Genomic DNA, 57,671 nt, shown 5'->3' with positions numbered 1-57,671 from the left:
AATTCTTCCTCCTGAAACGGTAGGAATGATGCTCAATACCTTAGTCCATACGTATGTTTTCAACCGTGAAGAGAGACAGGAAAAAGCAATTTGTTTGTTATTGGCAGGCGCTATTCGCTCTTGGCGAAAGTTTGTTGAAGTGTTAGCCCACATGAATGAAAAGGGAGAAAAACAAACTACAGATGATGCGCTTGTGAAAAACCTACAGCGTATAAATTACATCTTAGATGGCGATCAACAAAAAGAATTTAATCAATGGATTGCTCAGTTAGCAAGTGTGAATTATTTAGAAAATATAGGGATGGTTCAAAAAATATTCCCATACACACCTACCAGTCCACACCTAAAAATCAAGCGTAATAATTTAAAACCGTAATGCAACGTTACCGGCAATAATAGCCATAGGTTATTATTGCCGATACTAAATGCATACTACTTTACTGGTGTCGTTTGTTGAACCGCGCAACGAAAGCCGTATGTTGGGTAATATCTTTTTTGAACTATATCTTCACCTGTTCTGTAAGTAGTTAGGTCCCACCCTCTTAAGACCTTTTTAGCTCCTGTTGATGGGCCTTGAGGATCGAGTTCTGAGGATTGTTGATAATAATCTTTGCTATACCAATCATTGACCCATTCTTGTGTATTTCCAGACATGTCATACAAACCAAGTGGGTTGGGTGGATACAATTTAACCTCATACATATCGTTATCGTTACCAATATTCCATTCATCTTTTGTGTAATCGACATACCTACCATCAACTAGATGCCTACCATTTTTGGGTTGGAGATAACCGTTGTTGGTAGCATAGTATAGATGCTTTCCACGATTTCTTGCTGCATATTCCCATTGTGCTTCTGTCGGTAAGTCAATCGGAGAACTCGTTAATTCACCCAGCCATAAACAGTAATCTTTTGCCTCTTGCCAGGTTTTAGTTGGTACTGCTGTGTTTTTAAACTCATCATCAGAAAAGTCATATTTTTCTCTCATATCAGCATCAACGACAGGTCGATGATGTGCCTTTTTAAAAGCATCAAAACCGTGATAAGTCGTTTCATGATTAGCTAATGAGTAGTTACTTAAGGTCACTTTATGTATAAAATTAGAGCCCGTTTTAAAGTTGGAAATCGTTGTATTACATTTAGCATCTGGCGACCAATCCATTCTATCCGTAGAAATGGGACTACAAGGTGCTTTAAATGCACCCATCATGAAGGTTCCACCTTTGATAAATACCATGCTTTCAAGTGATTCAACAGCAACTTCGACGATTTGATGTTGAAGTTTGGTATCTGCATCAGGGTAGAGCTTTTTTACTTTCGCTTCTATTTGAGTGATTTTTTCAGCTGGTACCGTTTTACTGGTTACTGAAGCGGTTGTCTCTCCAGTGCATGCTGTTAATACACATGCGCTTATTAATAGGCTCAGGTATTTTCTATACATTGCGCAATCAAATCCTTTCTGTACTCATTCTGTAAGGTAATGAATGTAACTTCGTTAAAATTCTTCTATTTTGATTTGCTACATTAAAACAACACTAAACTCATTATTCATTTAACTTAATGAATTAAAGTCAAATCTGTAATGATACATCACTACACGAGCAGGCAATAATTTGCGCGAAAAACAGTATATAAATATGTCTTTTAGAATTATGTTGAGCCAATTATTGCCCAGCAGTAATTAGGAGTACCCTTACCTATCTTAACTTATCAGTAGCCCCCCATAACAGCTTTATAGGCAGTAATAAGGATTAATAAATAATGCAAAAAGTAAAAATAGGTTACCGGTGGCTGTTATGTTTATGCCTGTTGTGCGCCTCACAAACACAGGCACAAACAACATACCCTGCGCCAAGCTCCATGTCTGTTGAAGATGCCTATCAATTAGGCGATTTACTCGTCGACCAATATAAAATAAAACAAGGGCAACCTTATTTGAAATACGCGGCAGATAAGGGGAATGCAAAAGCTGCTTTAGCTTATTCATGGACCTTTAGAACGAATATTATGGCCCAAACCCCTCAAGAACATGAATATGCTGTTAAAGCCGCGAAACTAGGAAGCGAAAAAGCTAAATTTGTTCTGTCGACAGATACAAATATTTATGGTGATAGAGAGGAATATCGTACGCCTTTAGTTAAAGAATTAAAAGTTAGAGCAGAACAAGGAGATGGTAACGCAATGAATATGTTATCCTTCTTATACCCTGATGAGTCTAATGACTGGTTGAAGAAAGCTGCTGACCATGAAAACTCAAAGGCACAGGCAAGCCTAGCAAGTATGTATGCTGGCGGAGATGGCTGGTTTTTCATACCTGGCAATCGAGAAAAAGAAGTAAAACGACTATACAATGCCTCTGCTGAACAGGGAAACTTTAGGGGAATGGAAGGTTATGCTTCTATAATTTATGATGAAGGCAATAAAAAAGAAGCGTTAGATATTTGGATAAAGATGGCAAATACTGGAGATGCTGGTTCTATAATATTTCTTGCTGCACGGTACCTACATTCATTACCACAAATCACTTACCCTGAAAAAGACGAAGTGCTTGGAGCTGCTTACTCAAAAATATATCTTGATTCAATGGGTACAGACAAAGAGCATGACCTTTATGATATTTATAAAGAACAATACCTTGAAACAATGAGTCATTTATCTGATGCCCAGAAAAAACAAGTCAACGACTTTGCTAAAGAGTTCTTAAGTAAACATACGGTGAGAGTACTTCGCTAATCTTGTATAGCCCTTATATTCATTGCCTTAAACGCTCCCTCTAATGGGAGCGTTTTTTATCGGTGAAAACAAAATACGTAAACTGTAACTTGAATATGTATCTACGATTTATCCAGAAAATTTAAGCCTTCAGGCCAATTATTGCCCAGCTGGTTATAGGTGTATTCTCAGCGAGGTGAAAAACCTCAAACTCGCGTTTTTTATGGAAGAGAGTAATAAAACATCCAGAATTTAAACTAAATATTTTTAGTTAACTTTGATTAGAATATCTCATCCAAAATTCTGTTAACACGATATGAATGAGTAAAAGTCTAACAAACTTTGGGGCATTTACGAGTTAGCAGAAAAGTTAACTCATTTGTGATTAGCCAACAGCCTATAGATTTTCTGATATCCAGACATGGTATATTCAACCTTCCTCACACCAAGGCTAAAGATTATTTCTAGTATTTTTTACTCTTTCCTCACCCTATCTGATATTGCTGACGTTTGTTGTTGTCCTTACTTACTCAAGTAGGCATGGATATAAAGAATGATTCCAATCCTCTTTATCATTTAAGAGTGATCTACTGCCAACTATGATAGAATTTCTATCAATAACTTAATAATGCAAGATAGAACCACTATTTTTCTTGCAACAGATTTTAGTCCCTCTGGTAGTACCCCAAGGGACACCTAGAAAAATAAAGAGTACATAAATAATGAGTAATAGCATTCAGTGGTTTCCAGGGCACATGCACAAAGCCCGCAAAGAAATTGAAGAAGCGATGCCGAAAGTTGATGTGATCATCGAAGTTTTAGATGCTCGTATCCCATTTAGTAGTGAAAACCCACTGATCAAATCGTTCCGCAATACCAATGACGGTAAGCCTGTTGTTAAAGTTTTGAACAAGCGTGATTTGGCCGATCCTGAGATGACTCAACTTTGGATTGATCACCTTGAAAAAGAGCAAGGCGTTAAAGCCATTGCTGTCACCACTGAAAACTTAAACGAAGTTAATCAGATCATGGATTTATGCCGCAAGCTTGCACCTCACCGTGAAGAAGCAGGTAAAAAAATTCGCACCATGATTATGGGGATTCCTAACGTTGGGAAATCAACCATTATAAATACACTTGCAGGCAGAACTGTCGCAATCACAGGAAACCAACCTGCTGTAACACGCCAACAGCAACGTATTAACCTCGATAACGGTGTACTGCTTTCTGATACGCCGGGAATTCTTTGGCCTAAAGTTGAAAACCCACATAGTGGTTTCCGCCTTGCTGCAACGGGTGCAATTAAAGATACCGCGATGGATTATATCGACGTGGCTTTCTTTACCATTGAATATCTGATCAAAGCATACCCAGATATGATCAAGGCACGTTATAACCTTGATGATGACCTACCTGAATCTGAAATTGAGCTAATGGAAGAGATCGGGCGCAAACGAGGTTGTTTAAAAGGTGGTGGTCGTGTTGATCTGCACAAAGCTTCTGTCATTCTTATCAATGAATTGCGTAACGGTACACTGGGGAATATTACTCTAGAGCATCCAGATATGATCACTGAAGAGCTGATCAATGTGGCGGTAGAAGCTGAACGTAAAGCTGAACAAAAGATCAAAAAGAAAGAAGAACGACGTAAACGCTATCTAAAAAATAAACGTTAATCGACTTCAAAATATAACTAGCCATCTTACTCTTAGTCCATATCGCTATATTAAGGTGGCTTTTTAGTATATGTAATCCAAACTCTTCATTAGAAACCAATTTTTTTATATTATTTTGATAAAAATGCGCTTTTGTTTGTTCTTTTTTTGCATAGAACAACAATTACAACACTAATCATTATTTAAACTCCCCCCTGTTCCGCAACAGTAAAACCAGTTCTAATTCTTTAAAAATAAATATATTAATCAGATAAAGTGCGATTTTGAGTTCAGTTTAATAATCACTACTCTAACGATTATTTTTTGGCATTAATCAATGTAATGAAATGCCCTGTTTCGCATTAGTTTTTCTCATTTTACTAATGTTAGGTTAGGGTCAATAATCGCCGCGTTTTCTAATAAAACACTTTTTTAAACAGCTCTGTCTTGTTATCTCCAGTGATCATTCCTTGATTTCTGGTTTTTCGTTTTCTAAACGTATTTACCTTAAATAAAGACAGATTATTTCAAACATTTCACTTGGAGACCAAGGTAGTGCAAGACATCACTACTTGTCGCAAAAGCGGCGGCATTTTTGTGCCTGTTGCTGGACTAACTGTATTCGCAATCGCATCAGGCTACCTAATGAGCTTGGTTCCGTTATCATTAGCAAATTTTAAAATTGATAGCAGTTATGCAAGTTGGTTAGCAAGCATCTATTACATTGGTCTTCTTATTGGCTCAATGATGATCGAGCCAATTATTGCGAAGATTGGTCACCGTGTGGCTTTTATTACTTTTTTAGCTTTGCTAGCAGCAACTGTTGCGGTTTTGCCAATTTTTCCAAATAAAGAAGTATGGCTATTTGCACGCCTCGTTGCTGGTATGGCTGTTGCAGGTATTTTCGTTGTTGTTGAATCATGGCTACTTATTGGTGATAACGCGAAAGAGCGAGCAAAACGTCTTGGTTTTTACATGACCTCACTCTATGGTGGCACCACTGTTGGTCAATTAGCAGTAGGCATGTTTGGTGTTAAAGGGTTTATTCCTTTTATCGTTATTCTAGTGCTATTGCTAATCGCAATTTTACCGCCTCTGTTTGTAAAACAAGGTCAACCTAGCAGTGATTCACACCAAGTGTTATCAATAAAGCAAATTGCACGTTTGAGTAAACCTGCAATTATTGGTTGTATAACTTCAGGTGTTGTAATGGGCAGTATCTACGGTTTAATGCCTTTAGCATTAAAGCAAAATGCTCTAACAACAGATCAAGTAGGCGTGTTGATGGCTGCAATCATTCTTGGTGGTATGGTTATTCAACCTGTCGTTAGCAAACTTTCAATTAAAATGAGCAAAACGCTATTGCTTGCTTTAATGTCTTTGCTTGGTGTTTTTGCTATGGGTATTACTTACCTATCATCAGACTATGTCGTTCTGATCACGGCATTGGCGTTGTTAGGCATGTCTGCTTTTGCGCTTTACCCAATTGCAATTACATTGGCGTGTGACAACTTGGATTCTTCATATATTGTTGCTGCAACACAAGTTATGCTGTTTAGTTACAGCATTGGTTCAGCACTGGGTCCAATTGGTGCTAACAGCTTTATGGCAGAGCAAAATGGAATAATGGATTTCTTCTTCATTGTTCTACTTGCAACGGCAATTTACATGCTAGTAGCAAGTTTACAACGTAAGCCTCAAGTTCTGGCAAGTTAAAACAAAAGCGCGATACTATTAATATGTATCGCGCTTTTAACTTTTGGCTGACTCTTGTTTAACTGATGTTCTTTACTAAAGCTGCAGCGCCATACACACCAGCACTATCCCCTAGCTCTGGTTTTACAATCAAGGTATTAAGCTCTGTATTAAACAAGTGCGGTAAAATTTGTGTTTCTATATCTTGGTATAACGCGTCAATATTACCGACACCACCACCAATCACGATGATCTCAGGATCAAGTACGTTAATAATTCGTGCGACCGCTAAACCAAAATACTCACGTAAACGTGTTATTGTTTTCACTGCTTCATGATTATTCTGTTTGGCTTGCTCGACGATCTCAGGCAAAGATAACGCTTGCGATGAAAGCTCGTAATAATAACGCTCTAATCCTTTCCCAGAAATAACCGTTTCCACACAACCTTGCTTACCGCAATAACAATCCGCGCCATTATGCTCAAGAACATTATGCCCCCACTCACCAGCAATACCATGGCAGCCGTATAAACATTTACCGTCTACCACTATGCCAGACCCTACGCCCGTTCCCATAATGATGCCAAATACAATTTGAGCATCAGGTTTGATACGTTTGACGACCCCAAAATGTGTTTCTGCTAAAGCAAAACAATTGGCATCGTTAGCAATAATTGCATGGATTCCAAGCATTTCATTAAGATCTTTATCAAGAGGCTGACCATTTAATGCCGTTGTATTGCAGTTTTTCATAACGCCATGAATCGGATCAAGCGTACCTGGTGTTCCAAAACCAACCGCGTAAGGGTAATGTCCAACTATTTTTGCGCACCGCTCAATCAGTACCTTTATTTGACCAAGTATATGTTGATAACCTTTAATACTTTCTGTCTCAATGCGCTCACGAATAATGGGTTGATCTGAGTTACGATCTATCACAATACATTCGATTTTTGTACCACCTAAATCAACACCCCAGTAATAACGATCCATCTGATTCTCCGACTAAATTTACAGAGAAAGTATAACGGTATTTATCTTTACTTCTCTGTACTTGGTCACTATTTAAGAAATATTATTGTTATACATTGTGCGCTACTAAAATTAGCATTTTATGCGATGATCATTAGAAAAACAGTCATAATATTTTATTTTAAGCCCAAGCCACATTTTGTTTCACTTTTTATCTTGCGGCAAATAATAACTCACCTAAAGTGACAAGCATTACTAACGTCTACGCAAATTTGCGTGAATCAGTGAAGTACACGATGAGTAAATTCCGTCCTTATATCGATATACCACTATTAATATCGATTTTAATTCTTATCACATTCAGTTCTTTGAGTGTATGGAGTGCAAGTAGCTTTAGTGAGCCAATTATAGAGCGTCATCTTATTCGTGCAGGAATTGCGATTATCGCATTATTGTTTATGTCATCTATTTCACCTGCCGCTTATGAGCGAAGTGCTCCATATTTGTTTTTTATTACTGTACTTTTACTTGTTGGTGTCTTTGTTCTTGGTGATAGCACCAATGGCTCGCAACGCTGGTTAGCATTAGGACCAATACGTTTTCAACCGTCAGAACTTGTAAAAATAGCGGTCCCAATCATGATGGCTTGGATCCTTGTCAGTGATGCGGGTCGACCTAGTATTAAAAAGATCATGATTTGTTTGATAGTAACTGCGATTCCAGCGGGATTGATTTTTATTCAGCCAGATCTAGATGGTGCTATCTTCACGGTAATGTACGCTCTATTTGTTCTATATTTTGCGGGGATGTCATGGAAGTTAATTTCATCTGTGATAGCCATTATTGGTGTCAGTCTTCCATTGGCGTGGTATTTCGTAATGGAGACCTACCAGAAAAAACGTATTCTTCAATTTTTAAATCCTGAATCAGATCCATTAGGCTCTGGCTATCAGATCATTCAATCCAAAATTGCGATTGGATCTGGTGGGATTTCTGGCAAAGGTTGGATGGATGCAACACAAGGTCATCTTGGTTTCATTCCAGAGAGTCATACCGATTTTATCTTCTCAACATTTGCAGAAGAATGGGGATACATTGGTAGTTTCACTATTTTAGCTATCTATACGTTTATGACTTTTAGAGTGTTATGGCTGGCGAATCAGTCAGAATCAACGTTTGCACGATTAGTCAGTGGCTCATTTGCTTTAAGTTTCTTTCTTTATAGTTTTATTAATATTGGTATGGTGAGCGGTGTATTACCTGTTATGGGAAGTCCATTACCTTTCTTTAGCTATGGTGGTTCAGCGATTATTACTCAAGGTGCTATTTTCGGTATTATTATGGCGCTTTGTTTAAGAAAGAAATCTATTTGCGCACCTAACATCTAATACCTAATAGATTGAGTCAAAAAAAGCGCCTTTCGGCGCTTTTTTATTTATAGGTTATTTTCCATTGCGCAGCAGTCTGGACGCTCAGCAGCATCTTCTGTGGCAATCTTTAATGCTGGTGAGTAAATCTCTACACGGCGATTTTCTGCTCGACCTTTCGCGGTATCATTAGTCGCAATAGGGTTTGCTTCACCCATCCCTTTCGCTGTAATTTGGCTAGCGTCAGCAACATACTGAGAAAGCAAATCAGCTACATTTTTCGCACGCTTTTCAGATAATTTCTGGTTATAAGCTGCACTACCTGTATTTGATGTATAGCCCGTCACTTCAGCTGTTGCACTCGGGTAACGTGTTAAACGTTGAATCATTGGTTGAAGGCGTTGCTTATCTTTTTCAGTTAAATGCTTACCATCAACACCATAAGCAATCGTAACCGTTGAAGGCTCTACTGTTACTGTTGCAGCTTGAACTGGCGGTGCAGTATCAACAACTGGTGCAACAACGGCAGGCGCTGCTCCCCAGCTATATACAAGGCTCAAACCATAAAACTGTGTATCAAAGTTATAAGCTAGATTCGTGTTACGAGGCTTAGACTGAATATCGTGGTAAAGCTGGTACTCTAAACGGGTAGATAGATGGTTAGTCAATTTATACTCAACACCGACACCAGCCGTACCAAGTAAATGATCATCAAGGTCTTTAACGCCATAGCCATGGAAGTCAGCGAGCATGTAACTGCCACCTAACTTACCAAACACGCCCCATTGATCATTGAGGTTCCATGTCATTTTAGCTGTAAGATCAATAGCATGTTGCTTAATCTTATTATTTTCAAACTTAGCTTCACCTAACCATGTATAACCCGTTTCAACCGCAAACCAAGGTGTAAAGTTGTAACCTGCAAATACACCAGCCGCGACATCATCTTTATTAAGATTTATGCCAGTTATATCTTGATAGTTCTGTTGAAAATTTGAATAGTGAGCACCACCGAGTCGTGTGCCAACATAAAAAGGATTAACAGTAGCAGCAGATACAGCGGTTGATACAACTAATGCAAGCGGTAGTAATGCAATATATTTTTTAGACATGTGAAATTCTTATTATTGTTCAATTATTACTCTAACATACCCGATGAGAGGTAAATGTTTCCTGTAAGGAATAATATTCCATATTTATAATTTCAACTAGGTTATTCAGAAATAAATTAGTTCATAAAGATAATTTTAATATTCTTTATTCAATATAAAGCAAAAAAGGTTAATAAATAGTAATCGCAATACCTATTTCATTAGCAAGTTGTTGCAATTGCTCATTCGAATCTAACTTTATAGACCAATTAATCCCGCTACCAACAGCACTAACAACATTAGCGCCAGAAATAAGTGTTAGCTCATCAACTTGTGCTTGAAGGTTAATCCTGCAATTTCCATCAATTCTCACAACGACTTCTCGTTGAGTCGCGATAATTCGACCTTGTTCAAAATGTATTATCATCGGTTATTTTATTTCTTCTTCTTATTAATAATGACGGCCATTGTTAATCGGCTAGTACAAATTAATCGCTGTCTTTCATCTCTTATTTCGATTTGCCAAACTTGTGTGGTTGCGCCTAAATGAAGAGCACTAGCACGGCCAGTTACAACCCCCTCTCTTATTGCACGAATATGATTTGCGTTAATATCTAAGCCAACGCAGTACTTATCATGATCTACACACAAATTTGCGGCTACTGACCCTAATGTTTCAGCTAAAACGACTGAGGCTCCACCATGTAACATACCCAGTGGCTGGTGTGTTCTGTGATCAACTGGCATTGTTGCCGAGAGTGATTCTTCGTCAAAAGCTGAGTAGGTAATACCTAAATGTTTAATTAATGTATTTTCTGAGGTTTTATTAAGGCTTGCTAAACTAAACTCTCTTTTCCAAATAGTCATTCGACTCTCATACCATTAAACTACGATAAAGTAATAGTTTAACATTGATTTTAAATTTTATTACAAACATAAAAAAAGCGCCTTGCGGCGCTTTTTTATAACTCAAAAGAGTTAATTACTGAACTACAGCTTCTGCAACTTCAGCTTGGATTTCAAAACCAGGAGTAGTTACATCTACACGACGGTTCTGAGCACGACCTTCAGCAGTGTCGTTTGAAGCTACTGGATCTAGCTCACCACGGCCTTCGCCTTTAACACGGCTTGCATCGATGTTGAAGTGCTTCATTAGGTATACCGCTACAGTCTTAGCACGCTCTTCAGAAAGCTTCTGGTTGTAAGCTTCTGAGCCACGGCTATCAGTGTGACCGATAACAACTAGTTCTGCGTTAGGGAAGTTAACTAGACGCTGAGCGATAGGCTCAAGACGTGCTTGGTCTTCTGTAGTTAGTGTGTCGCTGTCGAATGCGAAAGGCATTGTTACAGAAATTGGCTCAACTTGAACAGTTGCAGCTTCAACAACTTCTTCAACTACTGGTACAACAACTGGTGCAGGAGCGCCCCAACCGTAAACTAGGCTCATACCGTAGTAGTGAGTATCCCAACTTACCTTCGTATCAGTACCAGTCGGCTTAGTTTCCATATCGTGGTAGTACTGGTATTCAGCACGTGCAGATAGGTTATCAGTGAAGTGGTATTCAGCACCTAGACCTGCAGTTGCAATTAGGCTGTCATCACGATCGGTTTCTGTTTGAGTTGGAAGGCCTTTAGCACGAGTGAACTGCCATGCACCACCAACTTTAGTGTATAGATCTACTTTATCAGTCGCTTGGTAAGTGAACTTACCTACAAGGTCGATAACTTGTTGTTCTACTTTACCTTTGTCATGATGCTTGTCACCTTTTAGAGTCACTTCACCTAACCAAGTGTAACCACCCTCAATTGCAAACCATGGTGTTACGTTGTAACCCATAAATAGACCTGCAGCGAAATCATCACGATCAATACGGAACTCAGAACTTGGATTACCGTAAGTAAAGCCACCATTAACTGCTGTCTTTGAATCGAAGTCAGCGTAATGAGTGCCGCCAGCACGAACGCCAGCGTAGAATGGGTTTTCAGTTGCTGCGTTCACAGCACCAGAAATTAAAAGTGCAAGAGGTAAAATCGCAAAACGTGCTTTAGACATGTTTTTTATCCTTTATTTTATGAATGTTGCCACTACAGGTGCTTTTTTAGATGCTTAAACTCACAAATACAAACATAGTTTTTATTTTTGCGTATCACCTCAAAAAAACAGGGGTTAATTTACCAAACATAAAAATAAAAAGCTATAATAAAAAAATTTCTTGTAACATTTAACTTTTTTAAATGGTTGTATTTAAAAGATTCATGAATATTACCCATCAAAATACTGCTTTTATAAAATAAAATAATTATCACATTTTAACAACAAACCCTATCGTACTTATGATTGTGTAATTTTATTTTCCAGCTATTGACTCGGTTTTTATATCCACTTTTCATTCATATTTCTGCTTAATTAAACAAAGCGGCTATTTTGTGAGCAAAAAAAATAAGTGCGATTGTTCTAACTTTTGATCTAACTTTATATTTCTCTCGTAACTGTATCCTTGTAAAATACAATTGGCTTAACATCCTTAATTAAAGCCATACAATTTTTAACCTTATAACCACTATTGAATTTCACATTTAAGCCTAATCATTATGAATATTTCAGAGCGCCACTCTTCAGAAGGCATTAGCCATTCAACTGTTGGTATTATTGGTGGAGGGGTCGCGGGTGCTACGATTGCACTTCGTCTTGCTGAACTGGGAATTTCAATAAACCTATTCGAAGAAGGGATAAGTCTCGTTAACGGCCCACCTATTTGCCATCTTCATGCGGGCGGCAATTTATATCGTGAGATTTCTAGTCAACAGTGTCTCAACCTATTAGAGCAATCGATTGATACACTCAGAGTGTTCAAACATACCGCGAACATTCGCCCAACTGTTATCGCTGTGCCCATTGACGATAAGGGCTCGGCATTAGATTTAATACCTCGCTTAGATTTACTAAAAACCACTTACGAACAATTGGTGAAACGAGATAGTAAGAATAAAGTGCTAGGTGAGCCTAGTGATTACTTCACTCTCTATTCGCAGCAAGATATAGAAAAGTTAAAGCTCTTAGATAATCCAACATACCCAGTCACACCTGATGATTGGATGATCCCTGTCGCCAAATCGCTTCAATTAGATCAATTCAAATACCCTATCGTAATGGTACAAGAGTATGGTTTAAGTGTATTTCGAATTGCAGCAACCGCATCCCTAGCACTGAAGCAGATGGAGAACTGTCATGTATTACTTTCAAGTAAAGTGTGTGGGGTTGAATTTGACCAAGTCACTCAGCGATGGTTAATCACTTATGAAACTCAGGATAATCATAAGCAACAATGTACTGTTGATTACTTGATCAATGCTTGTGGCTATCGTTCTGGCACAATCGATGATCTTGCTCATATTCCACGAGAGCGAATGGTAGAATTTAAAGCCGCTTATGTAACACGCTGGGAGAAATGTGAGGGGCATTGGCCAGAAGTGATTATTCATGGTGAGCGTGGTACGCCAAAAGGCATGGCTCAACTCACACCTTACCCTAATGGCTACTTCCAATTACATGGAATGACAAAAGACATTACTCTATTTGAAAATGGGTTAGTAACCTCTGATCATTCCTCTGCTCAACCAAAACTTAATGACGCTTTTAAAGAAAAATTAAACCGTCAATGGTCTGAAGAAGAAGTGATTGAGCGTACAGAAAAAGCGATAAAACATGTCGCACAATATGTTGATACATTTAAAAGTGCTGTTGTAGGCGGAAAACCATTATTTGGCGCTCAGCAAATCCCAGGGACTGATGCAACGCTTCGTGCTGCAGATATATCGTTCTCTGGTGACAACTATGCGCGTTCTGAAATTGTAAAAGCTTCATCAGCACTATCAGCAGCCGATGCTATTGTGAATGAACTCATCACAAAAGGAATCATCAATTCGTATCATGATGATGTAACTACAAGAGAGCAGCTTTTTTCAACAACCTTGCAGTTAGATAAACAAGAAATAGTTTCGAATGCGGAAAAAATTGCCATTCAGCGCGGTTTTCCTGCTTCACTTGCTCAACCTATAGGTTAGTAGCTAAATTATAAAAAGCCGCAATGCCTCATTTTATAGTGTCACTTCACTGTAAAAGATCAACATTGCGGCTTTTTTGAGGCTATTCCTAGCACTCAGAAAGAACCTTGATAAAGGTTAACTCATTACGCATTAATTTTCTTATTAAGCGTAGCTAACGACTGTTTTAACTTGCTTTCTTGTGCTTTTAACGTATTAAGCTTCTGTTGAAAAGCCGCGTAATTATCACAATCTTTTTGTGATACCCAGTTCCAGCTATTACCGGATTTAAACTCTGCACATGCTTTTTTTGCTTTTTTTATATCAGGGCTAAGAGCCACTATTTGCCTTTGAACTACAGCTAAATCATGCTGTGTCTTTGATTTTTGTTCAAACAACACATTTGAATTATCGATCACTTCTTTTTGTTGCTTGGTTTTAGTTTTTAGCGCTACCACTTCTTTATTAAGTTTCTTTTTGGTCACGACCAGTTTTTGGGTTGTCTCTTGCTGCTTTTGAATATTAGTTAATTGCTGTGTTAATTGCTCAAGCTGAACCTTTTGTTGATCTAACTGCAAATTTAGTGCATCTAACTTTTGATTAGAGCTTTCAACAAGTAACGCTTTCTCATCTGTTAACTGTTTAACTGATAACTTTTCTTTATTGAGTTCGTCAACTACTGACTGATAGTCACTTTTTAACGTACTATATGCCGTCGTCACAGGCACATTATTGTAATGCTGTATACCTGCGCCCAATGCCCCGCCAGCTAATAACCCAAGAAGTAACGACAATTTCCAGTTACGTTTTGTAGTTTTTCCTGTAGTACTACTCGACATATTTTTTTCTCCTAAACATACAGCAACAGCACATTTTTAATTTTTGTTATTATCTAAATGCGTAATTTAACATTTAATATGTAATCAATTGTCATATTTATAGCAAGGTTTCGAACAACCTCACTTCGTACAGTTTAATTTAAGACTTTATCTATAAATCTAGATTGCCGTCTCAGAAATAATAATGTGTATTACAAATAATAGTTTGTAATGTTAGCCACATTTTGATTGCCATAAGCACTAGTGTTTAAAGTAGGAACAAAATGTTGTCCTCGATTTACACTGATGTATGTCTATATGGTGCGCACTATGATTACACCACTACTTTTTCTCACTGTTTCTGCTTTTTCAACGCCTCTGCTTGAAAATTCAGTTTATATCCAAAACAATTCTGCTTGTACGTTACGTATAAAAGAAGAGCGACATCAAGATAAGATTATTTTGGCATTATCATCTAATTACCATAGTAAATTTGATATTAAAATATATCATTTCAATGACTTATCCGCACCATCTCGAGGTAAATTAACTCAAGAGCCGATCTTTAATAAAACTAAAGCAGATATAAAGTACTTAGTCGATCATAACCTTTTCAAACGTATTGATAGTAAAAATGTCATCTACAGCACGACTATCGCGAATGATAATGTCAGCCCAAAATTATTCATCGATACTTTTCGCTCTCACGGCAACCGCTCGCGGATTTATATAGAAGGACTAGAACAACCTCTCTCTTTTGTTGCTGATCATAAACAAGCACAAGCTTTCTATAATTGCGCTGATAGCTATACAACAAAGGCGGATGTTGTAGTTAAAAAAACGACATCATTATCGAGACTTAACAACAACTAAATATACTTAAAACACATTAAATTGTTAATACTTGTATCATCTCGAAGAAATTTTAGAGTGACAACACACTATTTCAATATGAAACCGTATTGATATTTTCCATTATTACAAGTGTCTAATACCTTAATTATTACTAATTATAATTTAGAGGTTAGGCGATGATAAACATATTAACTGCTGCTGAAGTTTCCTCAAGAAAACATCTTAATTATATAAATAAACCGCTCTCACCTATCGCAGCATTAGTCATGCTGACACTTTCATTTTCTGCACAATCAACCCCTGAATTAATGAAAGCTAAAGCCTTAGATTTACAGCACCTTAATGACAAGAACAGTGTTATTGATAATATAGAATTCCCTGTCAGAGAATACCTTGTTAGTGAGAAGCTTGATGGCATTAGAGCTTATTGGAATGGCACACAACTTACGACAAAATCAGGTAGACAAATCCATGCTCCTCATTGGTTTATAAAAAACTTACCCGCAATAGCGCTTGATGGTGAACTGTGGCTACAACGTGGTAAATTCCAAGCTCTGACTAAAATAGTCATGGATCACGTCCCTAATGACAAGGCATGGCGTAACGTCAAGTATATGGTGTTTGATTTACCTGCATCAGATTTACCTTTTGAACAACGCTACAACAGCTTAGTTAAACTTATCCAGACTCACAGTACAGTGCCAAACAACGTGCTTTATCTAGTTGAGCATAAACGTATTAACGAAATCAGTATTCTTACGCAATGGCTTGATATTATCGTTAATAACCATGGTGAAGGCTTAATGCTTCAGCATATCAATAACTACTATGTCGCAGGCAGAACAAATAAGTTACTAAAACTCAAACAACATCAAGATGCTGAAGCAATTGTTATTGGTTACGAAAAGGGAAATGGAAAATATCAGGGATTAATGGGATCTATTTGGGTAAAAACAATCAATAATAAAACCTTTAAGATAGGAACAGGCTTTACTGAACAACAACGCAAAAACCCTCCCCCCCTTGGCACTACCATTCAGTTTCGTTACAACGGGTATACCGAACGAGGTATTCCACGGTTTGCACGTTTTAGCCGGGTAAGATTATCGCCAGACACATAGCAACATAAAAGACCATAATTTACATCAATAATAAGCATAATTAACTACCATTTGTAAACAATAGGTCTTTTTTCCAATAAATTCGCTGTATTGTTTTGTTTACTGTTATATCAACGAGAAAGCTCAAGCAAGTTGCTGTCTATTCGTTACACTTAAATTATCCAGTTCAAGCCGTTATAACGATTCACTTCTTAGCAGAAAATAATAAAGAGGTGATAAAACACAAGGAGCTTGGGATGAATAGACAGACACAACCCATGCATCGTTATATAGATCACCGTGGTCATTTAGTCACCCCTCTTCCTGGGTGGGCTAATGATACATTGCTACAGCAATTTTACCGCGATATGGTTTTAGTTCGTCACTATGATAAAAAAGCAATTGCCTTACAAAGAACAGGAAAGTTAGGGACTTATCCTTCACACCTTGGCGCGGAAGCCATTGGTATCGCGATTGGTTCTGCTATGCAATCTACCGATGTGCTTGCGCCTTATTACCGTGATATGCCCGCACTATGGGCGCGGGGTATAAGTATGTTGCAGAACTTGCAATACTGGGGCGGCGATGAATTAGGTAGCAATTTCCCCTCAACATCCCCTGATATTTCACATAATGACGATATGCCATTTTGCGTGCCAATTTCAACACAATGCACTCATGCTGTCGGTATAGCAGCAGCAATGAAAATCAAAGGATTACATAGAGCAACCGTTGCCACTTGTGGTGATGGAGCAACCTCAAAAGGTGACTTCTTAGAATCTCTCAATTGCGCTGGTGTTTGGAATATCCCCTTAGTATTTGTAATCAACAATAATCAGTGGGCGATCTCTGTACCACTGCATTTGCAATGTCATGCCGAACACTTAGTCGATAAAGCCAAAGGCGCAGGAATCAAAGGTATCATGGTTGATGGCAATGATATTGTTGCCATGTACGATGCCCTTCTACAAAGTTTAGATCAGGCACGAAAAGGTAAAGGTGCGACATTAATAGAAGCGATAAGTTATCGCCTTTGTGATCATACAACTGCTGACGACGCCTCTCGTTATCGTGAAGATGAAGAAGTCAAACAAGCATGGCAATTCGATCCTATTGCTCGATTAAAGACCTATTTAATCAATCAAAATTTATGGTCAGAAACCGAAGAGTCACAATGGTTAGCCATTTGCCATCAGCGTATTAACCAAGCCGTTGAACAATACCTTGCTCTCACTGTACAAGCGCCAGAATCAGCATTCGATTATCTTTACGAGAAAGCCGATCCCGATCTGCACTATCAACGCGACGCACTTATCAGTAAAGCGATGCGAATGGAGAAGCAAAATTCAGGAGGGAATAATGGCTGACATTACATTAATAGAAGCAGTTAACCTCGCCCTTCACTATGAAATGCAACACGATCCTAATGTCGTTATTTTGGGTGAAGACATTGGTGAAAATGGTGGCGTTTTTCGTGCCACACTCGGTTTAAAACAAGCTTTTGGTTGTAAACGTGTGATTGATACACCACTGGCAGAATCGTTAATTGCTGGTGTCACTGTTGGTATGGCATCACAGGGTCTCCGACCTATTGCTGAATTTCAATTTCAAGGCTTTATTTTTCCAGCAATGGAGCACCTAGTATGCCATGCAGCAAGACTAAGAAATCGTACTCGCGGCCGCTTAACCTGCCCTGCTGTGTTTAGAGCCCCTTTCGGTGGAGGCATTCATGCACCAGAGCATCATTCTGAAAGTATCGAAGCAATGTTTGCCCACATTCCGGGCTTAAAAGTTGTGATCCCCTCTTCACCGCAACGTGCTTATGGATTACTGCTCGCCGCGATTCGCAGTAACGATCCGATCTTATTCTTTGAACCCAAACGGATTTACCGAACCGTTAAATCACATGTCGAAAATAACGGTCTCGCTTTACCGCTTGAGCAATGTTTTACGTTGAGAAAAGGAATAGATATTACCCTAGTGACTTGGGGCGCTTGTGTGGTCGAATCACTTCAAGCAGCAGAAACCTTATCTCATCATGGCATAGAACTTGAAGTGATTGACTTAGCCAGTATCAAACCTATCGATATGGCGACCATTACAGCATCACTCGAAAAAACAGGCCGCTTATTAGTGGTGCATGAGGCAGCAAAAACCTGCGGTGTTGGTGCAGAGATCATTACAAGAGTAGCTGAAAGCGCGATGTGCTTACTGAAAGCACCGCCTAAACGCCTAACAGGGTTTGATACCATCATGCCTTATTATCGTAATGAAGATTATTTTATGATCCAACACGATGACATTGTAAATGCCGCTCGTGAACTCATGGAGGGTTGGCAATGAAAGCATTCACATTACCCGATCTTGGTGAAGGTCTGGCTGAATCAGAAATTGTGCAATGGCATATTAATATTGGCGATACCGTGAAAACCGATCAAGTGGTCGTCACTGTAGAGACAGCAAAAGCAACGGTTGATGTTCCTGCACCTTATAGTGGAAAAATTGTCCATCGTTATGGTAACGAAGGCGATGTTATTAATATTGGTCAATGCTTGCTAGAAATCGATGAGTTACTCGCGAATACTGCGAGCGTAATGCCAGAAAAAATCAGTCCAAGCTCTGCAAATCACAGATCCTCTTCGGCTACGGTTGTAGGCAACATCTCCCAGCTTGATAAACATGTTGATGTTGATCCGATCTGTGATGATGCAAATCAAACCGTTAATTTACACTCGATTGCTAATCAACATCATCCATTAATTGCGACCCCTTCAGCACGGTTATTGGCACAGAAGTTAGGTGTCAATATTAAAGAAATTACCGGATCTGGGGCTAATCACTTAATTATTGATAATGATGTCTATCTTGCTTACCAACAACAAATACCAGGGACTGAAATATTAAGAGGATCGCGCCGTAATATGGCAAAGAATATGACGCGATCGCACCATGATGTCGCTTCAGTCACTCTGACTGAAGAAGCACATTTATATCACTGGCAAAAAGATGACGACATAACGGTCAATCTAGTTAAAGCTATTAATAACGCCTGTCATATAGAGCCTGCGCTTAATGCATGGTTTGATGCGGAAACAATGACAAGGTGTTTACATAAAACTGTTAATATTGGTATTGCTGTCGATAGCAGCCATGGCCTGTATGTGCCTGTATTACATCATGCAGAACAATATCATCAGGAAGGGATCAGACGCTGGATTGATCGTACCGCTGCCAGTATTCGCAGCCGAAAAATAGATCGTCATCAATTACAAAAAGCAACCATCACACTTTCTAACTACGGCGCTATTGCCGGTATTTTTGCCACTCCCGTTGTGACACCACCGCAAGTTGCCATTATTGGTGCTGGACGGATCATGGATAAAGTGATCATGGAAGACGAACGTGTAAAAACCATAAAAGTACTGCCTCTTTCTATTACCTTTGATCATCGAGCATGTACGGGAGGAGAAGCCGCGCGATTTATTAAGGCACTAGTCAATAGCTTAGAAAGTCCACCTTGTGACAACATTGAATCTTCATAACGTGATAACACTTACTTGGAATAAAGTTACTAACATATTGTTACATCAAACAATAACAAAATATTGCATGGTATAAACAACAGCTTATGATAGTAATTACCTTTCATTTTGCAGTCATATAAAAACTATGCGCTATTCATTTTTTACAGCAAGTCTTATCACGCTTCTCTTTTCAAGCTCACTTATGGCAATGCCTGATGGTGATGCCACCCAAGGTGAAATTAAAACGCCGAGCTGCCGTTTTTGTCACGGTAGCAATGGCATTGCACCACGCCCAGATTACCCGAATCTAAAAGGCCAAAATGCAGAGTATTTATATAACTCAATGCAAGCATATTTAAATGACAGCCGCACTGGGGGGATGTCGTCAATGATGAAAGCCCAACTTAAAAATTTATCTGATCAAGATATCGCCGATATCTCTGAATACTATTCACAAATGAAATAATCGCGCTCAACGTCAGTCGTCCTTCAATCTGAGTAGAACGACTGATTACTTATTAATCATACAAATCAATTGCCGTGTTTTATAACGGAAAAAACATCATAGGCAGACTATCTTTGTGGTAAGTTGAGATTAAAGCCTAGAATGAGAAACTAAAAATGAAAATCTTCAGTAACTTTGAAAGTGGAAGTATTAACGTTGTTAAAGCGGATAGCAAAGACGACATTCAGTTAACTATTCCTAACGATAATAACTCTGAACTTCATCAATGGTTCCACTTCCGTTTAGAAACAGAAGCTCAACAACCGCATAACTTTACAATCCTAGATCTGGCAAATTCAGCCTACCCTGAAGGCTGGAAAGGCTATGATGTCGTTGCTTCTTACGATCGTGAAGAATGGTTCCGCATTCCAGCTGAATTTGATGGCGATAAATTAACCTTCAGCGTGATCCCTGAAAATGAATCAATGTATTTTGCTTACTTTGCACCATACAGCTATGAGCGCCATCAAGATCTTCTTCACCTTGCACAAAGCCACTACAACTGCCGTTTAGAAACATTAGGCCACACACTTGATAACCGAGATATGAGTCTATTGGTTATTGGTGATGAATCAACCGCTGAAAATAAAAAGAAAGTATGGGTGATTGCACGTCAGCACCCAGGCGAGACAATGGCTGAATGGTTTGCTGAAGGTCTTATTCAACGTTTACTGGATGAAACCGATACTGTCGGTCGTGCTTTACTTGAAAAAGCCGTTTTCTACATTGTGCCTAACATGAACCCAGATGGTAGTGCGCGTGGTCACCTTCGCCTAAACGCGATTGGTGTAAACCTTAACCGTGAATGGCAAACACCATCACTAGAAAACAGCCCAGAAGTTTTCTACGTGCGTGAAAAAATGTTTGAAACAGGTGTGGATCTCTTCCTTGATATTCATGGTGATGAAGCGATTCCTTATAACTTCGTTGCGGGTTCAGAAGGAATTCCATCTTATGATGCGCGCTTTGAAAACCTTGAAAATATGTTCAAGCAAGCACTGCTAACAATTACACCAGAGTTCCAAGTTGAACATGGTTACGATAAAGATAAGCCCGGTGAAGCAAACCTAACAGTCGGCTCTAACTGGGTAGCAGAAGAGTTTAAATGTCTTTCTTACACCATTGAAATGCCATTTAAAGATCACAACAACCAACCAGACAGCTTATACGGTTGGTCACCAGAGCGAAGTGTGGCATTTGGTAGCGACACACTTGCAGCGGTGTTAGTCGTCATGGATCACTTACGCTAATATCCTGTAAGTAGTAAATATATAAAGCGGTCATCATGGTGACCGCTTTATTACTTATTTTGCTAACATCGGATAAGTAAAGAAAATCAAATGCATCAAATTAAACATAAAGTGTAGTAATACAGCTACCCATAAACGCCCTGTCAGATAGAAAGCCAAGCCGTAACATAAACCGGCAAGACCTGCGAACACAACTAGCAACATGCCACCAGCTATATGTGCAAATCCAAACAGTAAGCTAGCAACAACAAGCCCGATTACCCAACCGAAACGCTTCGATAAACCTTGTTGGATAAAACCGCGAAAAAGTGCTTCTTCTGCTACACAAGTAAACAACAAGTTGTTTAATACAAATAACCACAACCAATGTGGTGTCGAAAAAGAAAACTTTAACGCTCCTAACCCCGCAGCAATAGGTAATAACGACAAGCATCCCATCACAACTAAAGCGAGTACTTTAAAATTGCAAGTTTTGTTACTCCCTAACAATGCTGGATAAGCCAATAACAAACCAAAGAAAACCAACGGTTTATCTAAATTTAAATACATAGTAAACGGTGTGCTATCAAGGCTAGCGTACACCTTATCTAGTACTTGTAGATTATCAAAACCGGGGATCGCGTGAGCAAAAAGCGCAAAAGACCAAATCAACATGAAGCTTAACCCAGCATAACGCCACTTCCCTTCTTGCTTCGCGGTGAAATACGCCACACAAAAACCAATCGCAACACCAGCGATAGCAATGATTGATAACCGCTCTTGAAATACCGCAGCAAGTAAAGCTAAAGTAACTAATACACCAGTCAATAGTGTTTTACGATAAAACCCACTAACGACAGCGCATGCTAGTAAACCCCATATCCAAACTGTTGGTTCCATTTACTATTTCCATTCATAATAAGAGTTATTAACATCTAAATTATCAGAAAACATATCATACCCTGAAGAAATATTTGCTAACATCTTAATTTTAAAAGAAAATTAATGTTTTTTGATTTATTATTCGGTTATCTCATCCGTACCGTTAATCAAACGAGATCCACAATCAATGGCAAAAAATAAACCTATTATACACCTACACTCATACGGCATTTTCACCACCTGGGATGCAGACTCAAAAAAGCTACCGAAGATCAAAGAGTTTACCTTAGACATTCCAGCTGAAATTGATATTGAATTTGGCTTTACCGTTAATATAAAAAAAGCCAAAGGCGAAAAGGTTCATTACTGCATTTACCACCCCAACATCACTAATGACGACGGTGAAGTCTTAGAACCATTCGATGGGTATGTTTATGTTGGTAATAATGATTGGGATTTTTACCTTGGCGATACAATTTGGGCTCCCATCAGCAATAAAGTTGGCCCGTGGCGTATGACATTAGAAATGAATAACAACATAATTGCGGAAAAAACCTTCAATGTTTTCAATAATGATGAAGGGCAATTTTGGAAGCGTCGCGGACTTTAACCATTTTTGAAACAAAACCATTTCATTATTGGAATCTAACCTTGCTTCCTAATAATATTTTTTGAAACAAAGTTGTCACATAGTCGCTTTAACTTAGTCAGCAAATAACTAAGCCCCTAAAGGATACACATGACTAAGTCACTTCTTGCACTTTCATTAATTTTAAGTTCTGCGGCAGTATCTACATCGGCTATGGCTGCAGAACACATCGCCGTATCAGGTTCAACTTCTGTTACAGAGGTAATGGAAGTGTTAGGTGAAACCTACCATAAGAGCCACCCTGACGTATTTATTGACATCAACGGTACGGGTTCAACTGCAGGCATTAAGTCTTCAATCGAAGGTGTAAATGATCTAGGTATGGCTTCACGTAACCTATCAGCAGAAGAGAAAAAAGCAGGATTGGTTGAAACGGAAATTGCTCGTGACGGTATTGCTGTTGTTGTTAACCCAAAAAACCCGGTTAACAACCTAACAAAATCGCAAATCGAGCAATTATTTAAAGGTGATGTTACCCAATGGTCTCAAGTTGGTGGTAATAGTGACCCAGTAGTTGTGACAACACGTGAAAATGGTTCTGGTACTCGAGGTGCGTTTGAAGAGTTAATGGAACTAACCACAAAAATTAACGGCGTTAAAGTATCGACTATCAGCCAACGCGCACAAGTTGCGAGTGGTAATGGTATTGAAAAAACAGTCGTTGCGAATAACAAAGATGCGATAGGTTTTGTGTCATTAGGTTCTATTGATAACTCGTTAAAAGCAGTTGAGGTAGACGGCCACAAAGCTTCTGTTGCAGATGTACTGAACAAGACTTACCCACTTTCACGTCCTTTCTTGGTGCTAAACCAACCGGGTAAACTAAAACCTGCAGCTAAAGAGTTCCTAGCTTGGATCATGTCGCCAGAAGGGCAAAAAATCATTAAAGATAAAGGTTATATTGCTATGTCTTAATATATCTAAAAAAATCCACACTCCTTCTGTGGTAATGAATGAACTTTCCTCCCAGAGTACGTCAGTACTTTGGGTTGAAATGTCCTCTCCTGCTGTATTTCCTTTCCCATTTTCTCCTATTCTTATCCTGAACCTCAGACACCCAACAGTTCATTAAAAAGTTTGCGAAACCAGTAAACACAAGTGTTCGCAGCTATATTCATAAGGATTCTTACTTTTATAAAAAATATCCTCATAAATTCATTATCGCTATCAAGAACAAATAGGGCGAAAATAAGACAGCTTCCCTTAAAAATAAAAAGAGAGAAAAGTTAACAATGAATATCGCTCAACTCCCCACACCAGCTTTGATCGTTGATTTCGACAAAATGAAAAACAATATACACGAGATGCAACAACGTATTGATGCTCTACAGTTAAATCTCAGACCGCACACTAAAGCACATAAAAGCCCCACTATAGCGAAAATGCAGATTGATGCAGGAGCACAAGGAATATGTACTGCGAAACTTGGGGAAGCCGAAGTTATGGCTGCAGGGGGGATTAACGATATTCTAATAACAACCCCTATAGCCGGAAAAAATAAGATTCAACGTTTAGTCAAACTTTATCAGCAATATCCCGACTATCGCTTTATTCAGGTAATTGATCATAAGCAGCACATCATCGATATCTCAGAAGCAGCAACAGATGCGGGAATTTGTATTGAATTAATGATTGAAGTAGAAAGTGGTCAACAACGTTGTGGCGTGGAGATCGGTGATGACTTAATTTCATTAATAGAAACAATTAACTGTTCTGATGGTGTAAGTTATGTTGGGTTGCAGGCATACAGTGGTCACTTGCAGCACATAAAAGGTTATCAAGAGCGAAATACTCAAGCAAGAACAGTCGTTGAAGATCTCTTTAATTACATTAATAACGTATTAACACCTAAAGGGCTGGCACCGGAGATTGTGAGTGGTGGTGGAACGGGCACATATGAAGCCTATCAAGGGCTAGGGTTTAGTGAAATTCAAGCAGGCTCTTACTTGTTTATGGATACTACTTATCAAGATATTGGTGATGAAAATGATCAGTATCAAAATAACCAATTTGATGTCACTCTAAAAGTATTAAGTACTGTTATTAGCCACCCTACCCCACAGCGAGCGATCATTGATGCAGGTATGAAATGTCTTTCTATTGATCTTGGCATGCCTAGAGTAGAAAGTGACGACATGCTTAGTTACAAATCGGGAGGAGATGAACATGGTATTATTCACCTCATTAATAACCATGAACCACTACAAATAGGCCAACAACTCATATTGCTTCCAAGCCATTGCGATACAACGCTAAACAATTTCAACACCTTGTATGCCGTAAGAGGAAGTGAAGTCATAGATCAATTCCCAATTATTGGCCGTGGTCGTTCTGATTAAACCTCTATTTAAATATCATAAAACGCAGCGCTTCACTCACGCTGCGTTGTGAGCAGAAAGGTAGCGCTAAAGTATGCTGTTAACGTAAATGTCTTTTACTGTACCTTTATTATCTGAAAACGATTTTACGCTCCCCCTCAATCTATGAAGTCATTATCGAAGTTACCAATTGAAATAGGATACTCACAGCTCCACCAATATTTATAGGGAACATTTACATATCCATTAGGGTTTCCCTTTATATCCAGTACTTTTCCAGACTCTTAACGAAAAGCTCACCCAAACCTTGTCATGTTTCTGCTAGTGTAAAAAACACAATTCGATTAAAATCGAAAACAGTATATCGATAAATTAATCATTTAGTTATCAAGGATAAAAGGAAGAACACATGGGTCTTTTTAATGCACTGTTAGGCAACGCTGGTGAAATGAGTATCGCTGATGCGACTGAGGAGCTATCAACCATCCTTGGTCCAAACGAAAATATTGAACTCGCATACAAACTGGTTCGCGATATGATCATTTTAACGGACTACCGCCTGATCCTTATTGATAAACAAGGTATTACAGGTAAAAAAGTAGAGTACCGTTCTATTGCTTACAAATCGATCACCATGTATGCCGTAGAAACAAAAGGCCACTTCGATTTAGATGCAGAATTAAAATTATGGATTTCTGGTCAACATGAACCACTGACTCTTGAGTTTAATGGCAAAACTAACGTCTACGCAATGCAAGGATTACTCGCGGCAAAAGTTGCCGGTAAATAACAGAACATAAGTAAAAAGCCTGCACTAATCAAAATAGATGCAGGCTTTATTATTAATTATCGTGACACACTAACTAGAGCATCTGCCAAGTGGTCGATATGCTTTTCTTGTAAGCCGGCTATATTTATTCGACCATCTCCTACCGCATAAATACCATATTGCTCACGTAGCGTTAAAATCTGCTCAGGCGTTAAACCTGTTACAGAGAACATACCTTTATGCTGTTCAATAAAATCAAACTGCTCACTACCACGTTGACGTATCGCTTGTGTTAGCCCTTGGCGTAGCGTCAAGATACGGCTATGCATGGTATCTAATTCATCTTTCCAGATATTTGTCAGTTTCTGATCATTTAAAATATCAGCAACTAAAGCCGCACCATGATCTGGTGGCATGGTATAACTTGAACGCGCTAAAGTAAGAATACGTCCTTTCGCTTTTTGTGCTTCTTGCTGACTATTACTAATAATAATCGCAGCACCCGTTCGTTCACGGTACAAACCAAAATTCTTTGAACAAGAAGTCGCGACAACCATCTCTTCTGTATTGTCAGCCATATACTTAAGGCCAGCACCATCTTGTTCTAAGCCATCGCCAAAACCAAGATATGCCATATCGACAAACGGCATAAAACCATTTTTGTTTGCCAATGCCGTAATCGCTTGCCAATCGGCAAAACTAATATCAGCACCTGTCGGGTTATGGCAACAACCATGTAATAACACCACATCATTAGGGCCTGCTTTAGCCAGTTCGTTGAGCATCGCCTCGCTATTTACTTGCTTGGTTTCAGGATCGAAATACGGATAGAACTTCACCTTTAAACCTGCTGCTTCCATTACAGGTTTATGATTAACGTAGCTCGGATTGGTTAACCAAACGGTTGTATCAGGTTGTGCAACTTGAATAAGATCAGCAAGCATACGTAACGCACCGCTCGCGCCCGGTGTTTGCACCGCTGCAGCGCGAGAATGTGCCGATGTTCCTGAAAGTAAAAGATCCATCATCGACTGATTGAAGACTTCACTACCCGCTAACCCCACGTATGATTTTGTTGTTTGTGTCTTAATTAAGCGTTTCTCAGCAAGTTGAATCGCTTGCATGATCGGTGTTTCACCAAGGCTATTGCGGTAAACACCAATACCTAAATCTATTTTGTTGACACGCGGATCTTCTCGATATGCGATCGATAAGGAAAGAATAGGATCCAATTGGGCTGGAGAGAGCGATTTAAACATCAAATTAATTCCATTTATATAACAATGAAATTAAGTTATCACTTCATTTAATTAACGTCATTAGAAATAATGAAATCAAACATTAATTAATTGATTAAGTTAAGCATTATAACTTAATCAATTATCGTGTGTTGCACGTCTTACTTTAACATTTGGCTAGTTAAGTAACGCTTTCAACGAAGGGGCTTTTTCAAGGATCTGGTACAAACGCTCACTATGTTCTTTTAATAACTGACATGAGAGTTCAACATTACGCGATAATACTGCTTTCATCAGCGCTTCATGCTCACCATTGTCATGATATTGTTTCTCAGGTGATAAGTTCGCGCTTAATAAGAAATGTCGATAGCGTTCTTGCTGATCATAAACATTTGAGATCATATCAAGTATAAACTCAGAGCCTTCGCACGCAACAAGCGATAGATGAAACTCTTTGTGGCGTAGTTCCCATTCATCATAATCAAACAATACTGACTCAGGATCTAACCGGTTAAGCTTATGAAAAGCGGTTAAAACCTGTAATTCCCATGCTTCATCACCCTTTTTAATCGCATCTTTTAACGCAACATGACCAAGCGCTAAACGTGCCTTCAAAATCCCACGTAACTCATCAAGTGAAACATCGGCAACCCAAAAACCTTTCTGCGGCTCCATCTTGACGTACTTTTGCCAAGTTAATTGCACCATCGCTTCTCTTAAAGGAGTACCGCCAACTTGATAGCGTTCTTTTAATTCACTCAATATCAGCTTCTGGCCAGCCTCAAACTCACCACATAAGATATCATGCCTAATCTGGCACATAACTCTATCGCTTATGGTTGCAAAATTATCTTTAGTCATACCAACCATCTAATCTTAATCATAAATTACACAATACAAATTCGGAATAATCTCAATGAGACGATTACTGACATATTACCCAATATTAAACATATCTACATTACGAAATTTGGGGATTGCCACTTTCCCGATAAAAACTTAATACAGTAATAATGAATAATAATTCAAACTTTATTCTATTCACAAAATAATGCTAGAACACTTTACCATTAAATAAGATAAGTAATTATTCCTGACGTTTACTTTTTTTGTTCTAAAGATAGAAACTCACAATAGAGTCTGTATTTTTAACAATATAAATTAACAAGTTAACAAATCAATATTCACACAAATAAATTCTGCAATAGCATACAAGAAGGTTAAAAATACATATAAATGCGCTAAATGGCCAATTTATTACCATAATGTTTAGAAATGACGGCTCTTCTTCATTTTATGCGCGGTATAGCGGTATTAATTTGAACACCACAATATAATCTTGCCCATTAATACCTAATTTCTCTTTTAAAACGATGACTTACCGAGCATATTCAATTATTAGCATCTTTATTATTAATATACTTATGTTTAATTGGCACCCACAGCATAGTGTCTTTAGCTTTGCGCTTATTTTTTGGTCACTTCTGCCTCTGTTTAGTTTACATATTATTATTAAGCACTATGAATATTTTCATAACAAAACGCTCATCACTGTCCAATCATATTCTGCATGGTTGTTATTCTTTACATGGATTTCGATAACTTTTCTTTCTATTACAACACCTTATATTTTAAACATTATTAGCACATCACACCAATACTATATTTCATTTTACATTTTTTCCCCTGTTGTAATGTTATTTCTGGCGACAATAACCGGTCTATTCGCCAGCTTTTTAACATGGATTGTTAATCATCTCGCCATTAATGACCAAATATAACCACTAGGCACACATGCGCATATTGTATTCATTCATTATACAATTATTCCTAATTCGTAAATTGCTTAAAAATGCAAATTAAACAATCGGAATTTGGAATTAATTTCGCTTCACAAAATTACCGTTAGTCACTACCATAAAAATCGATTTTTGGACGTGGTAATTAAAAATATCGATATTTACCATGCTTTATAGCATTAGATGTTTTTATCTCATTACTGCTTAACTGATAGATTTTGAGGTCTACAATGGCTAGCTCCACCAACGCTTCTCCCGCTAAAATTGGCGTTTTCAGTTTCGTCATGATTACCGCTGCGGTTGTTATGAGTGTTCGTACACTCCCTATGACAGCGCAGCCAGGAATGATGACGATCTTTTTAACATTAGCTGCTGCAATCTGCTTTATGATTCCAACAGCACTTGTCTCCGCTGAACTTGCAACAGCATTCCCAGAAGATGGTGGTATCTTCATCTGGGTTCGCGAAGCATTTGGTGAACGTATGGGATTTATTGCAGTCTGGATGCAATGGATTCAAATGGTTTTTGGCATGACATCCATATTGATGATTGTCGGTGCAATTTTTGCCTATGCTTTTGACCCAGCGTTAGCACAAAATAAAATGTACATTCTTGCTGTTATATTAGTGGTTTACTGGGCATGTACATTGGGTAATATGCGAGGTGTTAAAACACTGGGTTGGGTATCCACTCTGTGTGTAATTTTAGGTGTATTCTTACCTTTCTTTGTACTTGTCGCTTGTGCTATCGCTTACCTTGTTGGTGGTCACCCAATTGTTACTGACCTTTCATTAACAACTGCAAACCTTATTCCTGATTTATCAAATAAGGGGACTTGGGCACTATTCATTGGCTTCGTATTCGTTGTTATGGGTATGGAAGTATCAGCATCTAACGTTTCTCACGTTAAAAATGCTGAACGTAACTACCCTATCGCAGTGTTCTTAGTTGCATTATTTGTGGTTATCGTTTCTGTTGTAGGTTCTTTTGCAATCTTCATCGGTATTCCAACTAAGCACATTTCAATGACAGCAGGCCTTATTCAAGCATTCCAAACTTACTTTGATATGTGGGGTCTAGGCTGGTTAACACCTATCATGGCTATATGTATGGCTATCGGTCTTGCAGGTCAAGTTAACTCTTGGGTTTTAGGCCCCGTTCGTGGTCTTCAAGCAACAGCAAACGCTGGTGCACTACCTAAAGTACTTCAAAAGACAAATAAAGAAGGTGTACCTGTTAACCTTATTTACTTACAAGCTATCCTAATCTCAATCGTGGGTGTGCTTATTTGTGTGATGCCTAACGTAGATTCTTTCTACTTTATGCTTCTAGGTCTAACATCTCTTGTATATATCGTTGCTTACTTACTGATGTTCTCTGCTGCGATTTACCTACGCTATAAGCGTCCAGACGCACAACGTAGCTTTACAGTTCCTGGCGGTAACATTGGTATGTGGATCTGTTCAGGTTTAGGTATTGCTACATGTTTACTTGCAGGTTACTTCGGCTTCCAAGCACCATCAAGCTACGACGGTACTGCAAACAGTTACTTTAACTTCCAATTCTTTGGTTTAGTTATCATGATTATTATTCCAATTATTGTTTACGCTTGGGGTAAATATTCAAACCGAGCTAAAGCGGATAATGCAGCACCAGTAACTCACACAAACTAAGTCTTATTTATCATCAAATAAAAAGACAAAACAAATAAACAGGAGAAGTAGTTGTTCCCTACTCTACTTCTGCTTCTCCTGATGGTTGCACTTTATTTACAGCCCAGTTTTAAACCATTATTTGTTAAAACTAATTTAATTTTCTTTCTGACATATTTTTCACCGAACAGATAAATATAAACAGAAATAGTATTTCTATATAAAGATAAAATAGGTTTTATTATGAGCGAAAAAATGAATGTGGACGCACTTTTCCTAGGTCCTAAATCAGAAAACCAAGTATTCTTCAAAGAAATGATGGATTACGCAATTAGCGAACACATGCATTGGCGCTCAGACTTCCACCCAGAAGATGCACCTATGCTAAACCCTGTAATGCAACACCAACCAGATTTCCGCGATACACTTTATCGCACAGAAGGTATCTTACAGGGATTATCTGCACGCCTTAAAACTAAATCAGTGCCTTGGTTCTCTCCTCGCTATTTAGGCCACATGAACGCAGATACACTAATGGTATCAAACCTTGCATACGTGATGACCATGCTTTACAACCCAAACAACTGTGCACATGAAGCCTCTCCTGTGACCACAGAGCTTGAGTTAGAGGCAGGTCATGACCTATGCCGCATGTTTGGTTACGATGTAAATAAATCATGGGCGCACATTACTTCTGGCGGTACTGTTGCTAACTACGAAGGTGTTTGGGTTGCTCGTAACCTTAAAACAATGCCTCTAGCAATCGCTGCATGCGACAAGTCAAAAGACCTTGTTGAAGGCATGACTGAGCATCAACTTTTAAACATGAAATCTAAAGATATTTTAGATCTTACTGATGAGTTGAAAAAACGTGGTATCTTTGAAGAAGTTCGTGCATTAACAGCACGTGGTGTCGGTGTTGATGCCGGTAAACTTGGTAAATTCCTTGTTCCACGTTCTAAGCACTATTCATGGATGAAAGCAATGGACGTACTTGGCCTAGGTCAAGAGCACATTGTGCCACTAGACGTTGATGGTAACTACCGTACAGACGTTGAAAAAATGCGCGAAGTAACCTTCAAATTAATGGAAGAAGGTACACCTATCTTAGGTATGGTATCTGTTGTGGGTACTACCGAGGAAGGTTCTATCGATGCGGTTCATGAAGTGATAAAACTTCGTAAAGAGTGTGAAGAGAAATACGGTTCATCTTTCTACATTCACGTTGATGCTGCTTACGGTGGCTATGTACGTTCTATGTTCCTTGATGACAACAACGAATTCATGGAATACGACGCTTTAATCGAACGTTATCGTAGCGATGACATCATTCCTGAAGGTGTTATCTGGCCAAAACGTGAAGTGTATGATGCATTCCACGCCATGTCAGAAGCTGACTCTATCACTGTTGATCCACATAAAGTGGGCTTCATCCAGTACGCAGCTGGCGCAGTGGCAATGAAAGACAAGCGTATTGTTGACTTGATTTCATACCATGCCGCTTACGTATTCGAAGAAGCGGGTGACGAGAACGAAGCGGATAAGCAAGTTGTTCTAGGTTCATCAATCATGGAAGGTTCAAAAGCAGGTGCAACTGCTGCTGCAGTATGGGCTGCTCATCGCCTAGTACCACTAACTGTAAGTGGTTACGGTCATGTGATTGGCCGTGGTATCGTGACGGCTGACTGGTTTGCGAAGAAACTCGCAACGGCTGAACCATTTGTTATTGACGGTCGTCGCTTTGAGGTTCGCCCTCTAATGCACCCTGACTTCCACATGGTCGACTTTACTTTCAAAGAAATCGGCAATGATAGTCTTGAAGCACACAACCACCTAAACCAACGTATTTACGAACTATGCTCTTACGCAACAGGCCGTACTTACACTAAAGACTTCCTAACTTCTTCTACTTCTCTATCAGAAGAAGAATACGGTCAAACTCCTCGTCTATACGCTGAGAGCCGTGGCTTTAGTGAAGACGAATGGAATACTGTAGGTTCTGTTTACATTCTTCGTTCAGCGGTAATGACTCACTTCCTACGTGATGAAATTCGTTTCAATAATTACTGGAATAACCTTCGTGATGTATTCACAAGTCTTCTAAGTGAAATTATTGATGAAGAAAATAAACAAAAACTAGCACATACTGCTGCTTAAAAAGGAAAATAAACGCCAGTCTTTAAAGACTGGCGTTCTTCTATATACGATGAAAGATATTAATATCTCGATTAATTATCGCCGTCTTTTTGTTATTGATGGCTAGTTAATTACGTCCTAATAACAATCTTATTAGGTATTTTTTCAGGATACACGTCATGAATAAAAAAGCTATTGGTGCGACACTGCTTATTTCTGGCACAATGCTCGGCGCAGGAATGCTTGCACTTCCGCTAATTTCTGCAGGCTTAGGTATTTATAATGCAATAATCTTATTAACCGTTTTATGGGCGGTAATGACTTATACCGGATTAATGTTATTAGAAGTATGTCTTAATTACCCAACCGGTACAGGTTTTGAAGCGATTGCTTATGATCTGTTTGGTAAACCTGGTAAATGGGTAATAAATCTATCATTATTATTGCTACTTTATGCTTTATCTTGTGCCTATATTGCAGGCGCATCCTCTATTTACAAGAGTGATTTAACCGATTATTTTCATATTTCGGTCCCCTCTCATATCATTGCGATTATATTTACGTTAATAATTGCAACCATTGTATTTATTAGCACCAAAGCTGTTGATATGGCTAACCGCGTTTTATTTAGTACTAACATTGTTATCTTTTTCACGCTTGTTATTACTATTATTCCATTCATTCATGGTCGGTTTTTAGTCAATATCCACGATTCATCCAAATATGCCTTAGCTGCTATTCCTGTTTTCATTACTGCCTTTGGTTTTCATGGCAGTGTTCCAAGCATGGTGAAATATATTGGCCGTGAAAATCCTAAAACATTACGGAATGTATTTATCGCTGGCGGTTTAATTCCTCTGGTCGTTTACATTGTTTGGGAAGTAACCATGCTCGGCTCGTTACCTCGATTTGGTAACCATAGTTTTCAATATATTGCACAGCATGGCTCAAATGTTGGGGTAATGCTTCAACAAATGCAGATATTCATTCAAGAAAATAGCATAATTTATCTAATTGGTGCTTTCTCATCCATCGCAATGTTCACTTCTTATCTATGTGTTTCATTGGGACTATTTGATTCATTGGCAAGTACCTTTAAACATGGTAATAATACCAAAGATAGATTAATTACTGCGGTACTATGCTACTTGCCACCCTTGGTTTTCACTCTTGTGTACCCGAATGGCTTTGTTCCTGCTTTAGGTGCCGCTGCAATTTTCTTGACTATATTAGCGATTCTATTTCCTGTTCTTGCCCTTAGAAAACTTCGTGGTAAACAACATCAAATTGAATATAATGTCGCAACAAATAATATCGTATTATTTGTTGTGGGATTAATTGGCCTACAAGTCATAATAAACCAGATACTGACATTGAATAATGCCGTACCTATTTTTAATTAAACGTAAATAAAATGATTATTGGAGAACACATGAATCATTTGAATTTAATTCAAGAGCTTAAAGATCGCGGTCTGATCGCTCAAATTACGGATGAAGAAGCTTTAAGCGAACGTTTAGCAAAAGGTCCGATTACATTATATTGCGGCTTTGATCCAACGGCTGATAGTTTACACCTAGGTCATCTGGTTCCTCTACTTTGCCTTAAGCGCTTCCAAGAAGCGGGTCATAATCCAGTAGCTTTGGTTGGCGGCGCTACTGGTATGATTGGAGATCCAAGCTTCAAAGCGACTGAGCGTTCACTTAACACTTTAGATACAGTTGCAGGTTGGGTGACAAAAATCCAACGCCAAGTTTCTCCTTTCTTGGATTTTGACAATGCAACAAACCCTGCCCGTATGGTAAATAACCATGACTGGTTCGGTAATATGGATGTTCTAACATTCTTACGTGATATTGGTAAACACTTCTCTGTAAACCAAATGATCAGCAAAGAATCTGTTAAGCAACGAATTAACCGTGATGAAGTAGGTATCTCTTTTACTGAGTTCGCATACAGCTTGCTGCAATCTTACGACTTCGCAAGTATGAACAAAGAAATGGGGATGGAACTACAAATCGGTGGTTCTGATCAATGGGGTAACATCACAGCAGGTATCGACCTTACTCGTCGTATGAACCAGCAGCAAGTGTTCGGTATGACAGTACCGCTAATCACAAAATCTGATGGTACTAAATTTGGTAAAACTGAAGGTGGTGCGGTTTGGTTAGATCCAACAAAAACAAGCCCATATAAGTTCTACCAATTCTGGATGAACACTGCAGATGCTGACGTATATCGTTTCCTACGCTTTTTCACTTTCCTTTCTGAAGAAGAAATTCAACAGATTGAAGAGGCAGATCGTAACAGTGGCAAAGCACCTGAAGCACAACGTATTCTTGCTGAGCAAGCAACGCGTTTAGTTCACGGTCAAGAGCAATTAGAAGCGGCACAGAACATTACTCGCTGCCTATTTGAAAACGATTTAGTGCACTTATCTGAATCTGATTTTGCTCAACTAGCGCAAGATGGTATGCCAAGTGCTGAAGCTGAAAATGGCGATGATTTACAACAAGTGCTAGTTAAATCTGGTCTTGCAAGTTCTCGTGGTCAAGCAAAAACACACATCAGCTCAAATGCAATCATGGTTAATGGCGAGAAAGTAAGCGAACCATTCTATGAGTTTACAGACGCTGACAAACTCTTTGGTCGCTACACTCTGATCCGCCGTGGTAAAAAGAACTACAGCCTGATCGTTTGGGGCTAATGAGTATTAAGTTAGCTGATAGCATCAGCTAACTTATCAATTTATGCCAAATAAGCGTTATGTAGATTCACAATCGGTTCGCTCCCGCATTCATGTGAAGCTATGACTTATTTGGCATTTTCATTGCCGTAATCCTGTTCAAACTTCTCTCATTTCACTTACTTTCCTCTTTTTTATCTCTACTTTTATTGATTTAGCCCCCCATCATCTCGCCATTATTCCTATTAGAGTACTGTGTATTCCTCCTATTTAGTGGTTAGAAGCAATATGACAACAATTAATCAAGAACGCCTTATTTCTCATTTTATTGATCTCATCAAAATCGATAGCGAATCAAAAAACGAAAAAGCGATTTCAGAAGCCTTAGCAGAACAACTCGAAGAGTTAGGTTTCAGCGTTGCTAAATTACCTGTGCCTGAAAGCATTTCTAATGGTTTTAACCTTTATGCCAAGCTTGAGGGTGAACTTGAAGATAGTATTGTTTTAAGCTGCCACATGGACACCGTAACGCCAGGCAATAGTATTGAACCGATTATTGAAGATGGGGTTATTCGTTCAAAAGGCGACACCATTCTTGGTGGTGATGATAAATCGGGAATTGCTGCCATCATCGAAGCGGTACGTACCATCAAAGAAAACAACAAAGCCCATAAAACAATAGAGCTGGCTTTTACTGTCCATGAAGAAGGTGGATTACAAGGCTCGAAGCATTTTGATATGTCATATATCACTGCAGATAAAGCTATTGTGCTTGATTCAGGCGGTGCTATTGGTGCGATTGTAACGAGTGCTCCTGGTCAGCAAAGCCTAAAAGTGACTATTAAAGGTAAACCCGCTCACGCAGGACTTGCACCTGAAGAAGGTATTAATGCACTAACAGTCGCGTCTGATGCTGTGATGAATATGAAATTAGCGCGTATAGATCATGAAACAACCGCTAACATTGGCATTGTCTCTGGTGGTCAAGCAACGAATATCGTGATGCCTGAATTGTATCTTGCCGCTGAAGCGCGTTCACTTAACGATGATAAGCTTGCTACACAAGTTCAGCATATGGTTGATGTATTCAACACAACAGCAAACAAGCATAACGCGCAAATAGATATTCAATCTACACGCTCTTATAACGCCTACTCTATTGCTGATAATGACCCACATGTTATTGATATCATGGCTAGCTTTAAAGAAATGGGAATAGCACCATTTACCAAGTCTACCGGTGGCGGTAGTGATGCAAATATCTTTAATGAGAAAGGATTAAAAACCGTTAATTTATCAACCGGTATGAGCAAAGTACACACTACGGAAGAATTTATTACCGTCGAAGATATGACCAATATAACTGAGTTTTTATTTACTTACTTGACACAAAAATAATATTTCTATTAATAGCTTCTATCATTTTAGATAGAGGCTATTTAATTCCTAAAGAAATACCCTTCCCTCATTCAGCTTTTATTCAGTGTTTATTAATGCTCTCTCTGTATGATGTTGTAATAATTATAGTGTGATGAGGAATAAACCATGAAACAGACAATGAATAATGCCATCGACAAAGACATTTTTATTACCGCACTAAATGAATGTTACCGTCGACTGAATGATGCAAATCTAACCGTTAAAGATCTATCGAAAGAAGGCTTCACCTTACTCTTTAAATCTGCATACAAAGCAGTCACTACCAAATAAAGCAGGCTTAACTTCGTAAAAAAGCACTTTTGCCTGCTATTAATGAGTAATATTTTGAAGCAATTAGCCGCGATAGTAACGTTGAGGTACAAACGGCATTTTCTCGATTGTCATCGGTAATTTTTTACCGCGTACTTCAGCGTAAATTGTTTCACCAAGCTGATTTGATTCAGGTTGAATATACCCCATTGCGACAGGAATACCTTTTGTTGGGCCAAATGTTCCACTCGTTACAATGCCAATTTCATTATCTTCAGCATCAAACAACTTAGTCCCTTCTCGTACAGGCGCTTTTGATTGCCCCACTAACCCAACACGTTTTCTTGCAGCCTGTTTAGTTTGTAGTTGCTCTAAAATAATATCAGCGCCGGGGAAACCACCTTCACGTTCACCACCAGCACGACGACTTGGCGTAATTGCCCACATTAAGCTGGCTTCAAATGGCGTTGTTGTAGGGTCAAGATCATGCCCGTATAAACATAATCCGCACTCTAATCGTAGTGAATCTCTCGCACCAAGACCAATCCATTCCACCTCATTAAATGCCAGTAACGCGCGAGCTAACTCTTCGGCTTTATCATTCGGTACAGAGATTTCATAGCCATCTTCACCCGTATAACCTGAACGGCTAACGTAACATTCAACATCTAATAACGTCACTTTAGCCGCATCCATAAACACCATATCGCTAACCACAGGGTTTAATTCAGCGAGTACCATCGCAGCTTTAGGACCTTGTAAGGCAAGTAGTGCGCGATCTTCAATCACTTCTAATTCAACGCCATCTTTCAAATGGGCTTTTAAATGGGCAATATCTTGCTCTTTACAGGCCGCATTCACGACAAGGAAAAGATGATCACCAAAATTCGTCACCATTAGATCATCTTCAATACCGCCATTTTCATTGGTAAAGACGGCATAACGCTGTTTACCTTCCGGTAAATCAACAATATCAACAGGTACTAAGGTTTCTAATAATGCCGCGGCATTTTGCCCTTTTAAGCGTACTTGCCCCATGTGTGATACATCGAACAACCCAGCAGAATCACGACAATGTATATGCTCTTTTTTTACTCCTAAGCCATATTGCACAGGCATATCATAGCCAGCAAATGGCACCATTTTCGCTCCCATTTCAATGTGTAAGCCATGTAATGGGGTCTGCTTAAGTTGTTGAGACATAGTTGCACTCCGTTATCTAGTTGGTATCCATGTAAATGGTAACGTAATTATAAAACTGGTTGATGCTATAAACCGTTCGATGACACTAAGATGCCGTCACCCAAAGAATTAACGCATCTTCTTCACTAACAGATGTCAGCATGTGACCCATTGTCGCGTCGTAATAGGCTGAATCCCCTTCGACTAAATGAATCGGCTCATAAAACTCAGAGAAAAAAGTGATTTCACCTTTTAATACCAGTAAGAACTCCTCGCCGTCATGGCGGATCCACTCGCTATAATCATCAAACGATCGTGCACGCACGTGCGATTTAAACGGCATCATCTTTTTATTTGTTAATTGCGTAGCAAGCAGTTCATGTTCATAGGTTGAAGTGGGATGAGGTCGACCTTCACCATAGCGCGTAATATCACGTCTACCCGAGGCGGTGATGGTTTTCGGTGGTTCAAAAAGTTGTGGGATGTCGATAGCTAAGCCTGTAGCGAGTTTCTGCATCGCTTGAAACGTCGGAGATATTTGCTCATTTTCAATCTTTGACAAGGTTGAACGTGCAAGTCCTGTACGCTTACTGGCTTCTTCAAGGGTTAGACCTAAAGAAACACGAATTTCTTTTAGTCTCTCACCTAACTTTAAAGGCGCAATATGCTCTGCGGCTTGAGTTTTTTCGATCCGCATCGATGGATAAACATCGTGGATATATTCATCTGTCATATCACTTCCTTCTTCAGCTCAGCCGCCACAACTCTCGACCTTCATCATAGTTTCTTATAGGAAACTTAATAAAACTCACATCACAAAGTCATGATCTTTTTAAAAAAATGTTACCTATGAGACATACATTATCGTTAAATCCATTTATAAATAGGTAATATTATGGATTTAGTGATGAAAATCAGCGTTTATTAACTAAATTTAAACTTAGTATAACCATGTTAGAAACAAATAAACATGACAAATAGCAAACGTTTGCGTAGAATCGCACAATAGATATTGAAAACGTGTTCCACTATAAGAAACTTTTATCAAATAACCATATAACCGGTGGGTTAAGGAGTACAAACATGGAATCAACATTAAAGTTTACCAGTAGCCACGAATGGATCCGTGATAACGGTGATGGAACAGTGACAGTTGGTATTTCTGATCATGCGCAGGGTTTATTAGGCGATGTGGTATTTGTTGATTTACCTGAAGTCGGCGATACAACAGATGCTGGTGATGCCTTCTCTTTAGTGGAATCAGTAAAGGCCGCTTCCGACATTTACGCCCCTATCACAGGTGAAATTGTTGCGATTAATGAAGATTTAGAAGACAGCCCTGAACTGGTTAATGAAGAACCTTATGAAGGCGGCTGGATTGCAACCATCAAACTTAGCGATTCTGATGAATTGGCAACATTAATTGATGCTGAAACCTATCTTGCTTCAATTGAAGAAGACTAAATTATAAAAACAAAGATCGGGTACAGCACTCGATCTTTGTTGCTTTGCCATTTACAGCATTACCGATGAATACCCTAAAGCCAGACACTGGTAACTAGGACAACGTTCAGGAAAGAACCATGACCAATACTCCTTTTCTTCAAGCCCTCAGTGACGATAATGATTTTTCACATCGCCATAATGGCCCTAATGCACTCGAACAACAGCGAATGTTAGAAACTATAGGTGTCGGTAGTATTGACCAGCTTATAGCGCAAACTGTTCCTGCTTCCATTCGTTTAACAGAGCCGATGACATTACCACAGGCACAAAGTGAAGCGGCAATGCTGGCAGAGCTTAAGCAGATCGCTGGCAAAAATATCATCAATAAAAGTTATATTGGTCAGGGTTATTACAACACGTTTACCCCAAATGTTATTCTTCGCAATGTATTAGAAAATCCAGGTTGGTATACCGCTTATACCCCTTACCAACCAGAAATCTCTCAAGGCCGTTTAGAGTCTCTGCTTAACTATCAGCAAATGATCATGGATCTAACCGCCATGGAGCTGGCTAATGCATCACTGCTTGATGAAGCCACTGCCGCAGCAGAAGCCATGACGCTATGTAAGCGCGCGAGTAAAAACAAAAGCAATGCATTTTTCATTTCAACCGATCTTCACCCTCAAACCATAGATGTTGTCACTACACGTGCAAAATACGTTGGTTTTGAAATCATCACAGGTAGTGCAGAAGATCTCGCGAAACACGATGTATTTGGTGCTTTACTGCAATACCCTGCTAGCAACGGTGAATTACAAGATCTAACCGACATTATTGACGCGGCACATGATAAGAAAACATTAGTCGCGGTGGCATCTGATCTACTGGCATTAACGGTATTAAAAGCACCGGGTGAAATGGGCGCAGATGTGGTTATTGGTAGTGCGCAACGCTTTGGTGTGCCGATGGGCTTTGGTGGTCCACATGCTGGTTTTATGGCAACCAAAGATAAACACAAGCGTACGATGCCGGGTCGTGTAATCGGTGTATCTAAAGATGCCAAAGGCAATCAAGCCCTACGTATGGCAATGCAGACCCGTGAACAACATATCCGCCGTGAAAAAGCGACATCTAACATTTGTACAGCGCAAGCACTGCTTGCCAACATGGCAGCGTTTTATGCCCTGTACCATGGCCCTGAAGGCTTAAAGAAAATTGGCCGTCGTGTTCACCACTTTACTGCCGTTTTAGCTGCAGGCTTACGCAATAATGGTTTTGAACTAGAAAACCAACACTTCTTCGATACGCTAACAATCAAAACTGGATCTCAAACTGACGCTCTGTATCAAAAAGCGCTTGATGCAGGTATCAACCTTCGTAAATACAGCGATAAGTTGGGGATCAGTATTGATGAAACCACCCTTGCAAAAGATATCGAGCAGCTACTTGGCTTATTTACCAATCAAGATCTTAAAGTGTCGATGTTCAGTGATGACATTGCCGCAGATGAGTTCGCAGCTATTCCACCAGCATGTCGCCGAAGCAGTGCATACCTAACCCACTCTGTGTTTAACCGCTACCATAGCGAAACACAAATGATGCGTTACATGAAGCAGCTAGAAAACAAAGACTACTCATTAACTCACGGCATGATCCCATTGGGTAGCTGTACCATGAAGCTAAATGCAGTAGCAGAAATGATCCCAGTCACTTGGCCTGAGTTTGGACAACTGCACCCATTTGCACCACAAACACAAACATTAGGTTATCAAGAATTAGCTAAAAACTTATCTGAAATGCTGTGCTCCATCACAGGTTATGATGCATTCTCGCTGCAACCAAATTCTGGCGCACAGGGTGAATATGCTGGTCTAATCGCTATTCAGCGTTACCATGAAGCCAATGGCGATAACCACCGTAATGTTTGTTTGATCCCAAGCTCAGCACACGGTACTAACCCAGCTTCTGCGGCAATGGTTTCAATGAAAGTGGTTGTGGTTGGCTGTGATGAGTTAGGTAATATCGATATTGATGATCTAAAAGCCAAAATCGAAAAACACCGTGATGCGCTGTCATGCATCATGATCACCTACCCGTCTACCCATGGCGTGTATGAAGAAGCAGTACAAGAAGTGTGTGATCTTGTCCATGAAGCTGGCGGTCAGGTTTATCTTGATGGTGCTAACATGAACGCGCAAGTTGGTTTAACTAGCCCAGGCTTTATTGGTTCAGATGTTTCTCATTTAAACCTACACAAAACTTTCTGTATTCCTCACGGTGGCGGTGGCCCAGGTATGGGACCTATTGGTGTTAAATCGCACCTTACACCGTTCTTACCGGGACATGTTGAAGATACAAATAGCGATGAACTGCAATATGCCGTATCTGCGGCAGCATTAGGTTCAGCGTCTATTTTGCCTATCTCATACGCTTACATTGCGATGATGGGAGAACAGGGTTTAACCCAAGCCACTGAACTTGCTATTTTAAATGCAAACTACGTGATGGAACGCCTTCGCCCACACTACCCTGTTTTATACCGTGGTACTGAAGGTCGTATTGCACACGAATGTATTATTGATTTACGCCCGATCAAAGATGCCTCTGGTATTTCAGAAGAAGATATCGCGAAACGATTAATGGATTATGGCTTCCATGCGCCAACTATGTCGTTCCCTGTCGCTGGCACATTAATGATTGAGCCAACTGAATCTGAAGACATAGCAGAACTGGATCGCTTCTGTGACGCGATGATTGCGATTAAAGAAGAAATCAACCTTGTTCAATCTGGCGAATGGTCATTAGACGATAACCCACTGGTTAACGCACCACACAGCCAAGTTGATATGATGGAATCAGAGTGGAACCACGCTTATAGCCGTGAAGTCGCTTGCTTCCCATCAGCACACACCAAAGCAGCGAAATACTGGCCGAGTGTTAACCGTGTTGATAACGTATTTGGCGACCGTAATCTTGTGTGTTCTTGTCCGAGTATTGAGAACTATATTGAAGACTAAAGTCTATTTGAGATAACGAATTACGTTCGTTAACTTATTGCTAAATTAAAAAGCGAACCCACAAGGTTCGCTTTTTTTATGAGTGGAATAAATATACAGCGTTATCGATATTGTTCGGGTGAACATTTATTAATTTACGTCTATCAATACCGATATGAGATAGCAGAAGCCTTTAATATAAAGTTATAATTCGTGGCGTTCCCTCACGATTTATGTACTAACCCATCCAATTAAAATTAATATTAAACCAACAATCCACTTTAAGTTTACTCCTTGTAATACAGGAATAGAGGGAATAACCGTGGTATTTTGAATAGATGCCAATTTAAACTCCCAAGCTTTTTGAAATTCAGGATTGGTTACTATCTTATAAAGATCTCTTCTGCTTCTATATCTTATAATGAAAATAGCGTCCCATTCTTCTTCAGTAGTGGGTTGTGAAAAAGTAGAGAGTGGTTTTGATACGAGAACGGGGTGACAGCCATGCTTAAATAAAAGAGGGAAAACAACCTTAGCGTAATTTCTATCTATACTTTCAAGTGCTCCCATATCCTTACTTTCTAGATCTTTTTTGTCCTTAATAAGGTTGAGCATGTAAAACGCTTTTCCATTGTCAGTTCTAGCAAACAAATCAACGGCATTGGGGTTAACCGTGGTTTTAGGTTGATCTTCTACACGTTGACCACTTACTGCTTTATATAAATCTTTTCCTTCCTTTTCGGTAAGTGATGAAATCCACCACCCGTCATACCAGCAAGCAAAGCACAGAAATATAACTATCAGAATTATATATAGTGTCATTGGAGTTTAATCATTATTTGAGAGATTTTTAAATTCTAGTACGAGACAATGAGCTATACCATCAATTCTCATCAGATTGTACTCGTTATCAGACATTATGCTCAGACAGCTCACCATGTAAGGCTATTTTAGAGTTCAAACAAATTAAGGCTTCTAGCAAACGTTGAGACAAAAACCAGTTAGGCTATCTGCTTTATTTAGACTGGTAGTATTAAGAGAAATAAGGTAACTGCTGCCATAAACAGTGCAAAATACACGGCTACACATAAGCGAAAATACCGTGTTTTGTCAGCCGATTTAATGGGCTTTGTTATGTAATTTTTATACTCTGACTTGGAAAAGATACCTCTAATACTAAACAATCCTCGTCGCAAATAAACGGACCATGTACTTCTCCGGGTGGACGACTTGCAAAATGCCCTGCTTCCAACCACTGATCAAATGCCATATCATAAAGCCTACCGGAGATGATAAATATTTCCTCTGGATAATCATGTGATTTACCACCAAACTCTTTTGTATCTGCACCTGCCTTAAAACGAGTAAGTCGAGTGTAATCTCCTGATATTTCATCTATAGCAAGCGTTAATTGCTCAAGCATACCTGAACTACCTTCAATCGGTTCCCACTTGCTCTTATTTGATTCGGCCAATACATTCCAATATGTTGCTGTGCTTTTAGACATACTCCATTCCTTTATCTACATCAGTGTATTAATAAGTATTCTTACTTTTATACAAAAATATACGCATAAAATACCTTCATCATACTCGATATAATCTCTATATATTATGATGTTGATGGCGTTTTTTTACATCTAACGCTTTATGAGAGGATGAGGCAGATAAATAAGCTAGCCCAAATAACTAACTCATGTGCCACAGAAATCATTTTCGGAAAAATTAGTACATCATAAATAACTGCAGGAATGAAAAGTCACTTAACGTTGTGGTCAATATTTATTGTGTCGAACATGAGTGTTAGTAGCAGTAACGCACATTGTGTTCCCTGACAAAAAAGAGATGAAACTGAATTTGCAGCGGCTCATATTGAACAAAAAACAAACGCAAAAGTTTGCTTTATCGATCCAAGTTTTGAATTGTAATAACCCCTACTACCACTGCCATTAGGTAATTAATCACAGTTTGTCATTTTTAATTTACGATACATTGTACATTGATAATTCCATTGATAGCCTTTTTTTCTCATATAATAAAGGGAAGTAACATTATGAGATATATAAGAATTATCGGTTGTGCTTTAGCAGTAATGCTTTTGTCTGGATGTGTATCTAAAAAAGCAATGGATATTCCATCTGACTTTTGGCAAACGGGAGGAGATAAAAATATCGCAGTTGCATTTGTCCAACCACCAGAAATGCAGGCGCATCGATCAGGTGCTGAAGGTTTACTTGATCTTGCTATCAACGAAATGGTGACTGATAGTGTTGAATCTCATATTCAATCACTAACGCATGATAAGTTTGAAGTAGGCAAGTCAAAAGTTGCGAAATTGATAGAGAATCGGGGAAGCCACAGCGTGATTATCCCAGAATATTATAAAGCGACTGACGAACATAAACTTCCAAAAGATGAACTTAAAAAAGGTTACTTCGATTACGATGTTTCTGTCGTGAAGGATCAGTATCAAGCAACACATCTACTTGTTATCCAAATCATGGCTGCGGGCACGCTGCGTGATTACTACGGCTTTATTCCTCTTTCAAAACCTCGTGGCTATGTGAATGCGGAGGTCACGCTGGTTGATCTGGGAAACAATAAGATCGTAATGGAGCATCGAATTTTAGAAGAAGTACTGTTACCAGAAGATGTTGATTGGGATGATTCAGATAATCAATACCCGGAAATTACGAAGGTTGTCAATCTGGCGTTGGAAAGAGCGGCAAATCGACTACCGGAACTATTGTAATAAAGTCATTGAAAAAAGAGCCTATTGGGTAAATGCCGTTCACATAAGTGTGAACGGCATTTTTTGATTCTTTCACATTATGCTTACGAGTAGACTTAACGCATTATTGGACAATTCTGAGTTAGCGCCTTTGCTAATTTAGCAATATACGAATAACTCTAGGTACTGGAAAATCGCGCGATAGAGGACTAATTTCGTAACATGGCTCGATATAGAGCCATCAAACAGATACATCGCGAATATATAGTTAGTTATTAATCAATCAAGACTAACGAGTCCAAAATCCCCTGCCCGCTATGTATTCCGCCCTCATTCTCACTGGCAGGCTTACTGCGTATTAAGTATCCAGCATAACCGTTATTTTCAGTAACAGGCTTACCTTGATAATGCGCAGTAAAAAGCCCCACTTCACTAACAAGGTCGCTAACTAAGGTTTGCTTGCCATCTCGAACGGCAATGGTTGGGGTGTCGCGTTCATGTGGGTACAAGCGCTGCATTAACGTCCACGCATTGTATTCTTCTGGCTTTAGTCGTTGCAAAATAGCACTAATATCCTCTCCAAATACGCAGTGACCGCCACCTTCCCCTTGGTTCTTCAATACCCACTCTTTTTTATTCGCACTCTGATAAAACCATTCAATACTTTCTGCGGTGATCGCCTTCATCTCTGCCAACACGCTTTTCACTAAATGGGCTTCATTAAGGGACAATCCCCATTGAATATAAGCTTCGGCTGGCATTTGCGTTAATAGCATTTGCATAGATTTGCTCGTCGCTAATTGTTGACTGATGGTGGCATTCATCGCCACGTAATGCTTTTCAATAAACAAGCGAGTTTGGCTCAATGTGTGACAACAAATGTCTTCATCCAACTCTGGCGCGCAGTAATCTGAATATTGGTAACCCGCGCGTAAATACACGGTATCAATAGCGCCAACACCATCAAGGATTAAACGCTGGTTATCACCACTTGAAAGTTGAGTGCTCAATTGCTCGAATGTACGCCTAACGGTACGAACGCCCAACTTATGTAATGCCACCTCCAAAAGATGTTGGTCATACACATTGTCTTCTCCTTTTTGGACGATCATTAAGAATGTTGGCTTTTGATCAGGATTTTTGCTTACACCATTCTTGTCAGAATCAGCAAAATGAGCTTGAACCTTTTTTGCTGCTGTTGCGATGCCTAGGGCTAATTGTTCCAATCCTTGGTTATCGGCAGGTGTTGCTGAATCATCTTCTAGCCACTCTAGGTAAACCTCGTTCCATTGGTTTTCAACAAAACGATGCAGCTCGAAAGCACGTTGACCGAAAGGGCCCATTCCCGCCGCTATGCCATTAAATTCAATAACTTTCGCCCCGTATTGTCGGTCATCCATAAAATCTGTTCTCATTAATAACAGCGGCTGACGAGCAGGTTGCTTAGGGGCGGTTTTATCGCCATGAGCTTGTTGATGGAGCTCCATTAAGCGACCGAAGAACGGGTCGGCTTTCGCCATCTCACTCAATGAGGTTTGCAGAAAACGATGATCTTCAGAAACGTTGCTCACCAATTTAGCAATCAATGGCGTGACCTTACGTAGGTGGTCATACGTTGAACGTTCCATTGTCATCGGCGCAATACTAAAGGGAACATGCCTTGCGGTATTGTCAGCCTGACGAAATGCTACGCCGTGCATGATTTCCCACTCAAGGATGTCTTCAATCACTTGCTCAGATACAAATTGTGTTTGATCAGTATCATTAGATTCGATGTGCGTTGTGTGGTTTTTCATAATGTTCTTGCTCGTCATAATTAACTATTTATGCTGCACTGGCGGCGGTTAAACCAAGCGTGCTGTTTTGAGTGTCATGTTCTTCTTGCGCTTTTTGACTTAGGTACAAATCTCGATAGTCGCCATCTTGAGCAATCAGTTCTTGATGTGTGCCTCTTTGTACGACCTTGCCGCTGTTCATCATCAAAATCTGATCAGCGTTTTGAATGGTAGATAACCGGTGTGCCACAGCAATAACCGTTCTGCCGCCCTGGATATTATCAAGCGCCTGTTTAACCGCTTCTTCCGATTCACTGTCGATATTCGCCGTGGCTTCATCGAGTAGAAATATTTTCGGATCGTGGGAAATCGCCCGAGCTAACGCCAATAACTGCCTTTCCCCAACGGAAAGCGAGGCACCGCCATTACCTGGTTTGTGTTCAAAACCATCAGGTAGACGATGAATGAATCGGTCTGCTTGCACCAATTGGGCTGCATGAATCGCTCTCTCACGGCTTTTCGCCAATGTGTTTGCACTTGTTTTATCAATGGTAAGAACATCGTGAGATAAGTTAATGTTATCTTCAATTGAACCACTAAAGATGGTTGGATCTTGCGATACCAAGCCAAACAACTTACGCAATTGTGCTTCTGGAAGAGTTCGAAGCGATTGCCCGCCAATGAAAATGTCACCCTGCTGTTGTTGATAAAAACGCATTAACAGATTGATTACGGAGCTTTTCCCGCTTCCGGTATGGCCGACAATTGCGGTGAACTCACCACTTTTTGCTGTAAAGCTAACGTCTTTAAGCACGGGGTTATCTTCTTCGTACCCCATAGTGACATTGCGAAACTCAATATCGTGACTATCATTGAACTCTACCTCTGGCATCACTTGATGATGAACCTCAGACTCATCGTCTAGTAGCTCAAAAATACGTTTTGACGATACCGTAGCAACCTGCAATTTATGCAGTTCCATCGATAACTGTCGGAACGGGTCAAAGAATCGCTCAACATAGTTTAAGAAAGCGTATAAGGTGCCCACTTCCACAACGGTCGACATTGAAGCCCCTGCAAACCAGGCAACAATACCCGCTACGGTCAGCGTCCCAATCAAACGGGTCAATGGCAACAACATCAAACTATCAATGGCTACCGATTTGGTTCTGAAGTTAAACCAGCTTTGATTTTCTTTCTCAAACTTGGTTTGAAAGCGTTTCTGCTGGCGAAACGCTTGAATCAACGCCATTCCCTGTAACGACTCATTGATTTGGCCATTGATGTTGCTGACTTGAACTCGAATGCCATCAAATACTGGCGTTGAAATCTTGCGATATAGATGCATGGTCACAAGTAATATGGGGATCAACACCAAGCTTAATAACATCAAACGCCAGTCTAAAAACGCCATAGCAATAAAAGTGGCTAAAATACGTAAGGTTCCTTGAACCACGGTAGGTAGCGTCGACACGAACATATTTCGCAATGACTCAGTGTCGTTAGTAATGTAAGAGACCAGCTTCCCCGTCGGCAGCTTGTCGAATGTCGCAATGGGAAAGTTCAGCACATGGCGAAATAACTGCTCGCGCACATCTTTGACCACAAGCAATGCGCCGTGTTTAAAAGCGACCGCCTGAAAATACCCGAACACCGCAGCTAAAACGTAAAAAAACATAACCAGCCCAATCAAAAAGATAAGCTGTTGCCATTCAAATTGCTGAGGCACGATTACGTCATCAAGGACACTTTTTGCCAACCAAGGAATTGTCATTTCAGCACTGACCGCTAGCCCCAACATGACAAATGCAAAACCAAAACGAGCTTTGTGCGGCAATGCAAACGCTAACAAACGGCGATAAAGCGTATTATTTCCCATGGTAGATCTCCTTCAGAGCAGGATCGTTGTTAACGTTAAAAGTACTGCTTGAACGTGCATGCAATGCTTCTGCGTTCACCAACGGGCCTTTCTCCCCTAACTGACTTTGACGCTGATAAACCATGGAATACCAACCTTGGTTTGCCAATAATTGATGATGAGAACCGCGTTCCTCCACCTGACCATCGTTTAATACTAAGATTTGGTCAGCTTCAATAAGGTTGGTCAGGCGCTGGGTGACAAGCAGCATCGTTTTGTGAGAATAATACGATTGTAAATTTTGACGAACTTGCGCCTCTGTTTTTATATCTAATGCGCTGAAAGGATCATCTAACAACAAGATATCAGTGTCCGACAGGAGTGCTCTAGCAAGTGTTAATCGCTGCTTTTGGCCCCCCGATAGATTCGTACCGCCTTCTCTAAGTCGGGTATCAAAACCCTCGGGCATCGCTTCAATTTCTGCTCGAATAGAAGCCATGTCTGCCACATGCTTTATTTCAGCCAACGACGCATTCGGTTTTGACAGGGCAATGTTCTCTGCGATCGTGCCGGAAAATAAATACGGCTTTTGAGGAACCCAAGCCATTTTGCTGCGCAAAGCATCAAAGGTGAGGCTGTCACTTTGCATGCCTGAAACATGAATACTGGATGGCTGCTCAAGTTTAAATTGACGCAAAGCCAGATGCAGAAGCGTACTTTTGCCACTACCTGTTGGCCCAGTAATGCCCACTAATCCACCTGATGGCACTTCAAACTTTACGCTCTCCAAAACTCTTCGATTTGATTGCTCATAGCTAAATTCTCGGATATCAAATGACATACTTGAATCCGAATCTTTGGCTAATGTTAGATCCCCCTCAACCACTTCCGAGTGTTCCGCAAACAAATGCTCCAACCGACGCCAAGAGGTCTTACCCCGTTGAAAGACATTGAATTGCCAACCAAACTGCATAAATGGACCCAGCAGTTGACCAAGGTACAAAGTAAAAGTCGTAAAGAGACCGACAGTGATACTACCCTGTTCGATTAACCATGCGCCGTATCCAAGAGCGATCACAAACGACAATCCGTAAACCAATTGTATTGTTGGAGTGAACGCTGCATCGACTTTCGCTACAGTCAGATTGGCATCGACCGTTTGGTCTAAGGTTTGTCCAAAGCGTTGTTCTTGACGACCAGAAATACCGTGTGTACGAACCGCACGAATGCCCGATACCGTTTCACGCGTCTCTTCCGTTAAATCAGAAAATGCAGACTGTGCCTTTCCAAAAGCTTTATGTAGCTGCACTCCATAACGACGAGTGATCAGCACTAACAACGGAAAGGGAAGCAGCGCAATGGCGGTCAGTTCACCACTGACAACAAAAATCATCCCTAAAATGACGGTTATACCTGCGATGAAAGAGTCCACTAACGTCATAATTCCCATGCCCATAGTCTCTTCAACAGCGTTAAGATCATTGGTTGCATGCGCCATTAAATCACCAGCACTGCGGCGAGCATAAAAAGCAGGAGGAAGTTGTGAGAACTTTTGAAACAATTCACTGCGCATTACACGAGTAATCGCAATAGACGCCCCATATAACTTGCTTTGCCACACAAAGCGCAGACCATACATTGCCGCACCCGAAACAATGATTCCACCGACGTAGATAACTAGGTTGTGTGCATCTAATGTTCCTTGATTAATGCCGTCGACTACTCGACCGATCAGCCATGAAGGCACCAAATTGATCAAAGCAACCAACTGCAAAGCGATAAGGGCAATGAGATAGTGCCGGCCATACATTTTGATGTAGCCTTTTAATTTCCAAAGCATATTCATAATTGATTAGCTGGCTCTTTATTGTCTTGAAATTGCATCGAATATCTTTGCATTGATAACGCGGCATCAGCCCGAGAAGGCATTTCACAATTGATATGACGTTTTTGGGCTAAATACTCATCAAAGTTTTCTTCATTTCCTGCCTCTAGCTGTTTTTGCTCAAGTAAAGAGTTGTATGCCAGCATTTGTAATTGTGTCATTTCATCGTCAGAGAGCGTATCGCTCAAATATCCTTGTTGGTGCTCGTCTGAATAGCTTTTCATTAACGTTGTGAAGTTTAGGTTTTCTTGCTCCATAACCGCTAAAATCTGTGCTGAAGGCGTTAACTGGCTGGCATCAAACTTGGCTTGTTCACGCATCACGGCTTTCTCATAGCCATTAGTATTCTGCCCGCCATCCATGATGGTCGCCATTTTGGCTAACAGGTTCATTAGTGGTTTCGCCAAATCCGTCAGTAGCACCTCACCATTCAAGGTAGGCAACATCAAATTCGGCTTTCTGCCCTGTGTCGCGACCAACTCTTGCCTTTGCATAATCAAGGTTCTTTCCTGCTTACTTATTTCAGGGCTAGGCGATAATGCGCTGTAAAGTAGAAATAGATCGATGAATTGACTTTGAAGTTCATCAATACCAAGCGGTAACAAAGGATTATTGTCCAAACTGCGTAATTCTATGTATTCCACCCCGTAATGACACATGGCCACCAATGGGCGCATTTGTGCATTGACAATTTTAGGACGTATGGAACCGTATAATTCATTTTCGAGTTGAAGAACCGAACCATTCAACTGTTGATGCTCTGCTAAGTATGAATATTGCACACTGGGTTGAGTTAATGCTTTGCATAGTCCGATCAGATAATCCTGTTTGCTATTAAAGCTGATCGGGAATCGAGATTGCTCACTACTTCCGTACCCTAAGTTACTTAAGCGCAACGATGTCGCCCAAGGTAAGTAATCTGTCGTGCTATCTAACTGCAGTAACTGATAAGGCTTATCTCGCAGATAGCTCTTGTCGGCTGCGGGTGAAGCACCAAACAAATATGGAATGATCCAACCATTGCGTAGAACATTGCGGATCAGATGAAAATATCGCTCAGAAATAAAATCTTCTAGCGGCAATTGACTTTCTGTATTTGCATGAAGCATCTGCCAGAAAGGTTTTGGTAACGAAAAATTGTAATGAATGCCTGAAATAAGCTGCATTCTTTTTCCATAACGGTTTGCTAAGCCTTCTCGATAACGCATCTTCGCCATACCCACATTGGATGTGCCATAATTTGCTATCGCAATATCACTATCTAAAGGTAGAGACGGAGGCATACTTGCCGCCCACATTGATTCACCTTCCGGCAAATGTGTAGCTACAAAGTGGTGTAACGAAGCCAATTTTTTAAATGTTTCCTTTCTACCGGTCACCGCAGGCGTCACTAGTTCCAACTGTGCTTCTGAAAAATCGGTCGTGATGTATGGGTGAGTCAGTGCGGAACCTAGCGATTTCGGATGGGGCCGGTGCGAAAGCTGAGCACTTGGTGTCACTCGAAGCATTTCACGCTCTATACCACGACGAACACCTTGCAGTGTATCTTGCACATCATCACTTGCTATAAATACCAACAGCGACTCATCAACCAGAGTCTCTATATCAATTGGGGTGGCTTTATTTTTCATTTGTCTTATTCAATAAAAGTGTTATTCACTCTGTGAAGACGCAATAAAACCAAAAAAGACGCAAAAATATTCGCTATTTTTATAATTAATTTTTGACGAAAATGTGGATGGGAAAGGCAAGGAAAAAACGCTGTTGTTAGGCAAGGTAATGAGGCAGTCACAAGTGCATCATAGTAAAAATCATGCAGTTGTACGCCCCAGTATTCAAGAAATCATCTAGAGTGTGGTCACCTGGGCTGATTGATGAACACCGTCATTCATCGCGCTTGTTTTGCAGAACTCTACGCACTTTGGATCAGGGTCAAAATCGACAATTCCCTCACCTCCTGCTTCGATGTTGCAGCAATCCATTAAGATCTCTTTTAGCTTTACGCGACCTCGTTGAATGCGACTCTTCGTTGCTGAAAGTGATAGCCCTAATTGTTCAGCAACAGCCTGCTGCGACAATCCATCAAGCTCTGCAAGAATCATCACTTGCCGGTATTTCTCGGGCAAGCAATCAAACATTGGACGTAAACACTGCGCCACCGCTTGCAGGTTAATTAGCTCTGCCGACATTTCTTCTGCCACTTGATTGTCAAGCAGCTCTTCGTGAATTTGTTGAGTCCGATAAAAATCCATAATCGTATTATGCGTAATGCGATACAACCAATTGTGGAGCTTATCTCTCGATTCTAGTTGTTCAATCTTTTGACTGGCCTTGATGTAAACGTCCTGCAAAATGTCATCAGCTAAATCAAGATCTCCCGTCTTTTTCACTATGTAACTTCTTAGTTGATCTTTGTGTATGAGCCACTCTGCTAACATAGCGTTTCCTCTATTATCGATACCTACTCACTATATTTCGATAATAATCGAAATATAGTGAGTAGGTAAAGCGCAAAGATCTAACAATTCAAGCAACCATTCCCTGTCACATTTAAGGCATCCCATGTCCGCGCAAATGAAAGCAACAAAATGAGCTACTTTTTCAGGCTTACGTTTCTTGTCGCCACGGTCACTCTCAATACCTCGCTAGTTTTAGGCGCAATATCTACTCCACTCAGCCCTGATAGTGATAGAATCTGCATATCAGAATTACCGAGAAACTCTATGTTTATCCATCACGTTAACGACATTGACTGGCTGGTGATCACAGCTTTTGAAGAATTCAAAACTATGTTTATCGAAGAAGCCGGTAAAATACCTTATTGCTTCTCTACCACCAGCGAATTAAGCCTGATTGATCAAGCCAAGCGGACTTATGGGTATTTGCCTGTACTCCGCGGTGTTATCACCGATACAGGTACATTTCAAAGCAAAGATAACGAAGAAGGTTTGAACCCACAACTTGCTTGCCTCGTTGAAGGACGCGGTCGAGTGTTCATCTATCACGGTGGCTTTGTCGCTTTTGTGGATGACGAGCAAACCTTTATAACCCGAATAGACTGAAAATTGATCAGTAATTACTCATCGAAAAATTGGCATCCCTCCCCGCTCATCCGTCAGCATTTCATTTATTAACAGCAGCCTATAAATATTGCCCGATTAAATACAGCAAAAAGGCTAAGTGTATTGCACTTAGCCTTTTTCATACGCTGAATAAGCGCTTTATTCTTCGAAACTAAAACCTACTTTCGAATTAACTACTTTGCCCATTCAATGCCAGTGCCATACGTTGATGAGTGCGGTAATTGGGAATCGAAATAAATTGATTCTGAATCGGTTTAGCGCGAGGGCTATCGTAACCGTAAATATCAGGACGTATCGCTAACTGACCATTCGGTGTTACCCATGCCGTTAAGTAAGCCACATCAAGATTCACATGTGTATCCAAGCCAATCTCACGGTGGTTGTTGGTATTAATCATATCGTCAACAGAAGGCAAGTTAGGCATATTTTGGTAAGACAAAATAAGTGTCGCCATTTTACGTGGTTGTTGTACACGCATACAGCCAGAGCTTAAATCGCGATGACGACGATTAAACAATGGATACTCTGATTGCGCTTCATCATGCATATACACAGAGAATGAATCAGGCATCAAAAATGCAACTCGTCCAAGCGCATTTTCAGGGCCAGGATCTTGACGAAACTCATGAGTAAATGTTTTTGGATTTACCGTTGCCCAGTCAATAGAACTCGGCGGCACAACAGAGCGATCACTCCAGCTATTAATCACATCCATACGACTATTCGTTAAGAAATTAGGATTTGCTTTAGCCGATGGAATCGTATTCTGCACTTTAATGGTTTCAGGTACATACCAGTATGGGTTTATCACAACCGTATTAATGTATGACTGAAACAAATTGGTTGGACGTTTTGGCATCCCATCAATAATTTTCGACTCAAATACTGGCTTTTGATTATCGTATAGCGTCATTTTGTAATCAGGAATATTCACAATAATTTGTGGACCATCCCCTTCTAATTGGGCAAAACGCTCACGTTGTAAGTTTAATGCAGCAAGACGTACCAAACTTGAATAAGGGCGTGTTAATTGACTCATAACGTCAGGCCCGATAATGCCGTCCATCTTCAAGCCATAGTTTCCTTCAAAAGCTTTGATCGCTTGGTTAATCACACCAGTATTGGTAATTGTTGCTTGAGCCACAACTTGTTGATACTCAGGCTGAGTTAAATAACCCAGATTCCAAAGCACCGTTGCAACTTTGTCGCCATAAGGGATCGGCTCACCAATGCTAATAACCTTATCGAAGTGAACGACACTTGAATCCAGTGGGTTAGCTGGCAAACTTAATAAATGGTTAATCACCCCCATTGTTGGAACAAACTGCGAAGAAGGAATAAGAGAATTGATTTTTTGAACCGTTAATGGGAAATATTTCTGCGCCATTGTTAACGACAAAGGCGTTAATTTTACTGGCTGTGAATTGTATAACGGTCGAGGATCTTGCATTAACTGGTGCACATAATCCACGTACACCAAATAGGTATCCGTTAATAGTAAATCAAAGCCACGCTCATCTTGCCTTGTCTCTAATTTCTTCAACTCTTGTAGGCGCTGCTTCATACCAGGTAGTGTATCTGAATCTGCCAACGCTTGTAATTGCGGCATGATCGCACTGACAAGCGCAGGGTTTAACCAAAATGGCATGAAGTTATTATCAGCATATAGTGCATCTAAGATGTTATCGTTACACACTTTTACGGTTGATTGCGGACATAAAGACGCAGTGCTATTTATCTTAACACCATCTAACACATGCCAATCTAAATCTGGTTGCGCCACATTATTAGCAGCGAAAGCCGAGCCACAAGTCAATAAAGCCGAAACCGCCATTACCGAACCAATGAATGTATTTATTTTTTTTCGACTAAACTTCATCCAACATTCCTTAACTAAAACTAAGGAAGTAAAATTTTACCTCCTTAGCATTTAAATCATTCTCATTAAAAAGTGACAAAGATTTCAAAGTAACTAATAGTGAGTAATTTATGCTAAAAAACGATAAGTGGAAATAACACTTTCGGAATATTAAATTTTAACCTGAACTTTGTTCGATTGCGGTTGATAAAAAATGATGCAATAAAGATCATTAATTGTTTGTTTTGTTAAAATAAATTTCTCAAAAGTGCCAGTGAATCATTATTTACAAATAGTAAATAAAAGCGAAATAAATTGAACGATATTCGGTAATTTAAAACTAAATGCAAACCAATAATAGAAATGAACTGATTCTTTTTTTGTGCTCATGAATGCCGCTAGTTATGAATGCCGCTAGTTATTCTAGCTCATTTTTTCCCCATTATCATTCAGAGCAAATACTCATTAATATCGCATTAACGTGATTTTGGATTAGTTTTATTTACTGTATATATCAACAGTTATAATGAACGTGTTGATTTTATCACTTAATTTCCGTATTTAATAAGAAATATTTCTTGTTAAAAACAGAGGTGAAGCTATAACTAATTGATAATTAGTTAATTTAATATTTCAGTTTGTATTTAATAAGACTGATTAAATACATTTCTTACTTTTCACACCCTCTTTCAAATCGATAAATGTAAGAAAGTGCTATCAAGTTCATAATATGCAACGATTATATCGAGTATGGTAAAGGTATTTCATAAGTATATTTTTGCGCGAAAGTAAGAATGCTTATTAATATACTGTTATGTGTATAAGGATGTCATGCGTAAATTATTCATTATTTTCTCTATTATTTTATCACCGGTTGTACTCGCTCAAGATTTACATCTAAGCAATGAGGCTGAATTAAATGTCGCTTTAGGTATTCATAAGGCTTTAAAAGATGTTTCAAAAAGCGTAACTTCTTGCATTAAATCTGGAAAAGAACATCATGTATGCTTGTGCAATAATCGTAATGAAATTAATGACTTTAATAGCATAGTTAAATCAGCATTCAAGAAATATCCTGCTTGGATAAAAGTTAGAACACTAAACTTTCCTGTACCGGACTTTCCAAATGCGGTAATAAATCCTTCAGCTTTATTTGTAGAAGCTAATAAAAAATTGGATTGTGGTTAAATACACATAACAAGCAAATAAATCAGGACTAAAAACAGTTGGCTTTTACTCCTGCGTCGCTTATTTTAGCCAACAATTTTTAGCCCATTATTTGGGCGTTATCCCTACCTTTCCTAATACTTACCAGCCAGAATAGAGCTAAGTGCGTCACACACTTCTGTCCGTGCGACCTGAAGTCGTATGAAGCGTTGTTCACCGCTTTATGAGTGAACCGTCTGTATCACCAGATGAACCTACGAGCCTGAATAAAGCAGCGGCTCGGACAATGTAACGAAACTTGGC

General features: G+C 39.6%; 48 protein-coding genes (1 of these 48 running past the window's edge). 28 read left to right on the top strand and 20 right to left on the bottom strand.

Annotation, left to right across the window (positions count from 1 at the left end; genetic code table 11):
* Positions 1 to 376 carry the 3' portion of a LysM domain-containing protein gene (locus C9J38_RS18885; protein WP_107208442.1) on the top strand. Its footprint begins 2,093 nt before the window's first position, so only the last 376 of its 2,469 coding nucleotides appear in the window; the start codon falls outside the window, past its left edge; it ends in the stop codon at positions 374 to 376.
* 56 nt (positions 377 to 432) lie between these two features.
* On the opposite strand, the gene C9J38_RS18880 is transcribed toward C9J38_RS18885, so the two are convergent.
* Entirely contained in the window at positions 433 to 1,443 is a 1,011-nt protein-coding gene (locus C9J38_RS18880) for an SUMF1/EgtB/PvdO family nonheme iron enzyme (protein WP_107208441.1), read from the bottom strand.
* A gap of 320 nt (positions 1,444 to 1,763) precedes the next feature.
* Between C9J38_RS18880 and C9J38_RS18875 the strand changes: the two genes are divergently transcribed.
* The 3 genes from C9J38_RS18875 (at position 1,764) to C9J38_RS18865 (ending at position 6,085) form a co-directional block, all read left to right on the top strand.
* Positions 1,764 to 2,735: a tetratricopeptide repeat protein gene (locus tag C9J38_RS18875; protein WP_107208440.1), complete on the top strand. Its 972-nt coding sequence runs from the start codon at positions 1,764 to 1,766 to the stop codon at positions 2,733 to 2,735.
* Positions 2,736 to 3,436: 701 nt separating this feature from the next.
* On the top strand, positions 3,437 to 4,390 hold the full coding sequence (gene ylqF / locus C9J38_RS18870; protein WP_199187159.1) for a ribosome biogenesis GTPase YlqF: 954 nt from the start codon (positions 3,437 to 3,439) through the stop codon (positions 4,388 to 4,390).
* Positions 4,391 to 4,924: 534 nt separating this feature from the next.
* A complete protein-coding gene (locus tag C9J38_RS18865; RefSeq protein WP_107208438.1) occupies positions 4,925 to 6,085 on the top strand; it encodes an MFS transporter in 1,161 nt (386 codons plus the stop codon).
* 58 nt (positions 6,086 to 6,143) lie between these two features.
* On the opposite strand, the gene C9J38_RS18860 is transcribed toward C9J38_RS18865, so the two are convergent.
* Complete coding sequence (locus C9J38_RS18860) at positions 6,144 to 7,058, bottom strand: ROK family protein (protein WP_107208437.1); 915 nt, start codon at positions 7,056 to 7,058, stop codon at positions 6,144 to 6,146.
* 275 nt (positions 7,059 to 7,333) lie between these two features.
* Here C9J38_RS18860 and rodA point away from each other — a divergent pair, with 275 nt between their 5' ends.
* The gene (gene rodA, locus C9J38_RS18855) at positions 7,334 to 8,425 is read left to right on the top strand and encodes a rod shape-determining protein RodA (RefSeq protein WP_107208436.1); all 1,092 of its coding nucleotides are present in this window, start codon (positions 7,334 to 7,336) and stop codon (positions 8,423 to 8,425) included.
* A 47-nt stretch (positions 8,426 to 8,472) separates the two neighbouring features.
* On the opposite strand, the gene C9J38_RS18850 is transcribed toward rodA, so the two are convergent.
* From C9J38_RS18850 to C9J38_RS18835, 4 genes are all read right to left on the bottom strand, one after another.
* Positions 8,473 to 9,516: an outer membrane beta-barrel protein gene (locus C9J38_RS18850; RefSeq protein ID WP_107208435.1), complete on the bottom strand. Its 1,044-nt coding sequence runs from the start codon at positions 9,514 to 9,516 to the stop codon at positions 8,473 to 8,475.
* Positions 9,517 to 9,685: 169 nt separating this feature from the next.
* Positions 9,686 to 9,922 carry a DUF3389 domain-containing protein gene (locus tag C9J38_RS18845; protein WP_107208434.1) on the bottom strand — a complete coding sequence of 79 codons (237 nt, stop codon included), beginning with the start codon at positions 9,920 to 9,922 and terminating at the stop codon, positions 9,686 to 9,688.
* Between the two features lie 8 nt (positions 9,923 to 9,930).
* On the bottom strand, positions 9,931 to 10,362 hold the full coding sequence (locus tag C9J38_RS18840; protein WP_107208433.1) for a hotdog fold thioesterase: 432 nt from the start codon (positions 10,360 to 10,362) through the stop codon (positions 9,931 to 9,933).
* A gap of 115 nt (positions 10,363 to 10,477) precedes the next feature.
* Positions 10,478 to 11,548, bottom strand: coding sequence for an OmpA family protein (locus tag C9J38_RS18835; protein ID WP_107208432.1), 1,071 nt, complete (start codon positions 11,546 to 11,548; stop codon positions 10,478 to 10,480).
* Positions 11,549 to 12,087: 539 nt separating this feature from the next.
* Between C9J38_RS18835 and C9J38_RS18830 the strand changes: the two genes are divergently transcribed.
* Positions 12,088 to 13,560, top strand: coding sequence for an FAD-dependent oxidoreductase (locus C9J38_RS18830; protein WP_107208431.1), 1,473 nt, complete (start codon positions 12,088 to 12,090; stop codon positions 13,558 to 13,560).
* Positions 13,561 to 13,685: 125 nt separating this feature from the next.
* Here C9J38_RS18830 and C9J38_RS18825 read toward each other — a convergent pair whose 3' ends face one another.
* The gene (locus C9J38_RS18825; RefSeq protein WP_107208430.1) at positions 13,686 to 14,378 is read right to left on the bottom strand and encodes a hypothetical protein; all 693 of its coding nucleotides are present in this window, start codon (positions 14,376 to 14,378) and stop codon (positions 13,686 to 13,688) included.
* Between the two features lie 309 nt (positions 14,379 to 14,687).
* Here C9J38_RS18825 and C9J38_RS18820 point away from each other — a divergent pair, with 309 nt between their 5' ends.
* From C9J38_RS18820 to C9J38_RS18790, 7 genes are all read left to right on the top strand, one after another.
* Entirely contained in the window at positions 14,688 to 15,230 is a 543-nt protein-coding gene (locus C9J38_RS18820) for a hypothetical protein (RefSeq protein WP_107208429.1), read from the top strand.
* A gap of 158 nt (positions 15,231 to 15,388) precedes the next feature.
* The gene (locus C9J38_RS18815; protein ID WP_107208428.1) at positions 15,389 to 16,333 is read left to right on the top strand and encodes a DNA ligase; all 945 of its coding nucleotides are present in this window, start codon (positions 15,389 to 15,391) and stop codon (positions 16,331 to 16,333) included.
* A gap of 236 nt (positions 16,334 to 16,569) precedes the next feature.
* Positions 16,570 to 17,679 carry a pyruvate dehydrogenase (acetyl-transferring) E1 component subunit alpha gene (gene pdhA / locus C9J38_RS18810; protein ID WP_107208427.1) on the top strand — a complete coding sequence of 370 codons (1,110 nt, stop codon included), beginning with the start codon at positions 16,570 to 16,572 and terminating at the stop codon, positions 17,677 to 17,679.
* A complete protein-coding gene (locus C9J38_RS18805; RefSeq protein ID WP_107208426.1) occupies positions 17,672 to 18,655 on the top strand; it encodes an alpha-ketoacid dehydrogenase subunit beta in 984 nt (327 codons plus the stop codon). The genes pdhA and C9J38_RS18805 overlap by 8 nt, the downstream gene beginning before the upstream one ends.
* Positions 18,652 to 19,854 carry a dihydrolipoamide acetyltransferase family protein gene (locus tag C9J38_RS18800; RefSeq protein WP_107208425.1) on the top strand — a complete coding sequence of 401 codons (1,203 nt, stop codon included), beginning with the start codon at positions 18,652 to 18,654 and terminating at the stop codon, positions 19,852 to 19,854. Before C9J38_RS18805 ends, C9J38_RS18800 begins: the two co-directional genes overlap by 4 nt.
* A 127-nt stretch (positions 19,855 to 19,981) precedes the next feature.
* Entirely contained in the window at positions 19,982 to 20,302 is a 321-nt protein-coding gene (locus C9J38_RS18795; RefSeq protein WP_107208424.1) for a cytochrome c, read from the top strand.
* Between the two features lie 155 nt (positions 20,303 to 20,457).
* On the top strand, positions 20,458 to 21,591 hold the full coding sequence (locus C9J38_RS18790) for a M14-type cytosolic carboxypeptidase (protein WP_107208423.1): 1,134 nt from the start codon (positions 20,458 to 20,460) through the stop codon (positions 21,589 to 21,591).
* Between the two features lie 54 nt (positions 21,592 to 21,645).
* Here C9J38_RS18790 and C9J38_RS18785 read toward each other — a convergent pair whose 3' ends face one another.
* Positions 21,646 to 22,470 carry a CPBP family intramembrane glutamic endopeptidase gene (locus C9J38_RS18785; RefSeq protein ID WP_107208422.1) on the bottom strand — a complete coding sequence of 275 codons (825 nt, stop codon included), beginning with the start codon at positions 22,468 to 22,470 and terminating at the stop codon, positions 21,646 to 21,648.
* 169 nt (positions 22,471 to 22,639) lie between these two features.
* On the opposite strand from C9J38_RS18785, the gene C9J38_RS18780 reads away from it, so the two are divergent.
* The 4 genes from C9J38_RS18780 to C9J38_RS18765 all read left to right on the top strand — a co-directional run bounded on the left by C9J38_RS18780 (position 22,640) and on the right by C9J38_RS18765 (position 26,209).
* Complete coding sequence (locus tag C9J38_RS18780) at positions 22,640 to 23,062, top strand: DUF3859 domain-containing protein (RefSeq protein ID WP_107208421.1); 423 nt, start codon at positions 22,640 to 22,642, stop codon at positions 23,060 to 23,062.
* 129 nt (positions 23,063 to 23,191) lie between these two features.
* Positions 23,192 to 24,016, top strand: a complete 825-nt coding sequence (locus tag C9J38_RS18775; protein ID WP_105062077.1) for a phosphate ABC transporter substrate-binding protein — start codon at positions 23,192 to 23,194, stop codon at positions 24,014 to 24,016.
* A 317-nt stretch (positions 24,017 to 24,333) separates the two neighbouring features.
* Positions 24,334 to 25,440, top strand: a complete 1,107-nt coding sequence (locus C9J38_RS18770; protein WP_107208420.1) for a DSD1 family PLP-dependent enzyme — start codon at positions 24,334 to 24,336, stop codon at positions 25,438 to 25,440.
* Positions 25,441 to 25,828: 388 nt separating this feature from the next.
* Positions 25,829 to 26,209, top strand: coding sequence for a PH domain-containing protein (locus tag C9J38_RS18765; protein WP_107208419.1), 381 nt, complete (start codon positions 25,829 to 25,831; stop codon positions 26,207 to 26,209).
* A gap of 56 nt (positions 26,210 to 26,265) precedes the next feature.
* Here the strand turns inward: C9J38_RS18765 and C9J38_RS18760 are convergent, their stop codons facing one another.
* Together C9J38_RS18760 and C9J38_RS18755 are read right to left on the bottom strand one after the other, a co-directional pair.
* Positions 26,266 to 27,447, bottom strand: coding sequence for an amino acid aminotransferase (locus tag C9J38_RS18760; RefSeq protein WP_107208418.1), 1,182 nt, complete (start codon positions 27,445 to 27,447; stop codon positions 26,266 to 26,268).
* A gap of 156 nt (positions 27,448 to 27,603) precedes the next feature.
* On the bottom strand, positions 27,604 to 28,296 hold the full coding sequence (locus tag C9J38_RS18755) for an FCD domain-containing protein (RefSeq protein ID WP_107208417.1): 693 nt from the start codon (positions 28,294 to 28,296) through the stop codon (positions 27,604 to 27,606).
* A gap of 1,159 nt (positions 28,297 to 29,455) precedes the next feature.
* Between C9J38_RS18755 and C9J38_RS18750 the strand changes: the two genes are divergently transcribed.
* The 6 genes from C9J38_RS18750 to C9J38_RS21930 all read left to right on the top strand — a co-directional run bounded on the left by C9J38_RS18750 (position 29,456) and on the right by C9J38_RS21930 (position 37,409).
* On the top strand, positions 29,456 to 30,898 hold the full coding sequence (locus tag C9J38_RS18750; protein WP_107208416.1) for an APC family permease: 1,443 nt from the start codon (positions 29,456 to 29,458) through the stop codon (positions 30,896 to 30,898).
* 222 nt (positions 30,899 to 31,120) lie between these two features.
* Entirely contained in the window at positions 31,121 to 33,034 is a 1,914-nt protein-coding gene (locus C9J38_RS18745; protein WP_107208415.1) for a pyridoxal-dependent decarboxylase, read from the top strand.
* A gap of 158 nt (positions 33,035 to 33,192) precedes the next feature.
* Complete coding sequence (locus C9J38_RS18740) at positions 33,193 to 34,416, top strand: amino acid permease (RefSeq protein ID WP_107208414.1); 1,224 nt, start codon at positions 33,193 to 33,195, stop codon at positions 34,414 to 34,416.
* Positions 34,417 to 34,445: 29 nt separating this feature from the next.
* Complete coding sequence (gene tyrS / locus C9J38_RS18735; RefSeq protein ID WP_107208413.1) at positions 34,446 to 35,720, top strand: tyrosine--tRNA ligase; 1,275 nt, start codon at positions 34,446 to 34,448, stop codon at positions 35,718 to 35,720.
* A gap of 267 nt (positions 35,721 to 35,987) precedes the next feature.
* On the top strand, positions 35,988 to 37,097 hold the full coding sequence (locus C9J38_RS18730) for a M20/M25/M40 family metallo-hydrolase (protein ID WP_107208412.1): 1,110 nt from the start codon (positions 35,988 to 35,990) through the stop codon (positions 37,095 to 37,097).
* A gap of 147 nt (positions 37,098 to 37,244) precedes the next feature.
* On the top strand, positions 37,245 to 37,409 hold the full coding sequence (locus C9J38_RS21930) for a hypothetical protein (protein ID WP_199187161.1): 165 nt from the start codon (positions 37,245 to 37,247) through the stop codon (positions 37,407 to 37,409).
* A gap of 63 nt (positions 37,410 to 37,472) precedes the next feature.
* Here C9J38_RS21930 and gcvT read toward each other — a convergent pair whose 3' ends face one another.
* Positions 37,473 to 38,591, bottom strand: a complete 1,119-nt coding sequence (gcvT, locus tag C9J38_RS18725; RefSeq protein ID WP_107208411.1) for a glycine cleavage system aminomethyltransferase GcvT — start codon at positions 38,589 to 38,591, stop codon at positions 37,473 to 37,475.
* 85 nt (positions 38,592 to 38,676) lie between these two features.
* Entirely contained in the window at positions 38,677 to 39,303 is a 627-nt protein-coding gene (locus tag C9J38_RS18720; RefSeq protein ID WP_005365619.1) for a helix-turn-helix domain-containing protein, read from the bottom strand.
* A gap of 350 nt (positions 39,304 to 39,653) precedes the next feature.
* Here C9J38_RS18720 and gcvH point away from each other — a divergent pair, with 350 nt between their 5' ends.
* Entirely contained in the window at positions 39,654 to 40,034 is a 381-nt protein-coding gene (gene gcvH, locus C9J38_RS18715; protein ID WP_107208410.1) for a glycine cleavage system protein GcvH, read from the top strand.
* 119 nt (positions 40,035 to 40,153) lie between these two features.
* On the top strand, positions 40,154 to 43,033 hold the full coding sequence (gene gcvP / locus C9J38_RS18710; RefSeq protein ID WP_107208409.1) for an aminomethyl-transferring glycine dehydrogenase: 2,880 nt from the start codon (positions 40,154 to 40,156) through the stop codon (positions 43,031 to 43,033).
* Positions 43,034 to 43,243: 210 nt separating this feature from the next.
* Here the strand turns inward: gcvP and C9J38_RS18705 are convergent, their stop codons facing one another.
* Together C9J38_RS18705 and C9J38_RS18700 are read right to left on the bottom strand one after the other, a co-directional pair.
* The gene (locus C9J38_RS18705; protein WP_107208408.1) at positions 43,244 to 43,834 is read right to left on the bottom strand and encodes a hypothetical protein; all 591 of its coding nucleotides are present in this window, start codon (positions 43,832 to 43,834) and stop codon (positions 43,244 to 43,246) included.
* A 310-nt stretch (positions 43,835 to 44,144) separates the two neighbouring features.
* Positions 44,145 to 44,519, bottom strand: coding sequence for a cupin domain-containing protein (locus C9J38_RS18700; protein WP_107208407.1), 375 nt, complete (start codon positions 44,517 to 44,519; stop codon positions 44,145 to 44,147).
* A gap of 584 nt (positions 44,520 to 45,103) precedes the next feature.
* On the opposite strand from C9J38_RS18700, the gene C9J38_RS18695 reads away from it, so the two are divergent.
* Positions 45,104 to 45,763, top strand: a complete 660-nt coding sequence (locus C9J38_RS18695) for a cytidine deaminase (protein WP_233217823.1) — start codon at positions 45,104 to 45,106, stop codon at positions 45,761 to 45,763.
* Positions 45,764 to 46,017: 254 nt separating this feature from the next.
* Here C9J38_RS18695 and C9J38_RS18690 read toward each other — a convergent pair whose 3' ends face one another.
* From C9J38_RS18690 to sigZ, 5 genes are all read right to left on the bottom strand, one after another.
* Positions 46,018 to 47,538 carry a glutathione synthase gene (locus tag C9J38_RS18690; protein WP_107208405.1) on the bottom strand — a complete coding sequence of 507 codons (1,521 nt, stop codon included), beginning with the start codon at positions 47,536 to 47,538 and terminating at the stop codon, positions 46,018 to 46,020.
* A gap of 28 nt (positions 47,539 to 47,566) precedes the next feature.
* On the bottom strand, positions 47,567 to 49,396 hold the full coding sequence (locus C9J38_RS18685) for an ABC transporter ATP-binding protein (protein ID WP_107208404.1): 1,830 nt from the start codon (positions 49,394 to 49,396) through the stop codon (positions 47,567 to 47,569).
* Positions 49,386 to 51,221: an ABC transporter ATP-binding protein gene (locus C9J38_RS18680; protein ID WP_107208403.1), complete on the bottom strand. Its 1,836-nt coding sequence runs from the start codon at positions 51,219 to 51,221 to the stop codon at positions 49,386 to 49,388. Before C9J38_RS18680 ends, C9J38_RS18685 begins: the two co-directional genes overlap by 11 nt.
* Positions 51,218 to 52,891: a glutamate--cysteine ligase gene (gene gshA, locus C9J38_RS18675; protein WP_107208402.1), complete on the bottom strand. Its 1,674-nt coding sequence runs from the start codon at positions 52,889 to 52,891 to the stop codon at positions 51,218 to 51,220. Before gshA ends, C9J38_RS18680 begins: the two co-directional genes overlap by 4 nt.
* Positions 52,892 to 53,107: 216 nt before the next feature.
* A complete protein-coding gene (gene sigZ / locus C9J38_RS18670) occupies positions 53,108 to 53,698 on the bottom strand; it encodes an RNA polymerase sigma factor SigZ (protein WP_107208401.1) in 591 nt (196 codons plus the stop codon).
* A 285-nt stretch (positions 53,699 to 53,983) separates the two neighbouring features.
* Between sigZ and C9J38_RS18665 the strand changes: the two genes are divergently transcribed.
* Positions 53,984 to 54,322, top strand: a complete 339-nt coding sequence (locus C9J38_RS18665) for a cytosolic protein (RefSeq protein ID WP_107208400.1) — start codon at positions 53,984 to 53,986, stop codon at positions 54,320 to 54,322.
* 190 nt (positions 54,323 to 54,512) lie between these two features.
* Here C9J38_RS18665 and C9J38_RS18660 read toward each other — a convergent pair whose 3' ends face one another.
* On the bottom strand, positions 54,513 to 56,222 hold the full coding sequence (locus C9J38_RS18660) for a L,D-transpeptidase family protein (protein WP_107208399.1): 1,710 nt from the start codon (positions 56,220 to 56,222) through the stop codon (positions 54,513 to 54,515).
* Positions 56,223 to 57,032: 810 nt separating this feature from the next.
* Between C9J38_RS18660 and C9J38_RS18655 the strand changes: the two genes are divergently transcribed.
* Positions 57,033 to 57,389 (top strand): hypothetical protein, encoded by a 357-nt coding sequence (locus C9J38_RS18655; RefSeq protein WP_107208398.1) that lies wholly within the window; start codon positions 57,033 to 57,035, stop codon positions 57,387 to 57,389.
* Positions 57,390 to 57,671: the final 282 nt, after the last annotated feature.

Origin of the sequence: Photobacterium sp. GB-210 (genome assembly GCF_003026075.1) — a bacterium.
In the GTDB taxonomy this organism is placed as follows: domain Bacteria; phylum Pseudomonadota; class Gammaproteobacteria; order Enterobacterales; family Vibrionaceae; genus Photobacterium.
This window is presented reverse-complemented; position numbering and strand designations above follow the sequence as displayed.

Coding starts and splice junctions, on each gene's coding strand:
- C9J38_RS18880 (WP_107208441.1), bottom strand. CDS start 1,443: ATGTATAGAAAATACCTGAGCCTATTAATAAGCGCATGTGTATTAACA.
- C9J38_RS18875 (WP_107208440.1), top strand. CDS start 1,764: ATGCAAAAAGTAAAAATAGGTTACCGGTGGCTGTTATGTTTATGCCTG.
- ylqF (WP_199187159.1), top strand. CDS start 3,437: ATGAGTAATAGCATTCAGTGGTTTCCAGGGCACATGCACAAAGCCCGC.
- C9J38_RS18860 (WP_107208437.1), bottom strand. CDS start 7,058: ATGGATCGTTATTACTGGGGTGTTGATTTAGGTGGTACAAAAATCGAA.
- rodA (WP_107208436.1), top strand. CDS start 7,334: ATGAGTAAATTCCGTCCTTATATCGATATACCACTATTAATATCGATT.
- C9J38_RS18850 (WP_107208435.1), bottom strand. CDS start 9,516: ATGTCTAAAAAATATATTGCATTACTACCGCTTGCATTAGTTGTATCA.
- C9J38_RS18845 (WP_107208434.1), bottom strand. CDS start 9,922: ATGATAATACATTTTGAACAAGGTCGAATTATCGCGACTCAACGAGAA.
- C9J38_RS18840 (WP_107208433.1), bottom strand. CDS start 10,362: ATGACTATTTGGAAAAGAGAGTTTAGTTTAGCAAGCCTTAATAAAACC.
- C9J38_RS18835 (WP_107208432.1), bottom strand. CDS start 11,548: ATGTCTAAAGCACGTTTTGCGATTTTACCTCTTGCACTTTTAATTTCT.
- C9J38_RS18830 (WP_107208431.1), top strand. CDS start 12,088: ATGAATATTTCAGAGCGCCACTCTTCAGAAGGCATTAGCCATTCAACT.
- C9J38_RS18825 (WP_107208430.1), bottom strand. CDS start 14,378: ATGTCGAGTAGTACTACAGGAAAAACTACAAAACGTAACTGGAAATTG.
- C9J38_RS18820 (WP_107208429.1), top strand. CDS start 14,688: ATGATTACACCACTACTTTTTCTCACTGTTTCTGCTTTTTCAACGCCT.
- C9J38_RS18815 (WP_107208428.1), top strand. CDS start 15,389: ATGATAAACATATTAACTGCTGCTGAAGTTTCCTCAAGAAAACATCTT.
- pdhA (WP_107208427.1), top strand. CDS start 16,570: ATGAATAGACAGACACAACCCATGCATCGTTATATAGATCACCGTGGT.
- C9J38_RS18805 (WP_107208426.1), top strand. CDS start 17,672: ATGGCTGACATTACATTAATAGAAGCAGTTAACCTCGCCCTTCACTAT.
- C9J38_RS18800 (WP_107208425.1), top strand. CDS start 18,652: ATGAAAGCATTCACATTACCCGATCTTGGTGAAGGTCTGGCTGAATCA.
- C9J38_RS18795 (WP_107208424.1), top strand. CDS start 19,982: ATGCGCTATTCATTTTTTACAGCAAGTCTTATCACGCTTCTCTTTTCA.
- C9J38_RS18790 (WP_107208423.1), top strand. CDS start 20,458: ATGAAAATCTTCAGTAACTTTGAAAGTGGAAGTATTAACGTTGTTAAA.
- C9J38_RS18785 (WP_107208422.1), bottom strand. CDS start 22,470: ATGGAACCAACAGTTTGGATATGGGGTTTACTAGCATGCGCTGTCGTT.
- C9J38_RS18780 (WP_107208421.1), top strand. CDS start 22,640: ATGGCAAAAAATAAACCTATTATACACCTACACTCATACGGCATTTTC.
- C9J38_RS18775 (WP_105062077.1), top strand. CDS start 23,192: ATGACTAAGTCACTTCTTGCACTTTCATTAATTTTAAGTTCTGCGGCA.
- C9J38_RS18770 (WP_107208420.1), top strand. CDS start 24,334: ATGAATATCGCTCAACTCCCCACACCAGCTTTGATCGTTGATTTCGAC.
- C9J38_RS18765 (WP_107208419.1), top strand. CDS start 25,829: ATGGGTCTTTTTAATGCACTGTTAGGCAACGCTGGTGAAATGAGTATC.
- C9J38_RS18760 (WP_107208418.1), bottom strand. CDS start 27,447: ATGTTTAAATCGCTCTCTCCAGCCCAATTGGATCCTATTCTTTCCTTA.
- C9J38_RS18755 (WP_107208417.1), bottom strand. CDS start 28,296: ATGGTTGGTATGACTAAAGATAATTTTGCAACCATAAGCGATAGAGTT.
- C9J38_RS18750 (WP_107208416.1), top strand. CDS start 29,456: ATGGCTAGCTCCACCAACGCTTCTCCCGCTAAAATTGGCGTTTTCAGT.
- C9J38_RS18745 (WP_107208415.1), top strand. CDS start 31,121: ATGAGCGAAAAAATGAATGTGGACGCACTTTTCCTAGGTCCTAAATCA.
- C9J38_RS18740 (WP_107208414.1), top strand. CDS start 33,193: ATGAATAAAAAAGCTATTGGTGCGACACTGCTTATTTCTGGCACAATG.
- tyrS (WP_107208413.1), top strand. CDS start 34,446: ATGAATCATTTGAATTTAATTCAAGAGCTTAAAGATCGCGGTCTGATC.
- C9J38_RS18730 (WP_107208412.1), top strand. CDS start 35,988: ATGACAACAATTAATCAAGAACGCCTTATTTCTCATTTTATTGATCTC.
- C9J38_RS21930 (WP_199187161.1), top strand. CDS start 37,245: ATGAAACAGACAATGAATAATGCCATCGACAAAGACATTTTTATTACC.
- gcvT (WP_107208411.1), bottom strand. CDS start 38,591: ATGTCTCAACAACTTAAGCAGACCCCATTACATGGCTTACACATTGAA.
- C9J38_RS18720 (WP_005365619.1), bottom strand. CDS start 39,303: ATGACAGATGAATATATCCACGATGTTTATCCATCGATGCGGATCGAA.
- gcvH (WP_107208410.1), top strand. CDS start 39,654: ATGGAATCAACATTAAAGTTTACCAGTAGCCACGAATGGATCCGTGAT.
- gcvP (WP_107208409.1), top strand. CDS start 40,154: ATGACCAATACTCCTTTTCTTCAAGCCCTCAGTGACGATAATGATTTT.
- C9J38_RS18705 (WP_107208408.1), bottom strand. CDS start 43,834: ATGACACTATATATAATTCTGATAGTTATATTTCTGTGCTTTGCTTGC.
- C9J38_RS18700 (WP_107208407.1), bottom strand. CDS start 44,519: ATGTCTAAAAGCACAGCAACATATTGGAATGTATTGGCCGAATCAAAT.
- C9J38_RS18695 (WP_233217823.1), top strand. CDS start 45,104: ATGCTTTTGTCTGGATGTGTATCTAAAAAAGCAATGGATATTCCATCT.
- C9J38_RS18690 (WP_107208405.1), bottom strand. CDS start 47,538: ATGAAAAACCACACAACGCACATCGAATCTAATGATACTGATCAAACA.
- C9J38_RS18685 (WP_107208404.1), bottom strand. CDS start 49,396: ATGGGAAATAATACGCTTTATCGCCGTTTGTTAGCGTTTGCATTGCCG.
- C9J38_RS18680 (WP_107208403.1), bottom strand. CDS start 51,221: ATGAATATGCTTTGGAAATTAAAAGGCTACATCAAAATGTATGGCCGG.
- gshA (WP_107208402.1), bottom strand. CDS start 52,891: ATGAAAAATAAAGCCACCCCAATTGATATAGAGACTCTGGTTGATGAG.
- sigZ (WP_107208401.1), bottom strand. CDS start 53,698: ATGTTAGCAGAGTGGCTCATACACAAAGATCAACTAAGAAGTTACATA.
- C9J38_RS18665 (WP_107208400.1), top strand. CDS start 53,984: ATGTTTATCCATCACGTTAACGACATTGACTGGCTGGTGATCACAGCT.
- C9J38_RS18660 (WP_107208399.1), bottom strand. CDS start 56,222: ATGAAGTTTAGTCGAAAAAAAATAAATACATTCATTGGTTCGGTAATG.
- C9J38_RS18655 (WP_107208398.1), top strand. CDS start 57,033: ATGCGTAAATTATTCATTATTTTCTCTATTATTTTATCACCGGTTGTA.